Annotated in this window: 56 protein-coding genes and 1 riboswitch (2 of these 57 only partly in view); of the genes, 35 read left to right on the top strand and 21 right to left on the bottom strand. The window is 70.8% G+C overall.

The window, feature by feature from the left end; all coding sequences use genetic code 11:
* Positions 1 to 342, top strand: partial view of an L-aspartate oxidase gene (locus ACIBST_RS38600; protein ID WP_397178513.1) — the 3' end only. 2,184 nt of this gene lie to the left of the window's left edge; only the last 342 of its 2,526 coding nucleotides appear in the window; its start codon lies off the left edge, out of view; its stop codon occupies positions 340 to 342.
* A gap of 3 nt (positions 343 to 345) precedes the next feature.
* Entirely contained in the window at positions 346 to 1,128 is a 783-nt protein-coding gene (locus tag ACIBST_RS38605) for a type III pantothenate kinase (protein WP_397178514.1), read from the top strand.
* A gap of 65 nt (positions 1,129 to 1,193) precedes the next feature.
* Here the strand turns inward: ACIBST_RS38605 and ACIBST_RS38610 are convergent, their stop codons facing one another.
* A complete protein-coding gene (locus tag ACIBST_RS38610) occupies positions 1,194 to 1,670 on the bottom strand; it encodes a hypothetical protein (RefSeq protein WP_352318638.1) in 477 nt (158 codons plus the stop codon).
* Between the two features lie 148 nt (positions 1,671 to 1,818).
* Here ACIBST_RS38610 and lysX point away from each other — a divergent pair, with 148 nt between their 5' ends.
* Positions 1,819 to 3,300 (top strand): bifunctional lysylphosphatidylglycerol synthetase/lysine--tRNA ligase LysX, encoded by a 1,482-nt coding sequence (gene lysX, locus ACIBST_RS38615; RefSeq protein WP_397178515.1) that lies wholly within the window; start codon positions 1,819 to 1,821, stop codon positions 3,298 to 3,300.
* A 71-nt stretch (positions 3,301 to 3,371) separates the two neighbouring features.
* On the opposite strand, the gene ACIBST_RS38620 is transcribed toward lysX, so the two are convergent.
* Complete coding sequence (locus ACIBST_RS38620; protein WP_397178516.1) at positions 3,372 to 4,301, bottom strand: NADP-dependent oxidoreductase; 930 nt, start codon at positions 4,299 to 4,301, stop codon at positions 3,372 to 3,374.
* Positions 4,302 to 4,380: 79 nt separating this feature from the next.
* On the opposite strand from ACIBST_RS38620, the gene ACIBST_RS38625 reads away from it, so the two are divergent.
* A complete protein-coding gene (locus tag ACIBST_RS38625) occupies positions 4,381 to 4,779 on the top strand; it encodes a winged helix-turn-helix transcriptional regulator (protein ID WP_397178517.1) in 399 nt (132 codons plus the stop codon).
* Here the strand turns inward: ACIBST_RS38625 and ACIBST_RS38630 are convergent.
* Positions 4,769 to 5,872, bottom strand: coding sequence for a cytochrome P450 (locus ACIBST_RS38630; RefSeq protein ID WP_397178518.1), 1,104 nt, complete (start codon positions 5,870 to 5,872; stop codon positions 4,769 to 4,771). The two genes, ACIBST_RS38625 and ACIBST_RS38630, sit on opposite strands and share 11 nt — an antisense overlap.
* A 276-nt stretch (positions 5,873 to 6,148) precedes the next feature.
* Here ACIBST_RS38630 and ACIBST_RS38635 point away from each other — a divergent pair, with 276 nt between their 5' ends.
* Positions 6,149 to 6,361 (top strand): LuxR C-terminal-related transcriptional regulator, encoded by a 213-nt coding sequence (locus ACIBST_RS38635; protein ID WP_132597751.1) that lies wholly within the window; start codon positions 6,149 to 6,151, stop codon positions 6,359 to 6,361.
* Positions 6,362 to 6,477: 116 nt separating this feature from the next.
* On the opposite strand, the gene ACIBST_RS38640 is transcribed toward ACIBST_RS38635, so the two are convergent.
* Positions 6,478 to 7,521, bottom strand: a complete 1,044-nt coding sequence (locus tag ACIBST_RS38640; protein ID WP_397178519.1) for an NlpC/P60 family protein — start codon at positions 7,519 to 7,521, stop codon at positions 6,478 to 6,480.
* Positions 7,522 to 7,527: 6 nt separating this feature from the next.
* A riboswitch (cyclic di-AMP (ydaO/yuaA leader) is annotated at positions 7,528 to 7,679 on the bottom strand.
* A 287-nt stretch (positions 7,680 to 7,966) separates the two neighbouring features.
* Between ACIBST_RS38640 and ACIBST_RS38645 the strand changes: the two genes are divergently transcribed.
* The 6 genes from ACIBST_RS38645 (at position 7,967) to ACIBST_RS38670 (ending at position 17,508) form a co-directional block, all read left to right on the top strand.
* Positions 7,967 to 8,536 carry an amino-acid N-acetyltransferase gene (locus ACIBST_RS38645; protein ID WP_397178520.1) on the top strand — a complete coding sequence of 190 codons (570 nt, stop codon included), beginning with the start codon at positions 7,967 to 7,969 and terminating at the stop codon, positions 8,534 to 8,536.
* Positions 8,537 to 8,621: 85 nt separating this feature from the next.
* Entirely contained in the window at positions 8,622 to 10,193 is a 1,572-nt protein-coding gene (locus ACIBST_RS38650) for an RDD family protein (RefSeq protein ID WP_397178521.1), read from the top strand.
* 107 nt (positions 10,194 to 10,300) lie between these two features.
* Positions 10,301 to 10,789: an RDD family protein gene (locus ACIBST_RS38655; protein ID WP_397178522.1), complete on the top strand. Its 489-nt coding sequence runs from the start codon at positions 10,301 to 10,303 to the stop codon at positions 10,787 to 10,789.
* Positions 10,790 to 11,314: 525 nt separating this feature from the next.
* Positions 11,315 to 11,647 carry an Lsr2 family protein gene (locus tag ACIBST_RS38660; RefSeq protein WP_125641669.1) on the top strand — a complete coding sequence of 111 codons (333 nt, stop codon included), beginning with the start codon at positions 11,315 to 11,317 and terminating at the stop codon, positions 11,645 to 11,647.
* Between the two features lie 1,178 nt (positions 11,648 to 12,825).
* Entirely contained in the window at positions 12,826 to 15,327 is a 2,502-nt protein-coding gene (locus ACIBST_RS38665) for an ATP-dependent Clp protease ATP-binding subunit (RefSeq protein ID WP_387671502.1), read from the top strand.
* Between the two features lie 1,242 nt (positions 15,328 to 16,569).
* Positions 16,570 to 17,508 (top strand): TIM barrel protein, encoded by a 939-nt coding sequence (locus tag ACIBST_RS38670; RefSeq protein ID WP_357702269.1) that lies wholly within the window; start codon positions 16,570 to 16,572, stop codon positions 17,506 to 17,508.
* A gap of 126 nt (positions 17,509 to 17,634) precedes the next feature.
* On the opposite strand, the gene ACIBST_RS38675 is transcribed toward ACIBST_RS38670, so the two are convergent.
* Positions 17,635 to 18,105: a MarR family winged helix-turn-helix transcriptional regulator gene (locus ACIBST_RS38675; RefSeq protein WP_352325873.1), complete on the bottom strand. Its 471-nt coding sequence runs from the start codon at positions 18,103 to 18,105 to the stop codon at positions 17,635 to 17,637.
* A 113-nt stretch (positions 18,106 to 18,218) separates the two neighbouring features.
* Between ACIBST_RS38675 and ACIBST_RS38680 the strand changes: the two genes are divergently transcribed.
* Positions 18,219 to 18,542, top strand: a complete 324-nt coding sequence (locus ACIBST_RS38680) for a cupin domain-containing protein (protein WP_397178523.1) — start codon at positions 18,219 to 18,221, stop codon at positions 18,540 to 18,542.
* A 58-nt stretch (positions 18,543 to 18,600) separates the two neighbouring features.
* The gene (locus ACIBST_RS38685) at positions 18,601 to 19,017 is read left to right on the top strand and encodes a cupin domain-containing protein (protein ID WP_397178524.1); all 417 of its coding nucleotides are present in this window, start codon (positions 18,601 to 18,603) and stop codon (positions 19,015 to 19,017) included.
* A gap of 7 nt (positions 19,018 to 19,024) precedes the next feature.
* On the opposite strand, the gene ACIBST_RS38690 is transcribed toward ACIBST_RS38685, so the two are convergent.
* Positions 19,025 to 19,900 carry an A/G-specific adenine glycosylase gene (locus ACIBST_RS38690; protein ID WP_397178525.1) on the bottom strand — a complete coding sequence of 292 codons (876 nt, stop codon included), beginning with the start codon at positions 19,898 to 19,900 and terminating at the stop codon, positions 19,025 to 19,027.
* 78 nt (positions 19,901 to 19,978) lie between these two features.
* Between ACIBST_RS38690 and ACIBST_RS38695 the strand changes: the two genes are divergently transcribed.
* Positions 19,979 to 20,650 carry a hypothetical protein gene (locus ACIBST_RS38695; protein ID WP_397178526.1) on the top strand — a complete coding sequence of 224 codons (672 nt, stop codon included), beginning with the start codon at positions 19,979 to 19,981 and terminating at the stop codon, positions 20,648 to 20,650.
* Positions 20,651 to 20,661: 11 nt separating this feature from the next.
* Here the strand turns inward: ACIBST_RS38695 and disA are convergent, their stop codons facing one another.
* From disA to ACIBST_RS38720, 5 genes are all read right to left on the bottom strand, one after another.
* Positions 20,662 to 21,762, bottom strand: a complete 1,101-nt coding sequence (disA, locus tag ACIBST_RS38700; protein ID WP_397178527.1) for a DNA integrity scanning diadenylate cyclase DisA — start codon at positions 21,760 to 21,762, stop codon at positions 20,662 to 20,664.
* 16 nt (positions 21,763 to 21,778) lie between these two features.
* A complete protein-coding gene (gene radA, locus ACIBST_RS38705; RefSeq protein ID WP_397178528.1) occupies positions 21,779 to 23,185 on the bottom strand; it encodes a DNA repair protein RadA in 1,407 nt (468 codons plus the stop codon).
* Between the two features lie 37 nt (positions 23,186 to 23,222).
* Positions 23,223 to 23,531, bottom strand: coding sequence for a thioredoxin (gene trxA / locus ACIBST_RS38710; protein WP_352325882.1), 309 nt, complete (start codon positions 23,529 to 23,531; stop codon positions 23,223 to 23,225).
* Positions 23,528 to 23,902 (bottom strand): MerR family transcriptional regulator, encoded by a 375-nt coding sequence (locus ACIBST_RS38715; RefSeq protein ID WP_397178529.1) that lies wholly within the window; start codon positions 23,900 to 23,902, stop codon positions 23,528 to 23,530. The genes trxA and ACIBST_RS38715 overlap by 4 nt, the downstream gene beginning before the upstream one ends.
* Positions 23,903 to 24,051: 149 nt before the next feature.
* Positions 24,052 to 24,750 (bottom strand): class I SAM-dependent methyltransferase, encoded by a 699-nt coding sequence (locus tag ACIBST_RS38720; protein ID WP_397178530.1) that lies wholly within the window; start codon positions 24,748 to 24,750, stop codon positions 24,052 to 24,054.
* Positions 24,751 to 24,865: 115 nt separating this feature from the next.
* Here ACIBST_RS38720 and ACIBST_RS38725 point away from each other — a divergent pair, with 115 nt between their 5' ends.
* The 7 genes from ACIBST_RS38725 to ACIBST_RS38755 all read left to right on the top strand — a co-directional run bounded on the left by ACIBST_RS38725 (position 24,866) and on the right by ACIBST_RS38755 (position 31,604).
* Complete coding sequence (locus ACIBST_RS38725) at positions 24,866 to 25,675, top strand: sugar phosphate isomerase/epimerase family protein (protein ID WP_397178531.1); 810 nt, start codon at positions 24,866 to 24,868, stop codon at positions 25,673 to 25,675.
* Positions 25,672 to 26,460 carry a class I SAM-dependent methyltransferase gene (locus tag ACIBST_RS38730; RefSeq protein ID WP_397178532.1) on the top strand — a complete coding sequence of 263 codons (789 nt, stop codon included), beginning with the start codon at positions 25,672 to 25,674 and terminating at the stop codon, positions 26,458 to 26,460. The genes ACIBST_RS38725 and ACIBST_RS38730 overlap by 4 nt, the downstream gene beginning before the upstream one ends.
* A 16-nt stretch (positions 26,461 to 26,476) precedes the next feature.
* On the top strand, positions 26,477 to 27,061 hold the full coding sequence (locus ACIBST_RS38735) for a TetR family transcriptional regulator (RefSeq protein ID WP_358291609.1): 585 nt from the start codon (positions 26,477 to 26,479) through the stop codon (positions 27,059 to 27,061).
* A gap of 126 nt (positions 27,062 to 27,187) precedes the next feature.
* Complete coding sequence (locus ACIBST_RS38740; protein WP_397178533.1) at positions 27,188 to 29,287, top strand: (Fe-S)-binding protein; 2,100 nt, start codon at positions 27,188 to 27,190, stop codon at positions 29,285 to 29,287.
* Between the two features lie 147 nt (positions 29,288 to 29,434).
* The gene (locus ACIBST_RS38745) at positions 29,435 to 30,229 is read left to right on the top strand and encodes a hypothetical protein (protein ID WP_352327379.1); all 795 of its coding nucleotides are present in this window, start codon (positions 29,435 to 29,437) and stop codon (positions 30,227 to 30,229) included.
* A complete protein-coding gene (locus tag ACIBST_RS38750) occupies positions 30,226 to 31,293 on the top strand; it encodes a glycosyltransferase (RefSeq protein ID WP_397178534.1) in 1,068 nt (355 codons plus the stop codon). The genes ACIBST_RS38745 and ACIBST_RS38750 overlap by 4 nt, the downstream gene beginning before the upstream one ends.
* Positions 31,294 to 31,322: 29 nt before the next feature.
* A complete protein-coding gene (locus tag ACIBST_RS38755; protein WP_352327377.1) occupies positions 31,323 to 31,604 on the top strand; it encodes a metal-sensitive transcriptional regulator in 282 nt (93 codons plus the stop codon).
* 119 nt (positions 31,605 to 31,723) lie between these two features.
* Here ACIBST_RS38755 and ACIBST_RS38760 read toward each other — a convergent pair whose 3' ends face one another.
* Both ACIBST_RS38760 and ACIBST_RS38765 read right to left on the bottom strand, forming a co-directional pair.
* On the bottom strand, positions 31,724 to 31,885 hold the full coding sequence (locus tag ACIBST_RS38760; protein WP_020540796.1) for a hypothetical protein: 162 nt from the start codon (positions 31,883 to 31,885) through the stop codon (positions 31,724 to 31,726).
* 214 nt (positions 31,886 to 32,099) lie between these two features.
* Positions 32,100 to 33,428 carry a hypothetical protein gene (locus ACIBST_RS38765; protein WP_397178648.1) on the bottom strand — a complete coding sequence of 443 codons (1,329 nt, stop codon included), beginning with the start codon at positions 33,426 to 33,428 and terminating at the stop codon, positions 32,100 to 32,102.
* 74 nt (positions 33,429 to 33,502) lie between these two features.
* Between ACIBST_RS38765 and ACIBST_RS38770 the strand changes: the two genes are divergently transcribed.
* Complete coding sequence (locus ACIBST_RS38770) at positions 33,503 to 34,381, top strand: hypothetical protein (protein WP_397178535.1); 879 nt, start codon at positions 33,503 to 33,505, stop codon at positions 34,379 to 34,381.
* Here the strand turns inward: ACIBST_RS38770 and ACIBST_RS38775 are convergent.
* Complete coding sequence (locus tag ACIBST_RS38775; protein WP_357975257.1) at positions 34,353 to 34,874, bottom strand: gamma carbonic anhydrase family protein; 522 nt, start codon at positions 34,872 to 34,874, stop codon at positions 34,353 to 34,355. The two genes, ACIBST_RS38770 and ACIBST_RS38775, sit on opposite strands and share 29 nt — an antisense overlap.
* A gap of 147 nt (positions 34,875 to 35,021) precedes the next feature.
* Here ACIBST_RS38775 and ACIBST_RS38780 point away from each other — a divergent pair, with 147 nt between their 5' ends.
* Entirely contained in the window at positions 35,022 to 36,071 is a 1,050-nt protein-coding gene (locus ACIBST_RS38780; RefSeq protein WP_397178536.1) for a hypothetical protein, read from the top strand.
* Positions 36,072 to 36,228: 157 nt separating this feature from the next.
* Here the strand turns inward: ACIBST_RS38780 and ACIBST_RS38785 are convergent, their stop codons facing one another.
* The 3 genes from ACIBST_RS38785 to ACIBST_RS38795 all read right to left on the bottom strand — a co-directional run bounded on the left by ACIBST_RS38785 (position 36,229) and on the right by ACIBST_RS38795 (position 37,998).
* Positions 36,229 to 36,471 (bottom strand): hypothetical protein, encoded by a 243-nt coding sequence (locus ACIBST_RS38785; protein WP_357975253.1) that lies wholly within the window; start codon positions 36,469 to 36,471, stop codon positions 36,229 to 36,231.
* 138 nt (positions 36,472 to 36,609) lie between these two features.
* Positions 36,610 to 37,362, bottom strand: a complete 753-nt coding sequence (locus ACIBST_RS38790; RefSeq protein WP_397178537.1) for a GntR family transcriptional regulator — start codon at positions 37,360 to 37,362, stop codon at positions 36,610 to 36,612.
* Positions 37,363 to 37,515: 153 nt separating this feature from the next.
* Positions 37,516 to 37,998: a VanZ family protein gene (locus ACIBST_RS38795; protein WP_397178538.1), complete on the bottom strand. Its 483-nt coding sequence runs from the start codon at positions 37,996 to 37,998 to the stop codon at positions 37,516 to 37,518.
* A gap of 259 nt (positions 37,999 to 38,257) precedes the next feature.
* Here ACIBST_RS38795 and ACIBST_RS38800 point away from each other — a divergent pair, with 259 nt between their 5' ends.
* From ACIBST_RS38800 to ACIBST_RS38835, 8 genes are all read left to right on the top strand, one after another.
* Positions 38,258 to 39,667, top strand: a complete 1,410-nt coding sequence (locus tag ACIBST_RS38800) for an aldehyde dehydrogenase family protein (protein ID WP_397178539.1) — start codon at positions 38,258 to 38,260, stop codon at positions 39,665 to 39,667.
* Complete coding sequence (locus ACIBST_RS38805) at positions 39,660 to 40,457, top strand: 2-keto-4-pentenoate hydratase (RefSeq protein WP_397178540.1); 798 nt, start codon at positions 39,660 to 39,662, stop codon at positions 40,455 to 40,457. Before ACIBST_RS38800 ends, ACIBST_RS38805 begins: the two co-directional genes overlap by 8 nt.
* A complete protein-coding gene (locus tag ACIBST_RS38810) occupies positions 40,454 to 40,879 on the top strand; it encodes a RidA family protein (RefSeq protein WP_397155475.1) in 426 nt (141 codons plus the stop codon). The genes ACIBST_RS38805 and ACIBST_RS38810 overlap by 4 nt, the downstream gene beginning before the upstream one ends.
* On the top strand, positions 40,876 to 41,391 hold the full coding sequence (locus ACIBST_RS38815; protein ID WP_397178541.1) for a 3-hydroxyanthranilate 3,4-dioxygenase: 516 nt from the start codon (positions 40,876 to 40,878) through the stop codon (positions 41,389 to 41,391). Before ACIBST_RS38810 ends, ACIBST_RS38815 begins: the two co-directional genes overlap by 4 nt.
* A 65-nt stretch (positions 41,392 to 41,456) precedes the next feature.
* A complete protein-coding gene (locus ACIBST_RS38820; RefSeq protein ID WP_397178542.1) occupies positions 41,457 to 42,551 on the top strand; it encodes an ABC transporter substrate-binding protein in 1,095 nt (364 codons plus the stop codon).
* A gap of 12 nt (positions 42,552 to 42,563) precedes the next feature.
* Positions 42,564 to 43,760, top strand: coding sequence for a kynureninase (gene kynU / locus ACIBST_RS38825; RefSeq protein ID WP_397178543.1), 1,197 nt, complete (start codon positions 42,564 to 42,566; stop codon positions 43,758 to 43,760).
* Between the two features lie 122 nt (positions 43,761 to 43,882).
* A complete protein-coding gene (locus ACIBST_RS38830) occupies positions 43,883 to 45,079 on the top strand; it encodes a serine hydrolase domain-containing protein (protein WP_397178544.1) in 1,197 nt (398 codons plus the stop codon).
* 212 nt (positions 45,080 to 45,291) lie between these two features.
* Positions 45,292 to 45,900, top strand: a complete 609-nt coding sequence (locus ACIBST_RS38835) for a LysE family translocator (RefSeq protein WP_397178545.1) — start codon at positions 45,292 to 45,294, stop codon at positions 45,898 to 45,900.
* Here ACIBST_RS38835 and ACIBST_RS38840 read toward each other — a convergent pair.
* The gene (locus ACIBST_RS38840; protein ID WP_397178546.1) at positions 45,880 to 46,254 is read right to left on the bottom strand and encodes an MmcQ/YjbR family DNA-binding protein; all 375 of its coding nucleotides are present in this window, start codon (positions 46,252 to 46,254) and stop codon (positions 45,880 to 45,882) included. The two genes, ACIBST_RS38835 and ACIBST_RS38840, sit on opposite strands and share 21 nt — an antisense overlap.
* A 33-nt stretch (positions 46,255 to 46,287) precedes the next feature.
* Positions 46,288 to 47,334, bottom strand: coding sequence for a DUF2293 domain-containing protein (locus ACIBST_RS38845; RefSeq protein WP_397178547.1), 1,047 nt, complete (start codon positions 47,332 to 47,334; stop codon positions 46,288 to 46,290).
* 107 nt (positions 47,335 to 47,441) lie between these two features.
* Here ACIBST_RS38845 and ACIBST_RS38850 point away from each other — a divergent pair, with 107 nt between their 5' ends.
* Positions 47,442 to 48,245: an FKBP-type peptidyl-prolyl cis-trans isomerase gene (locus tag ACIBST_RS38850; protein ID WP_397178548.1), complete on the top strand. Its 804-nt coding sequence runs from the start codon at positions 47,442 to 47,444 to the stop codon at positions 48,243 to 48,245.
* A 7-nt stretch (positions 48,246 to 48,252) separates the two neighbouring features.
* Here ACIBST_RS38850 and ACIBST_RS38855 read toward each other — a convergent pair whose 3' ends face one another.
* Entirely contained in the window at positions 48,253 to 49,161 is a 909-nt protein-coding gene (locus tag ACIBST_RS38855; RefSeq protein ID WP_397178549.1) for a M23 family metallopeptidase, read from the bottom strand.
* Positions 49,162 to 49,276: 115 nt separating this feature from the next.
* Here ACIBST_RS38855 and ACIBST_RS38860 point away from each other — a divergent pair, with 115 nt between their 5' ends.
* Positions 49,277 to 51,958, top strand: coding sequence for a BTAD domain-containing putative transcriptional regulator (locus tag ACIBST_RS38860; RefSeq protein ID WP_397178550.1), 2,682 nt, complete (start codon positions 49,277 to 49,279; stop codon positions 51,956 to 51,958).
* Between the two features lie 8 nt (positions 51,959 to 51,966).
* Here ACIBST_RS38860 and ACIBST_RS38865 read toward each other — a convergent pair whose 3' ends face one another.
* Positions 51,967 to 53,313, bottom strand: a complete 1,347-nt coding sequence (locus tag ACIBST_RS38865) for an NERD domain-containing protein (RefSeq protein WP_397178551.1) — start codon at positions 53,311 to 53,313, stop codon at positions 51,967 to 51,969.
* Positions 53,314 to 53,374: 61 nt separating this feature from the next.
* Between ACIBST_RS38865 and ACIBST_RS38870 the strand changes: the two genes are divergently transcribed.
* Positions 53,375 to 53,992, top strand: a complete 618-nt coding sequence (locus ACIBST_RS38870; protein ID WP_397178552.1) for a DJ-1/PfpI family protein — start codon at positions 53,375 to 53,377, stop codon at positions 53,990 to 53,992.
* A protein-coding gene (locus ACIBST_RS38875; protein ID WP_397178553.1) for a MarR family winged helix-turn-helix transcriptional regulator crosses the window boundary here: on the top strand, positions 53,989 to 54,483 show its 5' portion. The gene runs 30 nt beyond the window's last position; 495 of the gene's 525 nt are visible here — the first part of the coding sequence; it begins with the start codon at positions 53,989 to 53,991; its stop codon lies off the right edge, out of view. The genes ACIBST_RS38870 and ACIBST_RS38875 overlap by 4 nt, the downstream gene beginning before the upstream one ends.

Below are 54,483 nucleotides of genomic sequence, written 5' to 3' on the forward strand. Positions count from 1 at the left end.
GTGGTGGCGGCCGGCGGCGTGGCCGAGGCGTACCGCGCGGTGCGGGAGCGTTTTCCCGAGGTGCCGATCGAGGTCGAGATCGACCGGCTCGACCAGCTGGAGCCCCTGCTGGACGAGGGCGCCGAGGAGATCCTGCTGGACAACTTCACGGTCGAGGACACCGTACATGCCGTACAAATCGTGAAAAGTCGGGCGAAAAACAGGGTTGCGCTTGAAGCGAGTGGGGGATTGACCTTGGAATCGGCTCGTGATGTGGCTGAAACTGGCGTTGACTACCTTGCGGTGGGAGCGCTCACCCACTCGGCGCCGGCCCTGGACATCGCACTGGATTTGCGGGGGTAATTGATGCTGCTCACGATCGACGTCGGCAACACGCACACGGTGCTGGGGCTGTTCGAGGGCGAGGACGTCATCGAGCACTGGAGGCTGGCCACCGACGCCCGCCGCACCGCCGACGAGATCGCCGTCGTGCTCCAGGGGCTGCTGGCCCAGTCACCCCTGCTCAAGGGCGCCGACATCAGCGGCATCGCCATCTGCTCGACCGTGCCGAGCGTGCTCAACGAGATGCGGGAGATGTGCCGTCGCTACTACGGCGACGTCACCGCCGTGATCGTGGAGCCCGGCGTGCGCACGGGCGTGCCGGTGCGCATGGACAACCCCAAAGAGGTGGGCAGCGACCGCATCGTGAACGCCCTGGCCGCCATCGACCAGTACGGCGGCCCGTGCATCATCGTCGACTTCGGCACCGCCACCTCCTTCGACGCGGTGTCGGCCAAGGGCGAGTACGTCGGGGCGGTCACCGCCCCCGGCATCGAGATCTCGGTCGACGCCCTGGCCGCCGCCGGCGCCCAGTTGCACAAGGTCGAGCTGGTCAGGCCGCGCTCGGTGATCGCCAAGAACACGGTCGAGGCGCTGCAGGCCGGCATCATCTACGGCTTCGCCGGCCAGGTCGACGGCATCGTCGAGCGCATGGCCGCCGAGCTGGCCGAGGACCCCGACGAGGTGACCGTCGTGGCGACCGGCGGCCACGCCGCGCTGGTGGTCGGCGAGTCCCGCTCGATCGACGTGCACGAGCCGTGGCTGACCCTCATCGGCCTGCGCCTGATTTATCACCGCAATACCGCTTAGAACGTGACAAGCGGCCCCCGCTCGGAAAGGGGGCCGCCTGTCGATCGTGGTGTCGCCGGCGAGGGTCACTCGTTCTCGGCGCTGTAGAGCTCGCTCCAGGGGCCGCACTTGGTGGCGAAGGTGCCCTGCTCGGGAACCTGGCAGACCTTGGCCCGCAGGGTGAAGACGTCGTTCTCCTCGAAGTGGAACTTCTTGTAGCCGGGGAAGCCGCAGTACTTCCTGGTGTAGACCGTGGACCAGTCGCCGTCGGAGTCCTCGGCCTGGAACTTCACGTACGCGCACTTGCCGCCCTCGTCGTAGTCGCGGTTGTCCAGGTCGTACAGCCGGCCGGTGACGTGGACCTCGTTGGAGTCCTCCTCGTCCCACTCGACGCTGACGTGACCCTGGGCCTTCGCCAGGTGGTACTTGGCGTACACCGGGCCCCAGTAGTCGGAGTAGTCGTCGAAGTCGGCGGTGGTGGCGCTGGCGGCCGAAGGAAGCGACAGGGCCACGGCGCTGGTGGCGGCGATGGCGAGGATGCCCGTCGCGATCTTCTTCATCATGATCTCTCCCGGAGCTCCCCCCGGGCCGGCTCCTTGCCGGCTCCCTCCGGAGCTCGTGAGTCATTGGTACAAAAGGGTCCTTGCAGCGCCCCTGCAGGGAACCGTCACGAGCGCTTGCAGTTCGCCGTATCCCCTACGCTTTGTTGTTGTGAGCGAGGAACTTCCAGAGCAGATGCGCATCCGGAGGGAAAAGCTCGACCGCCTCCGCAGCGAGGGCGTCGACCCTTACCCGGTGAACTTCCCACGCACGGCGACCAACGCCGAGGTCAGGGAGAAACACCAGGGCCTGGAGCCCGACACCGCCACCGGTGAGACGGTCGGGGTAGCGGGCCGCGTCATGCTCAACCGCGTGGGCGGCAAGCTCTGCTTCGCCACGCTCCGCGACGGCGGCGCCGACCTGCAGGTCATGATCTCGCTCGACAAGGTCGGCGAGGAGTCGCTGGCGGCCTGGAAGCGCGACGTCGACCTGGGCGACCACGTCGGCGTGACCGGCGAGGTCATCACCTCCCGCCGCGGCGAGCTGTCGATCCTCGCCGACAGCTGGCAGATCACCGCCAAGTGCCTGCGCCCGCTGCCGGAGAAGCACGTCGGCCTCACCGACCCCGAGGCGCGGGTGCGCCAGCGCTACGTCGACCTCATCGTCAACGACGAGGCCAGGAAGATGGCGCGGGTGCGCAGCGCGACCGTGCGCGCGGTGCGCGACTTCTGGCACGAGGAGGGCTACCTCGAGGTCGAGACCCCGATGCTGCAGCCCATCCACGGCGGCGCGACGGCCCGGCCGTTCAAGACCCACATCAACGCCTACGACATGGAGCTCTACCTTCGCATCGCGATCGAGCTCTACCTCAAGCGGCTGGTGGTCGGCGGCGTCGAGAAGGTCTTCGAGATCAACCGCAACTTCCGCAACGAGGGCGCCGACTCCACGCACAACCCCGAGTTCACCATGCTCGAGGCCTACGGCACCTACCTCGACTACAACGACATCGCCGACCTGACCCAGCGCATGTACCAGAAGGCCGTCGTGGCCGCCCTGGACACCACCGTGGTCGTGCACGACGGCGTCGAGATCGACCTCGGCATGGAGAAGTGGCCGCGGATCCGGCTCTACGACCTGGTGTCCGACGCCGTGGGCGAGGAGATCACCACCGAGACCACCCTTGAGGAGCTGCGGAAGATCGCCGACCGCCGCGAGGTCCACTGGGACGCCAAGTGGGGGTCGGGCAAGCTCGTCCAGGAGCTCTTCGAGGCGCTGGTCGAGCACACGCTCGTGCAGCCGACGTTCGTCATGGACTACCCGCTGGAGACCTCGCCGCTGGCCCGCCTCCACCGCGACAACCCGCTGCTGACCGAGAAGTGGGACCTGATCGGGTTCGGCACCGAGCTCGGCACCGGCTACTCCGAGCTCAACGACCCGATCGACCAGCGTCACCGGCTGGTGGAGCAGTCGCTGCTGGCCGCGGGCGGCGACCTTGAGGCGATGCAGCTCGACGAGGACTTCCTGCAGGCCCTTGAGTACGCGATGCCGCCCACGGGTGGCATGGGCGCCGGCATCGACCGGATGATCATGGCCTTCACCGGCAAGAACATCCGCGAGACCATCCTGTTCCCGCTGGTCAAGCCCACCCACTGAGCCGCGGTCCGGCGTCCCGCGCAGGCACGGGACGCCGGTCCGAGCAATCGGGGCGGTCAGGGCGTTCGCGGTCAGGGCACCAGCACGAGCCGTCCGCGCAGGCCGCCCTCCGCCAGGCGGGCGTGGGCGTCGGCGGCCTTCTCCAGCGGGTACGTCCCGGCCACCCGTAGCGTCAGCCGTCCGGCCTCGACCAGGCGGACCAGCTCCGCGAGCTGCCGGGCGTCCGGGCGGAACAGCACGGTGGCCACGTCCGTCCCGCGCAGCGCCACCGGCGCGACCCCCGAGGCGAGCGCCACGAACGCGCCGCCGTCCCGTACGGCGTCGAGCGCGGGCAGGCCCAGCACGGCCGCGTCCACCACGGCGTCCACGCCGCCGGGCACCCGCGCCCGTACGGCCTCGGCCAGGTCCTCCTCGCGGGGGACGAACGACTCCGCCCCGAAGCCGCGCACCAGCTCCTCGTCCGCGGCGCCGGCGGCGGCCACCACCCTGACGCCGCGCACGGCGGCCAGCTCCACCAGGTAGCCTCCGACGGCCCCCGCCGCCCCCGTGACCAGCAGCGTGCCGCCCGGCCCGACGCCGGTGCGGTCGAGCGCCTGCCAGGCGGTGAGCCCGTTCAGCGGCAGCGTGGCCGCCTGGACGGGGCTCACGTCGCGCGGGGCGCGGGCCACCGCCGAGGCGTCCAGCACGACGTACTCGGCCTGCGCCTTGTACGGCAGCTCCAGCCGCGCGCTGAGCCCCACCACCTCCTCTCCCACGCCGAAGGAGGCGCCCGGGCCGACCTGGTCCACGGTCCCCGCGGCGTCGAAGCCGATCCCGTACGAGTCGAGCTTCCTGGCCAGCCCGTACGAGACCAGGGCCCCGGACGCCACGGCCAGGTCGAAGGGGTTGACCCCGGCCGCGGCCACCTTGACCCGCACCTGGCCGGGCCCCGCCGTCGGCAGCGGCGCGGACACCAGCCGGGGAGCGCCGGAGCCGCCGATGAGTGCACGCATGTTCGTCATGCCGGCGAGCCTAGGAAGAGCTACTCTCTTTCAGTAAGTAGGCACCTGGAAGTGCGTAACACACAGCGAGGAGTGAGACGTGGCGACCACGACGGCGGCGCAGCGGCGTGACCAGGCGAGAGTCGCCTTCGACGCCTACTTCGCCGAATGCCCATCCCGCAAGCTGCTCGACCGGCTCAGCGACAAATGGGTCACGCTGGTGCTCAGCGCGCTGGCCTCCGGCGAGCGCCGCTACAGCGACCTGGCCAGGCACATCGCGGGGGTCAGCCAGAAGATGCTCACCCAGACGCTGCGCGGCCTGGAGCGCGACGGCCTGGTGGCACGCCGGATCACGCCGCAGGTGCCGGTGCGCGTCGACTACGCGCTCACCCCGCTGGGCCAGAGCCTGATGCCGCTGGTCACCGCCATCAAGGCGTGGGCCGAGCAGCACATCGAGGACGTCGAGGCCGCCCGCGAACGCTACGACGCTACCGCCTGAGCCGCACCGGCAGCCGGGCCAGCCCGCGCAGCACCACGTTCTCCTTGTACGGCGGCTCCGGATCGGCGGCCTCCATCTTCGGCGCCGCCGCGGCCAGCGCCGACAGCGCGATCTCGCCCTCCATCCTGGCCAGCGTCGCCCCCAGGCAGAAGTGCAGGCCGAGCCCGAAGGCCAGGTGCCGGCCGGGCTCGCGACCGGGGTCGAACCGGTCGGGATCGGCGAACGCGGCCGGGTCGCGATTGGCCGCGCCGATCGGCACGAGCACGGCCGAGCCCGCGGGCACCGGCGTCCCGCCCAGCTCGCGGTCCTCCAGCGCGATCCTGGAGGTGAGCTGGACCGGCGGATCGAAGCGCAGCACCTCCTCCACCACCTCCCTCGGCCGCTCGGCGGCGCGGTGCAGCAGGCCGTGCCGCAGCAGGTTCAGCACGCCGTTCGCGATGAGGTTGACGGTGGTCTCATGGCCGGCCACGAGCAGCAGCACGCAGGTCGCCAGCAACTCGGCCTCGGTGAGCTCCCCGACGTGTGCGAGGGCGCTCAGGATGTCCTCGCCGGGACGCTCGCGCCGCAGCGCGATCAGGCGGCGGAAGTAGTCGCGGAACTCGTTCCTGGAACGCTCCGTTTCCGACATGAGGGCATCTGTCAGCATCGGGTCAAGTCCGCGGGCAAGGGCCTCGCTCCATCCGCGGAAGCGGTCGTGGTCCTCCGGCGGCACCCCGAGCATCTCGCTGATCACCATGACCGGCAGCGGGTACGCGAAGCCGGAAATCAGCTCCGCCTCCTCCGGCAGCCGCCCGATCAGGTCGGCGGTGATCGCCTCGATCCGCGGCCTGAGGCGGCCCACCATGCGCGGCGTGAACGCGCGGCTGACCAGAGCGCGCAACCGGGTGTGATCGGGCGGGTCCATGAGCAGGAACGACCTGCCGGGCTGACCTGCCTCTTCCTGCGCGGGCGGGGACGTTCCGTGACCGAACCCGGGGTCGCGCAGCACGGCCGCGCACAGCTCGTACGTGGTCACGACGAGCAGCCCGCCGCGCGTTCTGAAGATCGGCCCGGCGGCTCGCAGCTCGCGATATCGGACGTACGGATCGCGCACAAATTGCGGATCCGAGGGATCAAAACCCAGCACGTCGGTGGCGCTCATCGGAGGTGGAACCGGGCCGCCGAATTGATCGTTTGGACCGTTCATAGCGGACCACGGCGTGCCAACATATGCGGAGTACGTCACATATAAGCGATCATGTCAATAGCACTGGTCAAGGGCGCCGATTGTTGCGCTTGACGACCTTTCCGCGATGCGTTTACCTTCACCGAGACGAGCGGCTTGCTTCGCCTGAAAGGTCCGAGTTCTGCTGTTGGGGGAGGGCTCCCGGTGGATGTGCTCACAGAAGGCGTTGAGCTGAGCCACGCGGATTTGGCGTTACTGGCCGAGCTGGCCAGGGGGGTGACCGTCGATCGGGTCGGCAGGCGGCTGGATATCAGCGGACGGACCGTACGACGCAGGCTGAGGGGCATCTGCGACCGCATCGGCGTGGCCACGGCGATCGAGGCCGTGGCGTGGGCGGCCCGCCGCCAGCTCATCTGACGGCGCTCATCGGAACGGCGCTCGGCGAGGGGGCGCTGGACGAAGGGCCGCTGGGTGGAGGGCCGCTGGACGAAGCGGCCCTGGACGAAGTGGCGCTGGGTGAAGGGGCGCGCTGGTCAGTCCGCGATGCGCACGCCGCCGGCGAACGGCCGTCCGCCGATCGGGGCGACCCGCACGACGTCACCCGTACGCGGGGCGTGGACCATCATGCCGCCGCCGATGTAGATGCCGACGTGGTGCAGGTCGCTGTAGAAGAACACCAGGTCGCCGGGGCGAAGCTGGTCGCGGCTGACGTGCGTGCCGGCCGTCCACTGGTCGCCGGTGTAGTGGGGGAGCGAGATGCCCACGCGCTGGTAGGCGGCCATCACCAGGCCGGAGCAGTCGTAGGAGCGCGGCCCTTCGGCGCCCCACACGTACGGCTTGAGCTGCTGGGTGAGGGCCCACTTGACCGCCTGGGCCGCCTTGCCGTCGCCGATGACCGGCAGGTTGACGCGTACGGCCCGGGTGCCGGGACGGCCCGCCTCGCCGACGGCCCGCCGGTAGAGGTTGCTCTCGACCTTGGTGACCAGCTTGGTGATCTTCGAGCGCTTGCTCTCCAGATCGGTGACGATCTTCTGCACCTCGGCGATGCGGGTCTTGGCGCCGGCCCTGGCCCGCTCGGCGGCCTCCATGGCCCTGGCGAGCTGGTTGACCTCCTCGCCCTGCTGCTGTTCGAGCGCGTACGTGGTCGCGGCCCGGTCGAGGAAGGTCTCGGGGTCGCCGGACTGGGCGAAGGCCAGGGCCTTGTCCAGGCCGCCGGTGATGTAGGCGTTCTGGGCGAGCAGCGAGGCCCTGGCGCGCCTGGCGGCCAGGTCGGACTCGCTGGTGGCCAGGATCTTCTGGGCGGAGTCGTTGGCCTTCTGGGCGGCCTTCAGCCGTTCGCGCTGCTCGTTGTACTGCTCGGCCAGCGTCTCGATCTCTTCGTGCAGCTTCTCCACCTGGTCGGAGAGCTCGGAGAGCGACGGCTTCGGGTCGGCGGCGGCGGAACCGACGGGGACGGCGAACAGCATCGCGGCGACGGTGACGCCGATGACGCCGAGGCGGCGTGCGCGCCTGGCCTGCTCCAGGGGGCGGGCGTGCCTGCCCCCGGACGTCCCCGAGCGGTCGAACGTCCGCTTCACCAACCGAGCTCCTCTCATCGACGCCGGCCGGGTTAGCTGACGGGTTCGGGCCGGAGCAGCCCTACCGAGATGGTCGGATTCACCCCAAGTGGTGGCGCCAGGTGCTCGCCGCCGTTGGTTCCCCGGCTTCCCTTGCGGGAATTGGGCGTGTCTTTCCGCGCGCATTACGCGGAGAACATCGTCGCTGGACACTAATGCACTCCGGGTTCACGCTCAACCGGAACTGCCGAGTCTGTAGAGGTTTCACAACTGAAGGGTCACAAGGTGATCTCGTGGGTAGCCGTACGGAAGCGGGCTTCTGCACCTTTTGTCCAGCATTCGGGGTGCTGAGGTCTGGAGGAAAGCTCCAAGTCGGCTCGTGTTCACCTGACCACGGGATGTGATGAGATGCCCGAGACGTGGGATTTAGGGCCGAGCCGTAATGAGATCTGTACTCTGGAGAGCCATGGAGCAGGTGGCCGAAGTGGCAGTCCCCGAGACCGCGGTCGTGGTCAGGCGTGCGCGCACGCCCGACGTGCGTGCGATCAGGCGTCTCGTGGACACCTACGCGGGCGCGGGGCCGCGGCTCCTGGAGAAGGCCACGGTCACGCTGTACGAGGACGTCCAGGAGTTCTGGGTGGCCGAGCGGAGCGGGGAGGTCGTCGGCTGCGGCGCGCTCCATGTGCTCTGGGAGGACCTCGCCGAGGTCCGTACGGTGGCCGTCGATCCCGCGTGCCGGGGGCTGGGGGTCGGGCGGCGGATCGTCTCGGCACTCGTCCGGCAGGCGAAGGATCTGGGGCTGCGGCGTGTATTCTGTCTGACTTTTGAGGTCGACTTCTTCGCGAGGCACGGTTTCCGTCCCATCCAGGGCACACCGGTCTCACCCGAGGTCTACGCCGAGTTGCTGGCCTCGTACGACGAGGGTGTGGCGGAGTTCCTTGATCTGGAACACGTCAAACCGAACACCCTTGGCAACACCCGCATGCTGCTGCATCTGACATCGGGTGACGCGGACCTTGACCCCTTGGAAAGGTGATTGTTGATACCTATGTCGATACGTTGGGCAGCACAGGCATGTGTCCTGACACGTGCCACATGCGCACTCGAAGCGAGGTGACACGGTGAGCACCGGACAGCCGCCGTACCCACAGGACGATTCCGGCGAGAACCCCGAGTACGGGCAGCACCACGGCCGTCGGCCCGGTGAGCCCGACCCGGACGTGACTGTGGTCGGCTACCGGGCGGACGATGCCTTCGGCCAGCCCCCATACGGTCAGCAGCAGCAACAGGGCTATGGCCAGCAACAGCAGTACGGCCAGCAACAGCAGCAGTACGGCCAGCAGCAGGGCTACGGCCAGCAGCCCCAGTACGGCCAGCAGGCCGGCACGGGTCAGCAGGGCTACGGCCAGCAGCAGGGTTACGGTCAGCAGCCGCAGTCCTCGGGCCAGCAGTACACGCAGCCCGGCTACGGCCAGGAGGCCCAGTACGGCCAGCAGGCCGCCTCGGGCCAGCAGGGCTATGGCCAGCAGCAGGGTTACGGTCAGCAGCCGCAGTCCTCGGGCCAGCAGTACACGCAGCCCGGCTACGGCCAGGAGGCCCAGTACGGCCAGCAGGGTTACGGCCAGCAGCCCCCCTCCGGCCAGCAGTACGCCCAGCCCGGCTACGGCCAGCAGGCCGCCTCCGGTCAGCAGGGCTATGGCCAGGAGGCCCAGTACGGCCAGCAGGCCGGCTCGGGTCAGCAGGGCTACGGCCAGGACGCCCAGTACGGCCAGCAGGCCGCGTCGGGTCAGCAGGGCTACGGCCAGCAGCCCCAGTACGGCCAGCAGCCGCAGTCGCAGCCCGACTACGGTCAGCAGCAGGGCTACGGCCAGCAGCCGCAGTCCTCCGGCCAGCAGTACGCCCAGCCCGGCTACGGCCAGCAGGCCGCCTCCGGTCAGCAGGGCTACGGCCAGGAGGCCCAGTACGGCCAGCAGGGCTACGGCCAGCAGCCGCAGTCCGACTACGGCCAGCAGCAGGGCTACGGCCAGGACGCCCAGTACGGCCAGCAGGGCGGCTACGCCCAGCAGCAGTACGGCGACCAGCAGCAGGGTTACGGCCAGGCATACGGCCAGCAGCAGCAGTCGCAGCCCTACGGCCAGCCCGGCTACGGCCAGCCCTACGGTCAGCCCGTCGGCGTGCAGCCTCCTGGCGCTCCGGCCCCCCTGGCGGAGTGGTGGCAGCGTCTGGTCGCGAGGATCATCGACGGCGTCATCCTCGGCGTCGTGAACTTCGTGGTCAGCCTCATCCTGGGCCTGTTCGCGATCGGTTACGACTCGGCGACCGGCTCGACCTCCGGCATCCTGTCGGGCTTCGTCATCGGCATCCTGTCGGCGATCGTGACGACCGCCGTCTGGGTCTGCTACGAGTTCTTCCTGACGAAGATGAACGGCCAGACGGTCGGCAAGATGGTCATGGGGATCAAGGTCGTGCCGGTGGGCCAGGCCCTGCCTCCTGGCGGGCTCGCGTCCGACCTGGCGATCAAGCGCGCCGGCGTCACCTGGGGCGGCTACATCCTGAGCGTCATCCCGTTCCTCGGCCCGCTGCTCGCCTGGGCGTGCGTCGCGGTCAACGGCGCCTCGCAGCTGTGGGACAAGCCGCTGCAGCAGACGTTCGCGGACAAGTTCGCGGGCACGGTGGTCGTGAAGATCAAGTAATCCCGCGTCAGCGTAAAACAGGGGCCGGCTTCCCGCCGGCCTCTGTTTTGTGTGTGCGGGGCGTACCAAAATGGGGGGGGACGACCGCCGACCACGTGAGGTGGGATATGGCCGGGACACCGTCGTGGCCGGGCGCCGTGCCCGCGGAATGGTGGGAACGCCTCGCCGCCCGCTTCATTGAGGCGCTGGTCTTCGGGGTCTTCTATTACATTCTGTTCATCGCGCTGTGGGGCGTCTTCCGAACTGTCGGGATGGCGGAGGCGTTCGAGGGGCGGCTGCCCGGCCTCTTGGCCTGGTTCCTGGCCGGTCTGGGTTATACCGCCTATGACTGGCGGGCCCATTGCCTGCGCCGGCGGACCTTCGGCCAGGCGATCATGAGGATTCGCCTGGCGCCGGACGACCTTCCGCGTGGCGCCCTGCTGAAACGGGCCCTGGTCTATCCCGGGCCTGTCATGCTGATGGGCATTCCGGTGGTCAATCTGCTGGCCGGAATGCTGCTGTTCGGCGTCGGGCTGCTCATCCTGATCGACAAGCCGTTGGAGCGCGGGCCGCATGACAGGCTGGCCGGAACGCGGGTGGTAAAAGATCTTCGTTGAGGCATCCGCACCTGGGAAGATGCCTTTTCGCAAAATTTTCCCTTGATCCGGTAAGGAGCCTGGAGAGACTGGCATTAGGCTATGGGACGTCCGGGTTGCCGGATGTCGGTGCCCCTGCTCCCTGAGGGCGACTGTGTGTGGCTATGGTCGGTTCCGGGTGAGTTGTCACCTAGGCGTCATGAGCGTCCGGCGTGCTCCCGCAGGTCCCGCAGGTCGCGCCGGGATGCGTATTTAGCGCCCCCGAAACCCTGCTAGCCCTGGAGGCGAGGACGAATGGAAGCCGTAACAGACGTATTGTCAGCGCTCATCCCCCCGGTCGTGGTCGGCGGCGCCTTCATCTTTGGCGCGGTGAAGTTGCTGCGATCGGAGGCCGCCGGCCGACGGGCAAACCACCAGGATCAGGCCGAGAACCAGAACTGATCTGCCAGTCAGCCGAATCCCCGTAGCGCTGAATTGTCTCCGCGCCTTTCCGGGTATATGTTTGGGCGAGCGAATGAAACAATGCTCCGGGAAAGGATTGCGTAGATGGCCAAGCAGATCCAGGAGATTCTCATCGATGACCTCGATGGGGGCGAGGCCAATGAGACGGTCAGCTTCGCTATTGACGGCTCCTCCTATGAGATTGACCTCAGCGACGTTAACGCCAAGAAGCTGAGGGACGCACTCACGCCTTTCGTGCAGCACGCCCGCAGGGCAGGAGCCGTGTCCGCCCGTCGCCGTGGTCGCGGCGGCAACCGTGCGATGAGCCGCGAGAAGAGCTCGGAGATCCGGCAGTGGGCCAAGGCCCACGGTCTGCCGGTCAGCGAGCGCGGCAGGATCGCCTCCACCGTCGTGGAGAAGTACGAAGCGGCTCACTGAGCCTCGTCGAGAGAGCCATCTCCTGACCATGCGCTTATGCCGTTCGCCTAGGACCCCGGCGAGCGCCATAAGCGCATGATCGTTTTTGTGGGGAGTTCGCGAATCCCCTGACCGCTTGTTGATCTTCTAATTCGCCCAAATGTGGGCGTATTGACCACTCGTATCGTGTCGCCGGACAAGACGCCGCGCGGGAGTGGAACGTGCCGGGCTTTGCGGTCGGCGTCCGTGTCAATTTCCCGGGCGCCGCCGGGCTCGCCGCCGTCTTCGTCACCCGCGTTCGCCGCCCGTGTTCGTCACCCGCGTTCGTCACCCGTGTTCGTCACCCGTGTTCGTCAGCCGCGGCCGGAACGGGCCAATGCCGTCACCCGCCGCAATCTTCCGTTCCCGGCTCCTGCGGCGTACGCGCAAAGCGGTGACGCTCCGCCACGCAAACGGGCGGCCGGTCCTTCCCGAAGCGCCGTCGTAAGCCCTCTTCCGGTACCGGGTACTTCCGCCTTCTTACGGTCTTGTGCGGGGTTCTCGGCGCTTGTCGGTGCTTGTTCGAGGCTCTCTTGGGGCCTCTGTTCGGGCCTCTCTTCGAGCTTCTCGGTGGGCCGGGCCGGGGACGGCCGGCAAAACGCGGGCGTGCGGCTGGTGGGACACCGTGGAAAACCGGTGGCCTCTCCCGTGTGCCGCGCATTGTCCCGTCGCAGGACCCCCGTGCGCACCGGCGATCGGTAACCCGGCTGACCCGATGGGGAATAGGCACGGGGTGCGTTGCGTGCCGAGTTGTGCTCAGGGCGTAGCGCCCGCGCTTGGACGCGGTTTGGAGCAGCACATACGATGATTACGTAACAGATACGGGCGCGGGCATCGGGAGATGCGTGGCCGGCGGGCACCCCAAGGCCGGCTTCGCCCCGGCGTCCGACGGCCGATCCGTGTTGGTCCGCCCTGGGCCGCGGGCGTCGAATTCCAGGCGCTTCCGGGAAGCGCCTAAACATCGTTCGCTTGCGGCGTATCGGGAACACGTCACCCCCGAACAGTAGTTGGATAGAGGGTGAACGCCCTGCTCTCGGGGAACGTCTCTGCTATAGAGCGTGTCAGCGGCAGTGGGCACGGTTCGCCGAGCCAGGGCTAGCATGCGGGATGACGGGACCGGATTTACCGGCCTGACTGACCGCTCTGTGAGGAGCGACGAGATGTTCGAGAGGTTCACCGACCGAGCGAGGCGTGTTGTCGTCTTGGCCCAAGAAGAGGCCAGGATGCTCAACCACAACTACATCGGCACTGAGCACATTCTTCTTGGTTTGATCCATGAAGGTGAGGGCGTAGCCGCCAAGGCTCTGGAGAGCCTCGGCATCAGCCTTGAGGGTGTGCGCCAGCAGGTCGAGGAGATCATCGGCCAGGGCCAGTCGGCTCCGTCGGGGCACATTCCGTTCACCCCGCGGGCCAAGAAGGTCCTCGAGCTGTCGCTCCGTGAGGCTTTGCAGCTGGGTCACAACTACATCGGCACCGAGCACATCCTGCTCGGGCTCATCCGCGAGGGTGAGGGTGTGGCCGCCCAGGTGCTGGTCAAGCTTGGAGCTGATCTCAACCGTGTCCGGCAGCAGGTCATCCAGTTGCTCCACGGTTACCAGGGCAAGGAGCCGGCCGCCGCGGGTGGTCCCCAGGAGTCGGCGCCGTCCACGTCCCTGGTGCTCGACCAGTTCGGCCGCAACCTGACCCAGGCGGCCCGCGAGGGCAAGCTCGACCCGGTCATCGGCCGTGAGAAGGAGATCGAGCGGGTCATGCAGGTCCTCTCCCGGAGGACCAAGAACAACCCGGTACTGATCGGCGAGCCCGGCGTCGGCAAGACCGCCGTCGTCGAGGGCCTGTCGCAGAAGATCGTCAGGGGCGAGGTGCCCGAGACGCTGAAGGACAAGCAGCTCTACACGCTTGACCTCGGCGCCCTGGTCGCCGGCTCCCGCTACCGCGGTGACTTCGAAGAGCGCCTGAAGAAGGTGCTCAAGGAGATCCGCACGCGCGGCGACATCATCCTGTTCATCGACGAGCTTCACACGCTCGTCGGCGCGGGCGCCGCCGAGGGCGCGATCGACGCCGCCAGCATCCTCAAGCCGATGCTGGCCCGTGGCGAGCTGCAGACGATCGGCGCCACCACCCTCGACGAGTACCGCAAGTACCTCGAGAAGGACGCCGCGCTGGAGCGCCGCTTCCAGCCGATCCAGGTGGCCGAGCCCTCTCTCAGCCACACGATCGAGATCCTCAAGGGTCTGCGCGACCGCTACGAGGCCCACCACCGCGTCTCCATCACCGACGACGCCCTGGTGGCCGCCGCGCAGCTGGCCGACCGCTACATCAGCGACCGCTACCTGCCCGACAAGGCGATCGACCTCATCGACGAGGCCGGTTCCCGGATGCGCATCCGCCGGATGACCGCTCCGCCGGACCTGCGCGAGTACGACGAGAAGATCGCCAACGTCCGCCGCGACAAGGAGTCCGCGATCGACGCGCAGGACTTCGAGAAGGCCGCTGCGCTCCGCGACCAGGAGAAGCAGCTCCAGCTCAAGCGCGAGCGGCGGGAGAAGGAGTGGAAGGCCGGCGACATGGACGTCGTGGCTGAGGTCACCCAGGAGCTCATCGCAGAGGTCCTGGCGACCGCCACCGGCATCCCGGTCTTCAAGCTGACCGAGGAGGAGTCCCAGCGCCTGCTCCGCATGGAGGACGAGCTCCACAAGCGGATCATCGGCCAGGACGACGCCATCAAGGGCCTGTCGCGGTCCATCCGGCGTACCCGCGCCGGTCTGAAGGACCCGCGCCGTCCCGGTGGCTCGTTCATCTTCGCGGGCCCGTCCGGTGTCGGTAAGACCGAGCTGTCCAAGGCTCTGGCGGAGTTCCTCTTCGGCGACGAAGACGCTCTGATCAGCCTGGACATGTCGGAGTTCATGGAGAAGCACACCGTCTCCAGGCTGTTCGGCTCGCCTCCCGGCTACGTCGGCTACGAGGAGGGCGGCCAGCTCACCGAGAAGGTGCGGCGCAAGCCGTTCTCCGTGGTCCTGTTCGACGAGATCGAGAAGGCCCACCCCGACATCTTCAACTCGCTGCTGCAGATCCTGGAGGACGGTCGCCTGACCGACGCCCAGGGCCGCGTGGTCGACTTCAAGAACACGGTCATCATCATGACCACCAACCTCGGCACCCGTGACATCTCCAAGGGCATCGGGGTCGGGTTCGCGAAGTCCAACGACACCGAGTCCAACTACGAGCGGATGAAGGCGAAGGTCCAGGAGGAGCTCAAGCAGCACTTCCGTCCCGAGTTCCTCAACCGTGTCGACGACATCGTGGTCTTCCACCAGCTGACGCCGAACGAGATCATCAAGATCGTCGATCTGATGCTCGCTCAGGTCGACGCCAGGCTGAAGGACCGCGACATGGGTCTCGAGGTCTCGCCGGAGGCCAAGCAGCTGCTCGCCGACCGCGGTTACGACCCGGTCATGGGCGCCCGGCCGCTGCGCCGTACGATCCAGCGCGAGCTGGAGGACTCCCTGTCCGAGAAGATCCTCTACGGCGAGCTCCGTCCGGGGCAGGTCGTGAAGGTGACGATCGAGGGCGAAGGCGACAACGCCAAGTTCGTCTTCAAGGGCGAGTCCGCCTCGACGGTCCCGGACTCGGCGGCGGCGATCGCCGCGCCGATCCAGCACTGATCACCCACCCACCGAAAACCCCCGCCCCGGCGGGGGTTTTCGCATTTCCCACCCCCTGCCCCCGCTCCCCACCTCCCCACCCCGACTCCGGCCCAGCTCTCGACCCCGGCCCAGCTCCCGACCTGCGGCTTTGGCCCTGGCTTCGGCTCCCGGCTTCGGCCCTGGCTTGCGGCCCTGGCTTCGGCTCCGCCTCGGCTCTCGACCGCGGCTGCGGCTCCTGATCCCGGCCCGGCTCCCGACCTGCGGCTTCGGCTCCGGCTTCGGCTCCTGGCTCCGGCCGCTGGCCGCGCCACTCCGGTTCACGACCGCGGCTCCGGCTCCTGACCCCGGCCCTGGCCTCGGTCTTGGGGGCTGGGCCTTGGCTTCGGCCCTGGCTTCCGATCCGCCCCCGCCCCCACCCCGGCCCCCGCCCCCGCCCCCGACCTGGACCGTCGACCGGGTGCTGGGGCTGCAGTGCCGCATGTCTTCAGGGGCCAGCGTTCTGCGGAGCCCTTCTTCAGGTGCTGGTTCTCTGTGGCGCCGTTGTTGGTTCAGGTGTGTGTTCTTTGCGGCGGGGCCGGGCGGGACGAGACGCCGTACGCGGCTGAGGGCCTCTTGGGAACGGGATCGACGCCTGCATGTGGCTGGCGGCTGGCTTCTGTGGCGCTGTCTTCGGCTTTGGGTGTTGGTTTCTTACTGCGGGGTCGGGGGGCCTTGGCGCCGTGCGTCGCTATGGGCTGCAAGGTGGTCCGCTGGGGCTGTTTGGGGGTTCTGTGTGGGTGCTGCGTGTTGGGTTGCGGGTGCGGCTTTCTTGCGGCGCGTGGGTGGGGCGGCCAGGTGTGCGTGGCTGAGGGCCTCAGAGGGGCGAGGGTGGAGCCCGTGCGGGGAGGCTGGTCGTGACGCGCGTGTATCCCGGGTGCGGGGGCCGTTCTGGCCGTCGATGAGAGGGCCGGGCCCCTTGTTCGCCCTTCATGGGCGGCTGCGGCGGCGTTGGGTTCGGGGGGCTGGGGTGGGTTGTTGCTTAATTGTTGGATGGGTGGGTACGCCGCCACCGGTAGTAGTACTACACTGCGTAGAGCATCGCCAAGTCTCATCCAAGTGATCCGCAAGAGCGTGTTCCTAGAGTCGGACCTGCTCCCTGGGGAGTAGTAAGGAATCAACTCAGGGCGGACGCGTGCGCCACCCGGAAGCAGGCATGCTCACACAGGGTTCGCGCGTCTGAGGCGGGCGACGGGAACACTCAAGCAAGCCGTGGAGGAACCGATGCGCCTGCGTCACAACGACGGAACGCTCGTTCACCTCGCCTACAACGCAGGCATCCACCCTGCCGAGGACCTGGAGAACCTGATCGCGCACCTGACCCGCTACGCGGTGCCGGTGCGCAAGAGGCTGGGCGTGGAGCGGATGGGCATCGGGCTGTGGTTGTCGCCCGGCGTCGCCGACCACCTCACGGCCGACCGCATCGAGCTCGTACGGCTGCGCCGCTCCCTGGAGGAGCGCGGCCTGGAGGTCGTCAGCCTCAACGGCACCGGCGGGCGCAACCAGGAAGTGCCCGGCCCCGACTGGGCCAAGCCCGAGCGCTACCGCTACACCATGGCGCTGGCCAAGATCCTGGCCTTCCTGCTGCCCGACGACGTACGGTTCGGCAGCATCTCGACGATCCCGATCGGCTGGCGCCGCGACTGGCCCGCCGACCTGCACGCCATCGCCACCCGCCGCCTGGAGCGGCTGGCCCGCGAACTGCGCGGCATCTACAGCGTGACCGGGAAGACCATCAGGGTCGGCTTCGAGCCGTGGCCGGGGTGCGTCCTGGAGACGACCGAGCAGGCGCTGGAGCGGGTGGGCGGCATCGACTCCGAGCACCTGGGCGTGTGCCTGGACGCCTGTCACCTCGCCTGCGGGGCCGAGGAGCCCGGCGCGGCGCTGAAGGGGCTGGCGGAGGCCGGTGCGCCCGTCGTCAAGCTGGGGCACGTGCACAACCACACGGGCGAGACGCCGAGCACCGGCGCGGTGCTGCACGACACGCTGACCGCGATGCTGTCGGGCGCGGTCAGCGGGAGCGCGCACATCGAGGTCGAGACGCACAACCTGTTCGTGCCGGGGCGCGCGAAGGGGCCGGGCGCGCTGGTGTCGCTGCTGGCCGAGGAGCTGGCCTGGGCCCGTACGAACCTGACCAGCCTCGGCCTGCAACTGGCCGCCTGACCAGCCTGGGCCCGTGCGAACCCGCCCAGCCTCGGCCTGTCCAAACCTGACTGGTCTGGGCGTGCGGCTGGCCGCCCAGGCTGGGGTCGTGCGGACCTGATCGGCCTCGGTCGGTGGCTGGGATGTTCAGAGGCCGGCGAACCAGCCTGGTGTGTCCAGGCGCCACATGTTCGCCGGTGTCATCCTGCGCAGATCCGACTCAAGGGCCCGCAGGCGGTCCTCGCCCAGCTCCGCGGCCCATCGGGCGCGCAGGTCGTCGAAGATGCGGGCTGAGCGGTCGAGTGCGTCGACGCCGCGGGGTGTGAGGCGCACGATCTTGCGCCGGGTGTCGAAGTCGTCCCTGGTGCGCTCGACGTAGCCGGCGCGTTCCAGGGTCTCGATCGTCTTGCCCGCGGCCTGCTTGGACACGCCGAGGGTGCGGCCCAGGTCGACGGCGGTCGTGCCGCGGGTGCCGATCGCCTGCATGACGAACCCGTGGTTCGGACGGAGGTCCGGATGGCCCTGGCGGGCCAGCTCGGCGTGCAGCTCGTCGATGAGCGTGCGGAAGGCCAGCAGAAGTCGTAGAGGCAGTTCGAAGCCTGGGGTGTCGCTTGACAAGATAGACAACCTGGTTAACTATATAGACAATGTAGTTGCCTATCTTAAGGGGTTCGAGCGTGTCTGTCATTCGTGACGCGGATTCCCGGCGTTCCGAGACCCCCTCCGGGGTCATGACCACCTTTGCCTCGCCGACGCAGGGCGGGGCCTCCCGCTCGCTCTGGCGGGTCGACGCGAAGCCGGGCGCGCAGGGCCCCCGGCACGACTTCGACAGCGAGCAGGTGTGGAGCTGGCTGTCCGGCGGGGCCACCGTCGAGCTGGGCGACGAGCGCTTCGAGGTCGGGCCGGGCGACACCGTCGTCATGCCCGCCCACGTGATGCGCTGGGTGCTGGCCGACGCGGAGGCCGGTTACGCGGCCGTCGTCACCGCCGCCGCGGACGCCAGGGCCCTCAGCGCCGAGGGCGGCGACCTCGGCACCCCGCCGTGGATCGCCTGATCACCACCGGAGCCGGCCGGCGCGCAGCCGTGCCCGCCACAGAGAAGGAGCTTGTGTGATGCCTGTCGTCATGTCCGCCGACGCCCGTGCGGTCCGTACGCCCAACGCCCTGATGACCACGCTCGCCTCGCCCACCCAGGGCCGGGCCGGGCAGGTCATGTGGCGGGTGGACGCCGACCCCGGCATGGAGGGCCCGGTGCACGCCGCCGACCGCGAGCTGGTGTGGACCTGGCTGGCCGGCGGCGCGGTCGTCGAGCTGGGCGGCGAGCGGTTCGAGGTCGGGGCGGGCGACACCATGGTCCTGCCGGCCGACGTGAGCCGGCAGATGTTCGCCGACCCCGAGCACGGGTTCGTCTCGATCGTGGTCGCGCCGCCGGGGGTGGAGGTCTACAACCCCGATGGCGAGTCCGCGCCCGACGCCTGCGACCTCGCGCCGAAGGGCACGGACCGCACCGTGCCCCCGTGGATGGCCTAACGACCGCTCAGGAGTGGGGCAGCCGGTACGTGCCGTCGTCGAGCACCTCGGCCAGGCCGTCGGCGACGAGGCCGTCGAGGGCGCGTTCGCGCTGGATCGCGTCGTCCCACACCACGTCGAGGGCCGCCTTCGGCACCGGGCCGTGGGCCGCGCGAAGCACCGCGAGCAGGCGGCCGCGGCACTGGCGGTCGGTGCCGGCGTACGTCTGGCCCTTGCGGGCAGGGCCGGTGTGGGGTGGTTTGCCGGCCAGCCGCCACGCGCACAGGTCGGCGATCGGGCAGTCGGCGCAGCGCGGCGAACGGGCCGTGCAGACCAGCGCGCCCAGCTCCATCACCGCCACGCCCCAGCGCGCCGCGCCCAGCTCGGGCAGCAGCGCCTCGGCCAGCCGCCGCTCTGCGGCCGAGGTGGCCGTGGGCGGGTACTCCTCGGCCCGTACGGCCCGCGCGAACACCCGCCGCACGTTGGTGTCCAGGACGGCGTGCCGGCCGCCGTACGCGAAGCTGGCGACCGCGGCGGCGGTGTACTCGCCGATGCCCGGCAGGGCCAGCAGCGTCGCGTGGTCGGCGGGCACCTCGCCGCCGTGCTCGTCGGCGATGGCGCGGGCGCAGGCGTGCAGGCGCAGCGCCCGGCGCGGATAACCGAGCCGGCCCCAATGCCGTACGGCCTCGCCCGGCGGCTCGGCGGCCAGCGACTTGGGAGTGGGCCAGCGGGCCATCCACTCCAGCCACACCGGCAGGACGCGGACGACCGGGGTCTGCTGCAGCATGATCTCGCTGACCAGCACTCCCCACGGGGTCGCGTCGTCGGCGCGCCAGGGGAGGTCTCGGGCGTTGTCCTCGTACCAGTCCAGAACGGGGGCGTGCAGGAGGTTCGGCTCAACCACGCGGTCAAGCGTATTCGTAGACGGGCTCGTTCGGCGTGTCGTCACTGTTGGTAGCCGATCAATTACCATGCTGTGCCTATGGATCCGGATTCGATGGGTGGCGACGGCGGTGACGTCTACTGGCGGCGTCGCATGAGCGTGCTGGTGGCCGTGCTCGTCGTGGTGGCCGTGGTGGCGTGGGCGTGCTCCAGCGGGGGCTCCGGGCCGGAACGCTCGTCCAGCGCGCAGAGCTCACCGAGCGCGACGCCCGCCACCGATCCGCTGCTCGCGGGCCTGCGCACGCTCGCCATGGGGACGGCCAGCCCGTCGCCCACCCCCGCGCCCAAGGAGAGCCCGGCCGCCAAGCCGAGGCGGCCGGGGGAGCCGTGCCCGCAGGACAGCCTGGTGCTGAGCCTCCAGGGCGGCAAGGAGCCGATCTACACCGGCGCGGCGCGGCCGAGCTTCATCGTCACGCTGGTCAACACCGGGCCGGTGATGTGCACGGCCGACGTCGGGCCGCGGGCCATGGAGATCCGCATCACCTCGGGCGCCGACCGCATCTGGTCCACCGCCGACTGCGTCAGCGGGGTGGGCACCGAGGTCAGGGAGCTGCAGCGCGGGATCCCGTACGTGCGCACCCTGGAGTGGGACCGGCGCCGGTCGAGCGCCGACTGCCGCTCGACCCCGGCCTCCGCCCTGCCCGGCACGTACGTGGCCACCGCCCGCATGGGCGCGCTGCGCAGCGGCAAGGGCGTCTTCCACCTGCGATGAGCGGCCCGGCCTCAGACGTAACGTTCGAGGATCGACGACTCCGCCAGGCGGGACAGGCCCTCGCGGACGCTGCGGGCGCGCGACTCGCCGACGCCGCCCACCTCCTGGAGGTCGTCGATGCTGGCCGCCAGCAGCTTCTGCAGGCCGCCGAAGTGGTTGACCAGGCGGTCGACCACCGTGGCGGGCAGCCGGGGCACCTTGGCCAGCAGCCGGAAGCCGCGCGGGCTCACCGGGCTGTCGAGCCGCTCGGCGCCGCCGTGGCCCAGCACGTGCGCCACGGCCGACAGGTCGAGCAGCTCGGAGCCCGACAGGTGGTCGAGGTCGTGCAGGGCCTCGACCAGGCGCTTCTGGCGGCGGCTCGCGGGGGCCGGCAGGTAGTCGCGCACGACCAGCTCGCGCTCGGAGTCGACGCCCGCCACCAGCTCGTCGAGCTGCAACGACAGCAGCCGGCCGTCGGTGCCGAGCTCGACCACGTAGCCCTTGATCTCGTCGGAGATGCGCCGGACCATCTCCAGGCGCTGGGCCACCGCCGACACGTCGCGAACGGTGACGAGGTCTTCGATCTCCAGCGCCGACAGGGTGCCGGAGACCTCGTCGAGCCGGTGCTTGTAGCGCTCAAGGGTGGCCAGGGCCTGGTTGGCCTTGGACAGGATGGCCGCCGACTCCTCCAGCACGTAGCGGATGCCGTCGAGGTAGAGGGCGATGATCCGCATGGACTTGCTGATCGCGATGATGGGCAGGCCCGTCTGCCTGGCCACGCGCTGGGCGGTGCGGTGGCGGGTGCCCGACTCGTCGGTGGGGATCGCGGGGTCGGGGACGAGGTGCACGGCCGCGCGCACGATCTTCTGGTCGTTGCTCACCACGATCGCGCCGTCCATCTTGGCCAGCTCGCGCAGGCGGGTGGCCGAGAACTCGACGTCGAGCTCGAAGCCGCCGCTGCAGACCTCTTCGACGGTCCTGTTGTGGCCGAGCACGATCAGGCCGCCGGTCTGCCCGCGCAGGATGCGCTCCAGGCCGTCGCGCAGCGGAGTGCCCGGCGCCACAGCGGCCAAAGCGTCGCGACGGCGGTCGTCAAGACTCCTGTCCACCTGACCCCCGTGTCGATTGGTCACGCCCAGCTTAGCCGTGCTATGTGACGTGCGTGAGTGCGTCCCAGACGTTCTCGGCCTGGACGACCTCGAACCCGGGGGCGAACGCCACCGGCCCGACGGGCACCAGAGCCCGCTGCCCGTTGCGCTTCCCGGCGCCCGTCTCCAGGGATCCGGCGGGCACGAGCGCCCGCTTGAACCCCAGCCTGGACGCCTCCGTCAGCCGCCTGCGCACGTCTTTGACCGGACGCAGCTCGCCCGCCAGGCCCACCTCGCCGAGCGCCACCAGACCGGGCGGCAGCGGCTTGTCGCCCGCGGCGCTCGCGACGGCGAGCATGACCGCCAGGTCGACGGCCGGATCGGCCAGCTTGATGCCGCCCACGGTGGCGGTGAACACGTCGCAGCCGCCGAGCCGGGCGTTGAGCCGGCGCTCCAGCACGGCGAGGATCATCTGGACGCGGTAGGTGTCGAGCCCCGAGGACGTGCGCCGCGGCTGCTGGGCCTCGGTGCGGGCCACGAGCGCCTGCACCTCGGCGGGCAGCGGGCGGGTGCCCTCGACGGTGACGGTGACGCAGGTGCCGGCGACCGGCTCGCTGCGCCGCGAGACGAACAGCCCGCTCGGGTCGGTGATGCCCTCGATGCCGCGCTCGTGCAGGTCGAAGCAGCCGACCTCGTCGGTGGGGCCGAACCTGTTCTTGATCGCGCGGACCATGCGCAGCCTGGAGTGGCGGTCGCCCTCGAAGTTGAGCACGACGTCGACCAGGTGTTCGAGGGTGCGCGGGCCGGCGATCGAGCCCTCTTTGGTGACGTGGCCCACGAGGACCGTGGCGAGGTTGCGCTCCTTGGCCATGCGCACCAGGTTGGCGGCCACCTCGCGCACCTGGGTCACGCCGCCGGGCACGCCCGTGGCCTGGGCCGAGCCGACCGTCTGGACCGAGTCGACCACCAGCAGGCTGGGCTCGACCTTGTCGACGTGGGTGATCAGCGCCGAGAGCTCGGTCTCGGCGGCGAGGTAGAGGTTGTCCTGGATGGCACCGATGCGGTCGGCCCGCAGGCGCACCTGGGCCGCCGACTCCTCGCCCGTCACGTAGAGGACGGTGGTGCGCTCGGCGATGCGGGCCGCGGCCTCCAGCAGCAGCGTGGACTTGCCGATGCCGGGCTCGCCGGCCAGCAGCACCACCGCGCCGGGCACCAGGCCGCCGCCGAGCACCCGGTCGAGCTCGCTCACCCCGGTGGTGCGGGCCGCGGCCACCTCGGCCTTGACCTGGCCGATGGGCAGCGCGGGCCCGGTGGTCGCGCCGCCCTGGACGACGTTGACGCCGGCGCGCGCGCCCTCCTCGTCGACAGTGCCCCACGCCTGGCACTCGCCGCACCTGCCGACCCACTTGCTGGTGCGCCAGCCGCACTCGGCACAGCGGTAACCGGGCTTCTGCGCTGTCTTGGCCATGTCGAGCAGGCTAGCGGCCCGTGCCGACAATCCTCGACTACCGCGTGAGGCCCAGTTCCTGCACCAGCAGGCGCTTGGGACGCGCGCCCACGATCTGCCTGACGGGCTCGCCGTTCTCGAACAGCAGCAGCGTGGGCAGGCCCATCACGCCGTAGCGGGACATGATCTCGGGGTTCTCGTCGGTGTTGAGCTTGCCGATGGCCAGGCCGTGCTCGGCCTCGATCTCGTCCAGGACGGGGGCCACCATGCGGCACGGCGGGCACCACTCGGCCCAGAAGTCGACCAGCACCGGCTTGTCGCTCTTGAGCACCTGCTCCTCGAAGTTGTCGGTGGTCAACGTGATCATTTGTCTCCCCTTACGAAGCAGCCGGGACACGACTGGGCGAGCTGGGCGGCGACCTCGGCGCGGCGGGCGAGCAGCACCCGGATCTCCTCGTCGATCTGCATGATCTTGCGCTGGTAGACCTCGACGGACTCCCGGCAGGAACCGCCCGTGCTGTGGCCCGAGCGCAGGCAGTCGACGAAGGGACGGGTGTCCTCCAGCGTGAAGCCGACCGAGAGCAGCGACCGGATCTCGGCCACCAGCTTGACGTCCTCCTCGGCGTACTCGCGGTAGCCGTTGGGGCCGCGTCTGGCCGAGAGCAGGCCGTGCTGCTCGTAGTAGCGGAGTGAACGGGTGCTCACCCCGGTGCGTTCCGCCAGCTCCCCGATGCGCATGCCACCACGGTAAACGTTGACGCCGACGTCAATGTCAAGCCCGCGAGGGAGCGCCGTCGCCTGGAGGAGCGGCGGGAGCGCAGCGACCAGAGCGGGGGAAGGCGGCGGCATGTGGCGACCGAGCCGCCTCACGGAGTGAGGCCATGAGTTCAGAAGTAGCGCCAGCGCAGCACGTTCGGGTAGAAGATCTCCAGGCCGGGGGTCTCCGCGACGGCCTGCTCGGCCACCTCCGGGGCGAACTCGATGCGCAGCACGGCCTCCAGGTCGGCCCGGCGCTCGAAGGTCATCGTGAGGTCGAGCGGCCGACGCTGCCAGCCCTGGCGGACCCAGAACGCCTCCACCTCGCGCGCCGAGTACGTCGGCACCGTGCGGGAGAACCAGCGGCCGAACGAGCCGCGGGTGGCGTCGAGGTCGATGACGAACGCGGCGCCGCCGCGGCGCACGACGCGGGACAGCTCGCGCAGGCCGGGCTCGCAGCCGGGGCCGAAGAAGTAGGCCCAGCGGGCCATGGCCACGTCGACGCTCGCGTCGGGCAGCGGGAGGTCCTGGGCGGCGGCGGCGTGCACCGAGACGTTGGGCAGGTTCGCGCAGCGGCGGCGGGCCAGTCCGGCCAGGTCGCCGTGGGGCTCGACGCCGATCACGGCGGCCGCGTCGGCGGCCAGGACGGGCAGGTGGAAGCCGGTGCCGCAGCCGATGTCGAGCACGGTCGCGCCGGCCCACGGACGCAGCTCGCGCATCGCGGCGTCGGCCGCGCCCTGGGGGTCGACGGCGCGGTTCTCCAGCTCGTAGACCTGGGGAGCGTTCCAGATGTTCGGGCTGGGGATCGCGCCTCTGGCTATCCGTGGCATGGCCCCCACCGTAGCGGGGTCAGGGGGTGTGTCTTTGGGGTGGGATGAGGGGTTGGGTAGGGCTATCTGGTGGGGCTCACGCGCCAGAGGCGCTTCTCCGGCTTAGGCTGGCAACGTGGCTGATGTCATCCGCGTGCCCAATGCGAAGATCGCATTGTCCACCGCCTCGGTATATCCAGAACGCACTCCCGACGCGTTCGAACTGGCCGCGCGCCTGGGCTACGACGGTGTCGAGATCATGGTCGGCGCCGATCCGGTGAGCCAGGACATCGACGTGATCGAGCGGCTGTCGGAGCATTATCAGGTGCCCGTCCTGGCGATCCACGCGCCCTGTCTGCTCGTGACGCAGCGGGTGTGGGGCAGAGACCCCTGGGCCAAGCTGGTCAGGGCGCAGAAGGCCGCTGAGCGCCTCGGCGCCTCGACGGTCGTGGTGCACCCGCCGTTCCGCTGGCAGCGCGACTACGCCCGCGACTTCGAGAACGGCCTGGCCCGCATGCGTGAGGAGACCGATGTCACGTTCGCGGTCGAGAACATGTTCCCGCTGCGCGCCAGGGGCAACGACGTGGTGCCGTACTCGCCCGACTGGAACCCGATCGACTACGACTTCCCGCAGGTCACCCTCGACCTGTCGCACACCGCGGTGTCCGGCTCCGACGCCATGGAGATGGCCACCAAGCTCGGCGACCGGCTCGCCCACCTCCACCTGGCCGACGGCATGGGCGTGACCAACAAGGACGAGCACCTGGTCCCCGGCAGGGGCAACCAGCCGTGCGCGCAGATGCTGGAACGCCTGGCGAACTCGGGCTACGGCGGCCTGGTGGTGCTGGAGATCAACACCCGCAAGGCGGCCAGCCGCACCGAGCGCGTCGACGACCTGGCCGAGGCGCTGGCCTTCGCCCGCCTGCACCTGGCGGCGTCCCGATGAACGTGGGGCCGACCAGGAACGTCGGGCCGACCAGAGACCTCGCGCGGGTCTTCGACAGCGTGGCCGACGCCTACGACGCGGGCCGCCCGACCTATCCCGACGAGATGTACCGCGCGCTCACCGAGGTGACCGGGATCGAGCTCGACGGCGCCACCGCGATCGACGTGGGCGCGGGCACGGGCATCCTGACGCACGCGCTGCGGGCCCGCGGCTCCCAGGTGATCGCGGTCGATCCGGGGGCGGAGATGCTGGCCCGGCTGGTCACGCGGATCGACGGCGAGCCGCCGCCGGTCGCCGCGGTGATCGCCGACGGCAACGCGCTGCCGCTGGCCGACGGGGTGGCCGACCTGGTGACGTACGCCCAGTCGTGGCACTGGCTCGACCCCGTCGTCTCGATCGCCGAGGCCAGGCGGGTGCTGCGGCCCGGCGGCGCGATCGTGGGCTGCTGGAACCTGCACCACGCGGCCCAGGCCGAGTGGCTGGCCGCCTACGAGGCGCGGCTGGCCGAGGCGGTGCCCACGTACTGGGGGCCGGCGGTCGAGGAGTGGTCGGTGCCGCCGATCGCCGCGGCCTTCGAGGTGGTCCAGGAGCGCTGGATCCCGTGGACGAGGCTGGTCGGCATCGAGGACTTCCTGCTCGACCTGCGCTCCCACTCGTACATGGCGGCGCTGTCGCCGGACGCGGCCGACGAGCTGGTCGGGCGGCAGCGCGGGGAGCTGCGGAAGGCCTTCCCCGAGGGCGTGCTGTCGGTGCCGATGCGGGTGTACCTGGCGGTGGGCCGGTGACCGGCGGGGCGCGGCCATGAGCAACGTACGACGCCGGCCCGGACGCAGGCCCGGGTCGGCCGACACGCGCGGCGAGATCCTGACGGCGGCGCGGCGGGTGTTCGCCGAGAAGGGCTTCGACAAGGCCACGGTCCGCGGGATCGCGCGGGAGGCCAAGGTCGACCCGGCTCTGGTCCACCACTACTTCGAGACCAAGGAGGGCATGTTCGCGGCGGCCATGCAGCTGCCGATCACCCCCGACGAGGTCATCCCGCTGCTGCTGGACGGCCCGCGCGAGGAGATCGGCGAGCGGCTCGTGCGGATGATCCTGCGGGTGACCGCCGAGCCGGAGACCCGCGAGCCGATGATCGCCCTGATGCGCTCGGCGCTCACGAACGAGCAGGCGGCGGCGATGTTCCGGGAGTTCATCACCAACGCGCTGCTCTTCCAGGTGGCCGACCGCCTTGGTGTTCCGCACCTACGCATCGAGGCTGCTTTTGGCCAGATGTACGGAGTGATCATGGGCCGTCACGTGATCAAATTGGAGCCGCTGGCCAGCGCCGATCCGGAGGAGCTCGTCGAGCTGATAGCCCCGACCATCCAGAGGTACTTCACGGCGTAGAGCATTGTTCTGTATAGGGCACTGACCATAGGGTATGGATGTCATCCCGGGAAGTTACTGGCCGGTAAGCTTCCTGGAAACACGTGTCCGTATGCTGGCAGCCATCGTCGTCTGTGGGAGGACCCCGTGCTCTGGGTAGCGATCATCGGGCTGGTCATGACCGTCCTGGCGGTGGCCGTCGCCGGCCGCAGGGTGTTGTTCCTGTTCAAGCTGGCGACCTCCGGGCCACCCGCGCCCGAACGCGTCGAGTACGCCAAGGAGCACGCCGCCGACGAGCTCAAGGCCCAGCTCGTCGAGGTCTTCGGCCAGAAGAAGCTGCTGAAGTGGACGCCGTCCGGCACGGCCCACTTCTTCGTCATGTGGGCGTTCTTCATCCTGCTGACCGTCTACATCGAGGCGTACGGCGCGATCATCCAGGGCGCGATCACCGGCGAGCCCGACTTCCACATCCCGCTCATCGGCACCTGGGGCGTGCTCGGCTTCCTCCAGGACTTCATCGCGGTCGCGTGTCTGCTCGGCCTGGTCGCCTTCGCGATCATCCGGGTCAAGAACTCGCCCAAGACGCTGGGCCGCAAGTCGCGTTTCTCCGGCTCGCACCTCGGCGGCGCGTGGCTCGTCCTGTTCATGATCTTCAACATCATCTGGACGCTGTTCCTGGCCCGCGGCGCCTCGGCGGCCAACGGCAACTTCCCCTACTCCTCCGGCGCGTTCGTCTCCCTGGCGCTCGGCGACGCGCTGCCGGCCAGCCCGCTGCTGGAGGAGATCGCGCTGCTCCTGCACATCGGCTTCATGCTGGTGTTCCTGGTCATCGTGGTGAACTCCAAGCACCTGCACATCTTCACCGCGCCGCTCAACGTGCTGTTCTCCCGGCGTCCCAACGGGCTCGGCGCCGCGTCCGAGCTGCGCGTCGACGGCAAGCTCGTCGACTTCGAGGACGAGGAGCTCGACGCCGAGCGCCTGGGCCGCGGCAAGATCGGCGACACCACGTGGAAGGGCTTCCTCGACTTCTACTCCTGCACCGAGTGCGGCCGCTGCCAGTCGCAGTGTCCGGCCTGGAACACCGACAAGCCGCTCTCGCCGAAGATGCTCATCCTCGACCAGCGCGACCACGCCTTCAAGGTGGCCCCGTACCTGATGGCCGCGAGCACCGAGCACGCCGACACCGACGTGCTCGCGCTGCTGGAGAAGCCGCTCGTCGGCGAGGACGGCGTCATCCACCCCGACGTGCTGTGGTCGTGCACCAACTGCGGCGCCTGCGTCGAGCAGTGCCCGGTGGACATCGAGCACATCGACCACATCCTTGACATGCGCCGCTACCAGGTCATGGTGGAGTCGTCGTTCCCGTCCGAGGCGGGGGTGATGGTGAAGAACCTGGAGAACAAGGGCAACCCGTGGGGCATGTCCGAGATGAAGCGGGCCGACTGGATCGAGGAGCTCGACTTCGAGGTCGAGCTGGTCGAGGAGAAGATGCCCGAGGACGCCGAGTACCTGTTCTGGGTGGGCTGCGCGGGCGCCCTGGAGGACCGCGCCAAGAAGACCACCAAGGCGGTCGCCGAGCTGCTGCACATCGCGGGCGTGAAGTTCGCGGTGCTCGGCCCGATGGAGGCGTGCACCGGTGACCCGGCCCGCCGCCTGGGCATGGAGTACCTGTTCAACATGCTCGCCCAGCAGAACATCGAGACGCTGAACGAGGCCGGCGTCAAGAAGATCGTCGCGACCTGCCCCCACTGCTTCAACACCCTGGCCAACGAGTACCCGCAGCTCGGCGGCACCTACGAGGTCGTGCACCACACCCAGCTGCTGTCGAAGCTGGTGGACGAGGGCCTGCTCACCCCCGTCACGCCGATCGAGGAGAAGATCACCTACCACGACCCGTGCTTCCTCGGCCGCCACAACAAGGTCTACTCCCAGCCCCGCGACATCATGTCGAAGGTGCCCGGCGTGCAGACCCAGGAGATGCACCGCCACAAGGACCGCGGCTTCTGCTGCGGCGCGGGCGGCGCGCGCATGTGGATGGAGGAGCGCATCGGCAAGCGCATCAACACCGAGCGGGTCGACGAGGCGCTCACCACGAATCCCGACACCGTCTCGACCGCGTGCCCGTTCTGCATGGTGATGCTCGGCGACGCGATCAACGAGAAGAAGAACAGCGGCGAGGCCAAGGAATCGCTGGAAGTCGTGGACGTCGCGCAGCTGTTGATCAAATCGGTCAAGGGCGCTTCCTGACCACGAAAAGTCGGACTCCTCTACAGGCTCTGTAGAGGAGTTCCGCACGTCACGGGCCCCCTCGCTGGAAATCTCCCATCCACATAACGGGAAAATCACGGTAACCTCAACGTCGCATGGCCTTATTCGACGGGGAGGGGGCTGGTGATGCGCGTCGTGGTCACGGACGCCGAAGTCACCCTGGCCGACGTGCTCTCCCTGCGACTCGCCATCGATGAGCCCCTGCGTGACGGCACCGAGCTCGTGCTGCGCCATCGCGCCACGGGGGTCGAGCGCGACGTGCGCCTGGGCCGCACGGGAAGCCGGACGCGGGAGGCCACGCTGGCCGTCTCGCTGGCGCCGCTGGAGCTGACCGCCGGCCGCTGGGACGCCTACCTGCGGCACGAGGGCAGCCGCAGCCGGCTGCGCAGCGTCGACCCGGGGTTCTCGCTCGACCACCTCGACGCGTACGCGCTGTGCCGGCGGACGCTGGCCTACCGGTCGTACCGGACGCGGAACGGGTTTCTGGCCCTGAAGATAGCCGACGCCGCGCCGGTGGCCGAGGTGCGGGCGATCTGGTTCAGGGAGGGCCGGTTCGAGGTGACGGGGCTGCTGGCGTACACCGGGCTGGAGGACGACGACGCGCGCCGCGAGGCCACGCTCACCCTCGACCGCAGGCCGACCAGGGAACGGGTGTCGGCCAACGCCACCGTCCAGGGGGTGCGCTTCCACGCGGCGGTGTCGCTGGTGAACGTGGTCGAGGCCGACCCCGACACGGCCGGCACCTGGGAGCCCGCGCTGGAGGTCGAGGGCGTGCCCACGCCGCTGCGGCTGGGCGCCTGGCTCGACGACGTCGACGGCAAGCGAAGACGGCTGCACTATCCCTCGGCCGAGATCGACGGCGTGCCCGTCCGGCCCTGTTACACCGCCGACGACGAGCTGCGCATCGAGGTGGGCGGATGAAGGTCAGCCTGGTGCTCGCCTCGGCCTACGGCATGCGCGGCGACGTGCGGGCGACGCTCAACCTCGCCACCGCCCTGTCCGAGCGGCACGAGGTCGAGGTCATCAGCGTCCGGCGGCAGAAGGAGAAGCCGTTCTTCCCCGTCGGCTCCAAGGTGGCCATGCGCAGCCTGGTCGACGCCCGTCCAGGGGTGCGCCACCTGCTGCCGCGCGGCCAGATGCGCACCGAGATGGCGCTCTGGCGGCTGCTGCGCGGGCTCAGGTCCGACGTGCTGATCACCACCAGGCCGGGCATCGGCGTCCAGGTGGCGCGGCATGCTCCACGTGAAACCATCAAGATCGCCAGGGAGTGGGGGCGGCCCGCCGTCCCCGGGCCGGTGCAGCGGCTCTACCCGCGCCTCGACGCGGTCGTGACGGCCACGGAGTCGGCCCAGGAGGAGTGGGGCAGGCTGCTCGGCGACGGGTCCGCCGTCCACTCCGTGCCGGACGCGCTGCCGGGCGGCCCGTGGCCGCGGTCGCGGATGGACAACCGGATCGTGGCGGCCGGGGGGCGGTGGGTGTCGGTCAAGGCGTACGACCGGCTGATCAGGGCGTTCGCGATCGTGGCGGACAAGCGTCCCGACTGGCGGCTGCGGCTCTACGGCGGCGGCCCCGAGGAGCGGCGGCTGCGGTCGCTGGTGAGCGAGCTCGACCTGCACAACCACGTCTACTTCATGGGCGTCACGCCCGACCTGGCGGGGGAGTTCGCCAAGGCGTCGATCGTGGCCAACCCCTCCCGCAGCGAGGACCTGGGCATGACCGTGCTGGAGGCCATGGGGTGCGGGGTGCCGGTGGTGGCCTTCGAGGGCGCCAGGGGCCCCAGGGAGTTCGTGGCGACCGGCTACAACGGCGTGCTGGTTCCGGAGAGCGAGAGCGAGGCGCAGCACTTCGCGGGCGCGCTGCTGGCGCTCATCGACGACGAACGCCGCCGCCGCTCGCTGGCGGCCGGCGCCCTCGACACCGCAGTGCGCCATTCGGCCGAGGAAGTCGCCGGACAGTGGGAGAAGCTGCTGTCAGATCTCCGCTAGCTCATACGGGTTACGGGTACCGTAGAAGCATGCATGGGTACAGCGGAGACAAGCAGGCATATCTGACGCGGCTCCGGCGAATCGAGGGCCAGATCAGGGGCCTGCAGCGCATGGTCGACGACGATGCCTACTGCATCGACGTGCTCACCCAGGTCTCCGCGGCCACGCGGGCCCTTCAGGCCGTGGCGCTCGGGCTGCTGGAGGAGCACATCTCCCACTGCGTCGCCGACGCGATCAACACGGGCGGCCCGGAGGCCGAGGCGAAGGTGAAGGAGGCGTCGGCCGCCATCGCCCGCCTGGTCAAGTCGTAGGGGGTCGCCTCCTCCATACGTAGGAGAGGCGCACCCTCGATTGACTAGTTACCTGTAATAGCCGGGAACCACTGTCCCGGACCCCACAGGAGCCCGGGACAGGTAATTTTCGATGGTCTTCAGCGACTCGCCGAAGTCCGCAATCCGAGCGCGTCGTCGAGTTCGTCCAAGGTCAGCCGCCGCTCGCTGACAGCCACGGCCGTGAGCACCTCGGCGTAGAGCGCAATCTCGTCCAACGCGACACGGTCGTGGACCCGAGAGTCCAGGTCGTCGTGCCCCACCGCGTCGTCCTTCCTTCCGCAGCCCACACCCTCTACGAGGTTACGGCGAGGGCCCTTCCGGCGACATGGCCCATCGGAGTCATTCCTTTCGGCGTCACGGGGGCCCCACAGGGATCATTTCCCGAAGTCGAGATCACAATTCAGCGAATTGCCCGGTGACTGAAGTGATAGAGGGATATAGGCGGAGTAAGGGTGAAATAACGGTAATAGTGCGTTACGGGTGACCGATGTGGTGGTCGTCGCGTTCGTGGATCAGCTCCCGGACCAGCGCGCTCTGCCCGGCCAGGCCGTGCTGCGGCACCTTGGCACCGGTCAGCCGTCCCCACGCCAGGCAGGTGGCGTACGCGGCGCCCAGCACGGCCGCCTTGCTCTCCCGGTCGGGCGGCGTCACCACCGCCGCCTGCGGCGCCGGCACCCCGCCCGGACGGGCGGGGAAGCCCTCCGGCTCGGTGCGCTCGGCCGCCGACGTGCCCGTCAGCCCGGCACGCTCCAACTCCACGTACGCCCGCCGCAACCGGTGGTTCAGCCGCTCGGGCAGCATCCTCCTGGAGTCCGACAGGTCGGCCAGGTACGCCGCCGCCGCTCCGGACGCGTCCTCCACGAAGCCCAGCGCCTCGACCAGGTCGTACACCGAGTGGGCGAAGTAGGCGTCGGGATCGGTCTCGGGCAGCAGGGCCAGGGCCAGCCGCGGCGGGCAGCGGTCGAGCCAGGCCCGGCGCACGGCGTCGTCCCCCCGCGCGGCCGTGGCGTCGTCGCGGCCGGGCCGGCGCAGCACCGGCTCCACCATCGTCAGCAGCGCCAGCGCCCGCGGCCTGAACCGGATGTCGGACAGCAGCACCTGGGCGGTGTCGGCGATCAGCGCGGCCAGCCGCAGCGCGGCCCGCGGCCGGCCCGCGCGGGTGCGCTCGGACACCAGCGTGACCAGGTCGAGCAGCGGCGGCGCGGGCAGCCAGCGCACCCATTCGTCGCCGGGCAGCGAGCGGCGCAGGTACTCGCCGAACAGGGTGATCAGGCGCTCGTTGCCGTCGAAGGCCGGCGCGTACGCGCACCACATGACCGTCCCCCAGACGGCGGCGACCGTGCTCGGCACGTCGGCGGCGAAGATCTCCCCGAAGGCGGTCAGCGGGTAGTCCAGCTCCGACTTGCGCCCGGCCCCGCGGACGATCTCCGCGATCTGCCCGGTCACCACCGGCAGCACGTCGGGCCCGATGAACGCCTGGGTCGAGCCCGGCTCGGCGGCGAAGTCGGGCCCGGTGGGCACCACCTCGTCCGGCAGCGCGGCCGTGGCGTGCCCCACCTTGCGCGCCCGTTCGCCCCTGGGCGGCGGCGCTGGGTGCCAGCGGCCGTCGCCGGGGTCGTGCAGGTGCCAGCGGGCGTACGCGCCGTAGAGCCAGCGGTCGCCGTCCTGGGTCACCAGGACCCTGGCCGCCAGGACGTGCGCGCGGTCGGGCACGGACAGGCCCTGCCAGCGCGGGTCCGCGACCATCGCGCGGACCTCCGCCTCTGCCGAGGTGAACGCATCCCAGGGGCGCACGGCCGTCATCGTACTGGGCCGCCCGACGTCACCCGTCGGCATTTCACGGCAGAATGTCCGCTATGAGGGCAAAGGTGGCAGGGGTGTTGGCAGTGGCGGGTGTGGTGAGCGGCTGCGGGACCGCCGCGGCGCCGCCCACTCCCACCGGTCCCGGCGTGCTCACCGTCCAGAACGCCCAGGCGCCCACGCCCGGCGGCGAGGTCGGATCGGCCTCCAGCGAGTTCGCCGACGCCGCGGAGCTGGCCGTGTGGAGCAAGCTGAGCGACACCGAGAAGGACGTCGACAGGATCGCCAAGCTCGACGTGAACAAGACCGCCAAGGGCGCCCTCTACCTGGAGCCGAAGACCTCCACCTGGTACGACGCCTTCCGCGGCCCCTTCGTCTACCAGGAGCTGGCCGGGGACATCGTCATGCACGCCCGGGTCAAGGTCACCGGCAAGAAGGGCGGCAGGCCCGCGCGCAAGTTCTCGCTCGGAGGGCTCATGGCCCGCCAGCCGGGCACGTACGACAAGCCCGTGTGGATGTCCGTCACCACCGGCACCGCCGACGCGGCCGGGCAGGTCGAGGCCAAGTTCACCCAGGACGGCAGCTCCAAGCCGCTGGAGGTGGCGGTCAAGGGCGGCTGGGTTGACCTCGTCCTGGCCAGGCTGGGCCGGGTCGCCGTCGCGCTCTACAAGGAGGACGGCGGCGCCTGGAAGGTCGCCAGACGCTGGCCCTCGAACCTCCCCGAGGTGCTGCAATGGGGTGTCACCGCCTACACCGACTGGGACAGCTACGGCGCGCTGAAGAAGGACGCCGCCAAGGCCAACGCCAAGCAGGTCAAGGGCGTGCCCGACCTCAAGCTGACCGTCGACTTCGTCCGCTTCCTCCGCCCCGAGCTGCCGGAGTACGCCGACCCGCTCAACACCGCCTCGGTGTCGGACCAGGTCCTGATCAAACTGCTGACGCCTGCCGGTGCCTGACCGCCTTGGCCATGTAGTTGTCCGGCGTGCGGGCGAAGGAGGCCCGGTCGTCGTCGGTGAGCTCGCGCACGATCCGGCCGGGCACGCCGGCGACCAGCACCCCGGACGGGATCTTCTTGCCCGGCCCGACCAGCGCTCCGGCGGCGACCAGCGTGCCCGCGCCCACCCGGGCGCCGCCCAGCACGATCGCGCCGATGCCGACCAGCGCGCCGGTCTCGACGTGCGCGCCGTGGACCATGGCCTTGTGGCCCAGGCTGACCCGGTCCTCCAGGATCGCCGGCTGGCCCGCGTCGGCGTGCAGGCAGCACAGATCCTGTACGTTGCACTCCTCGCCGATCTCGATCCGCTCGTCGTCCCCGCGGAGAACGGAGCCGTACCAGATGCTGGACGCCCGGCCCACCCGCACACTCCCGACCACGACGGCGCCGGGCGCGATGTACGCCTCCGGGTGGATGTCCGGCACTGCCCCGTCGTCCAACGCTGCTATGTACATTCGTCCAATCGTAATTCCCGCCCCAGGTGTGGCGTTCCGGTTGCGGACGTGGGCAGATGGCAGGAAAGTCGTTTCCTGACGTCTCGTCGTCAGACCCTCACAACCCGCAGTTTTCCCCCGCCTCACGCAAACCCTTAGGTAACCCCCATGACAAACCAGCACGAGAGCATTCCCGACCTGATGCAAGAGGACACCTTCGAAGTCGTGATGCGCGGCTACAACCGCCGTCAGGTGCACGACTACATGATCCGTACCCGGAACCAGATCCGGGATCTGGAAGAGCGGCTGGCACGGGCGATCGACCAGGCGGAGCAGGGCCGGGTCGAGCTGGCGGAGGCCAGGCGGCGGATGGTCGAGGCGCCCCAGAGCTACGAGGACCTCAGCCCGCGGCTCGCGCAGATCCTCAAGCTGGGCGAGGAGGAGGCCGCGGCCAAGCGCGCCGACGCGGAGGCCGAGGCGACCGCCGTGCGGGAGAGCGCCAGGGCCGAGGCCGAGCGGCTGGTGACGACGTCGCGCGAGACGTCCGACAAGATGCTGACCTCGGCGCAGGCGGAGGCCGAGCGGCGGGTGGCCGAGGCCACGCAGGCGGCCGAGCGCATGCTGGCCCAGGCGGGCGCGGACGCCGAGGAGCAGCTCGGGTCGGCCCGCAGCGAGGCCGAGAGCCTGCTGCGCGACGCGCACGCCGAGGCCGAGCGGGTGGTCGGCGGGGCGCAGGCCGAGGCGGAGCGCATGATGGCGGCCGCCAACGCGCAGGCCGAGCAGCTCGTGGCGGGGGCGCACGCGGAGGCCGAGTCGATGCTGGCGGCGGCGCGTCAGCGCACGGCCTCGCTCGACGAGCACGCCGGGCGCCGGGTGGAGTACCTGACCAACACCCACACCGAGGTCGTGCGGCGGCTGACCGAGATCGGCTCGGTGCTCGGCGACCTCATGCGCACCGAGGCGGCGGCCGGGCAGCTCGTGCCGGAGTCGGCGCTGCCGCCCGCGCCGGTCGCCCCTCAGCAGCCGGTGGCCGCTCAGCAGCCGGTCGCCGTTCCGGCGCCCGCGCCGGAGCCCGCCATCGAGGCCGCGCCGGCCCCGCAGCACTCCGCGCAGGACGACGTGCGGGTCATCGTCGAGCAGGACGAGGAGAAGCCGAAGGAGAGCGTCTCCGACGACACCGACGTGCACATCCTGCGGCTGGGCGAGTACCACACCTAGAGCGTGAAGGGGCGGGGAGCGGAAGCCCCCGCCCCCGATAGGGTCGGAGACTTCCGCGTTCGTGGCCCCGTTGGGGGCCCGGTGCCGGGGCCGCCGAGACGCTGGACCCGGCACCGGGCTGCTCGCGTGCGAGCCGCGGAACGCTCCACGGCCCGCGTCAGGGAGGAGCGGGGCCGGCCCACCAGCGGGGCTGCCGGCCAGTCCGTTCCTCCTGGTCCCGGAGCTGGTCGCGCAGGCCGTCCGGGTCGTCCGCGTCGATGGTCATCGCACATCCGGCCTCGCGCTGCGCCGCGTCGAGCGGATGGTGCCGCGTGGCCCACCAGCGGCCCGCGTCGCTCCGCCAGATGGTCCACCTGGGGTACTCCCGGGCGATCTCGGCAAGATGCCGGTCAACGGACATCCGCGCACCTCTCCCGGGCCCCAGGCGAAGGTTCCATCTCCTGTACGGTTCCATCTCCTTAGAAGATGAGGGACCTCTCTAGAGAAATCAATGATCGTGATGGACAGGTCAACCTATCGCTTGACAGATCGGGTTGAACTAGGCGTCGAAGTCGTACTGGAGTACGTATGCCGCCGAGTCCAAAACCATCTCGTTGAGCTCGACGGGTCTGCCGCCCGCCGTGTACGCGGTGCGGGCGATGACGATGACGGGGGTTCCGCCGGGCAGGTCGAGCAGCCCGGTCTCGCGGGGGCCGGGCATGCGGGCCCGCACCTCCTCGGTGAAGTGGGCCGGGGGCAGGCCCAGGTCGCCGAGCCTGGCGTAGACGCCGCCCGGCCCGGTGTCGGGCATGGTGATGGCGCTGCCCTGGACCAGGCGGGCGGGGAAGGAGGAGGTCGCCAGTTGCACGGGCCGGCCGTCCACGGAGTAGCGGCGCCGGCGCACCCATACCTCGCCGCTCTCCAGGACGCCCGCCACCTCCTCCGATGCGCGCTCCAGCACCACCTCCACCTGGTCCACGGTGAAGGGACGGCCCCGGGTGTCGGCGTCCCAGATGGCACGCCCCTGACCCCACTGCTCTCGTGACAGGCGGCGCGAGCCGTGTCTGCGGATCGGTTTGAACAGGCGCACGTAGACCCCCGAACCTCGTTTGGGCACCGCCAGCCCTTCGTTGATCAGTACGGCAAGCGCCTGCCTGGCGGTGGCGCGTGCGATTGCGTAGTCGGCCATGAGCGCGTTCTCGCCCGGTAGGCGGTCCCCGTCGCGCAGTTCGCCGGACAGGATCCGGGCGCGGAGGCCGTCGGCGATGCGGCGATAAATAGGGGGCTCGTGGGGTACCGGGGATTCAGACACGTTTCGATCACCCTCTGTCACCAACCAGGTTGTGGCGTCTCCAGAGAACTTGCCCCGTCTTGTCCACGATCGCACAGATACAGAGGTTGGTCCCGAGCTTCTTTTGAGCTGATCGTGCCTGTGTGATGAATGCGAGGACGTTTATGCAGACCGTTACCGTGGAACGGTCTGGGCCGCTATTCGCGGGGCCCACCAGCGGCGAGTAACCGACGCGGCCAGCACCGCGCCCGCGGTGTTCATGATCACGTCGTCCACGGAGGAGAACCGGCCCAGTCGCAGGGCGTACTGGAGGAACTCGACCGTGACCGAAAAGGCCGCCGCGACGGCCGCAACCCGGCCGTGGGAGGCCATCGCGGCGGTCCGTACGGGCAGCAGGGCGCCCAGCGCGGCGAACACCAGCAGATTGCCCCCGACCTGCACCGTCACCGTCTCCCACGAGGCTCCGGCGAGGTCGGCGAGGTCCATGAACGGGACGAGCCCGACCCCGGCCCGGCCGGTGGACGGCGTGAGGATCATCCACACCCACGGCGCGGTCCCGACGACGACGCCGACGTCGGCGAGCGAGGTGCGCAGCGGCGCCGGATGCCCGGCCCTGGCCCGGCGGCGGGCGAGCAGGACGATCACCAGGGCGGCCACGGGAAGCGCAATAACCCCAGCAATGATGATATTTCCCCACAATTCCCATGTGCGCGCCATTTGGCCATCATCCCGGGCGGCCGAGGGGTACCGGAAGATGTCTGTATGGACAGGTCCGCCAGGGGCCCGGCCGAGGGGTGGCTCAGTGTCACCGGCGCCACCGAGGCCTGACGGGCCCGCGCGGTTCCCGCCCCCGCCGGACTGTTGTCTGACCGTCGCCCGACGATCTATACCGGGAGTGAGGCTAGAGGAGGCTGCTGTGCTGACCCATTTCATCGGCGGGCTGCCGGTGGCGGCGGGCAACGCGTTCCCGGTCCACGACCCGGTGACGGGCGCGGTGATCAGGCAGGTGCACGAGGCCGATCCTGAGGTGGTCGACCGGGCGGTGCGCGCGGCCAGGGAGGCGGCGCGCGACTGGGCGGGGCTGCCGGTGGCCGAGCGGGCCGGATGGCTGCGCCGCCTGGCCGAGGGCATCGAGGTCCGCTTCGACGACCTGGTCACGGCCGAGATCGCCGACACCGGCAAGCCGCTCGGCCAGACCCGCACGCTCGACGTGCCGCGCGGCATCGCGAACTTCCGCGCGTTCGCCGAGATCGCCTCCCAGCGCCCCGACGACGCCTTCCACCTCGCCGGCGTGCTGAGCTACACCGTGCGCAGGCCGCTCGGCGTGGTCGCCGTGATCGTGCCGTGGAACCTGCCGTTCCTGCTCATGACGTGGAAGCTGGCCCCCGCCCTCGTCGCCGGCAACACCGTGGTGGTCAAGCCGTCGGAGCACACGCCCGGCTCGGCCGCGGTCTTCGCCGAGATCTGCGCCGAGGCCGGCCTGCCGCCGGGCGTGGTCAACATCATCTTCGGGCACGGCCCGGCGGGCCAGCTCCTCGTCGAGCACCCGGGCGTGGACGGCGTGACGTTCACCGGCTCGACCGCGACCGGGACGCAGATCATGAAGACGGCCGCCGACCGGGTCAAGCCGATCTCGTTCGAGCTGGGCGGCAAGAACGCGGGCCTGGTCTTCGAGGACTGCGACCTGGGCAGGGCCGTCGAGGGCACGGTGAAGTCGGTGTTCACCAACGGCGGCCAGGTGTGCCTGTGCACCGAGCGGCTCTACGTCGAGCGGCCGATCTTCGAGGACTTCTGCGGCCTCCTGGCCGCGCGCGCCCAGGAGGTCGAGCCGCAGCCGATGATCTCGGCCGGGCATCGGGAGAAGGTGCTGTCCTACTACGCCCTGGCCCGCTCGGAGGGGGCCAAGGTGCTCACGGGGGGCGGCGTCCCGACGTTCGGCGACCACCGCGATTCCGGATATTTCGTGGAACCGACGGTAATGACAGGGTTGTCGGAGTGGTCCCGCTTCAATCGAGAGGAGATCTTCGGTCCCGTGTGCCACGTGGCTCCTTTCGACAGCGAGGCCGAGGCGATCGACCTGGCCAACGGCAGCGAGTACGGCCTGGCCGCCACCCTCTGGACCACCAACCTCGACCGCGCCCATCGCGTGGCCCAGCGTCTGGAGGCGGGGCTGGTCTGGGTCAACACCTGGTACCTGCGCGACCTGCGCACCCCGTTCGGCGGCGTGAAGCTGTCGGGCATCGGCAGGGAGGGCGGCACGCAGTCGCTCGACTTCTACTCCGAGCCCACCACGATCACCATCAAACTGGAGCAACCCGATGCATGACGAATGGTCCCTGGCCGTCGACACCCGGGGTCAGGCCGCCGAGCGGCTCGTCGAGGCCGCACGTACCGGAAAGCCCTGCGCGCCGCTCACGGACCTCATCACCACAGTGGCCGACGCCTACGCGGTGCAGGACATCAACACCCGGCGGGCGCTGGCCGAGGGCCGGCGGCCGGTGGGCCGGAAGATCGGCGCCACCAACCCGCTGCTGCAGCGGAAGTTCGGCATCGACCAGCCCGACCACGGCATGCTCTTCGCCGACATGGCCGAGCTCGACGGCCGGCCCATCAAGGTGGAGCGGTTCCTGCAGCCGCGCGCCGAGGCCGAGGTCGCGCTCGTGTTCGGCAGCGACCTGACCGAGGGGCCGTTCACGCTGGTGGACGTGATCAGGGCGGTGGAGTTCGCGCTGCCCGCCATCGAGATCGCCGACTCGCGCATCGCCGACTGGGACATCACGATCGCCGACACCGTCGCCGACAACGCCTCCTCCGGCGCGTACGTGCTGGGCGCCACGCCGAAGCGGCTGACCGACCTCGACCTCGGCGCGGCGGCGATGACGATGACCCGCGACGGCGAGGAGGTCTCGGCCGGATCCGGAGCCGCGTGCATGGGCAACCCGCTGAACGCCGCCCTCTGGCTGGCCGGCGCGCTGGCCGCCACCGACCGCCCGCTGCGCGCCGGGGACGTCGTCCTGACCGGCGCGCTCGGCCCGGTCGTGCCGGTAGAGGCCGGGAACGTGTTCGAGGCCAGGATCGAGGGGCTCGGCTCGGTGCGGGCGGTGTTCGGCGCGTGAGCCGCGAGGCCATCCGCGTCCCCGGCAAGGCCGTGCCCCGGGGACGGTTCCCGCACGTCAAGCGCGCGGGCGACTTCCTGTACGTCTCCGGCACCAGCTCCCGCCGGCCCGACGGCACCTTCGCGGGCGCCCGCGCCGACCGGTTCGGCGTCACCGACCTGGACATCCGCGCCCAGACGCGGGCGGTCATCGAGAACGTCGGCGACCTGCTCACGGCCGCCGGAGGCTCGCTCGCGGATCTCGTACAGATCACCACGTACCTGGTAAACATGAACGACTTCAAGGGCTACAACGAGGTGTACGCCGAATTCTTCGACGAGGAGGGTCCGACCAGGACCACGGTGGCGGTGCATCAGCTCCCGCACCCGCACCTGCTCATCGAGATGCAGGCCGTCGCCTACCATCCACAGGAGCGACCATGATTCCCCCCATTGACTTCACCAAGTGGATCGACGAGCACGCCCACCTGCTCAAGCCGCCGGTCGGCAACAAGGTGGTCTTCGAGGGGGCCGAAGACTTCATCGTGATGGTGGTCGGCGGGCCCAACTCCAGGACCGACTTCCACGTCGATCCGTACGAGGAGCTGTTCTACCAGGTGCGCGGCAACATGCACGTCAACGTGGTGACCGAGAACGGCCCCGAGACCGTGCACGTCAGGGAGGGCCAGATGTGGCTGCTGCCGGCGCGCATGCCGCACTCGCCGCAGCGCCCGGAGGCGGGGTCCGTCGGGCTGGTGGTGGAGCGCATCAGGCCCGAGGGCGAGCTGGAGAGGTTCCAGTGGTACTGCGCCGAGTGCGGCGCCAAGGTCCACGAGGTCGAGCTCCAGGTGCGCGACATCGTCAAGGACCTGCCGCCGGTCTTCGAGGCGTTCTACGGCGACGAGAAGGCCCGCACGTGTGACCGGTGCGGCGCGCTGCACCCCGGCAAGGGATAGCTGGCCACCGGCGCCCGCACGCCGCGCGTGCCCGGGGCGTCGGGCGAGGGCTGAAGGGGGCTCCCATGCGCGTTGCCGTGCTGGGGCTGGTCGCGCTGATGGTCGCCGGCTGCGGCGGCGCGGTGCCCCTCGCCGCGGAGGACGAGCCCGTACGGGTCGGCGCGATCATCTCGCAGACCGGCGTGTACGCCACCCTCGGCGACGACATGGAGACCGCCATGCGGCTCTACCTGGACGACCACCACGGCCTGCTCGGCGGCCGGCCGGCCCGGCTGGTCGTGGCCGACGACGCCAGCAGCCCGGAGATCGGCGCGGAGCAGGCCAGGAAGCTGATCGACGGCGGGGCCGACGTGCTCACCGGCCTGATCGCCTCGCCGGTCGCCGTCTCGGTGGTCAAGGAGGCGGCCGGCACCCCGGTGGTGATCGCGAACGCGGGCGCCGACCAGCTCGGCGGGCCCGGCGTCTTCCGGGTGTCCTACACCAACCGCGCCCACGGCTACGCGGCCGGCCGGTACGCCGCCGAGCACTACGCCGGCCAGGACGTGGTGCTCATGGCCTCCGACTACTCCGCGGGCACCGAGACCCTGACCGGCTTCGCCGAGGGATACGGCGCCGGGCCGCTCAGGCGCATCCTGACGCCGTTCGGCGGGCAGGCCGACCTGGAGCCGTACCTGGCGCGCATACCGCGCGAGGCGCGGCTTCTGTACGCCTTCTACGCGGGCGGGGAGGCGGTCGCGTTCGTCAAGGCGTTCAAGCGGTTCGGCTACGATGCCAGGATCAAGCTGCTGGCCTGCCAGAACCTGGCCGACGAGGACGTCCTGCGCGCGGTCGGCCGGGACGCCGAGGGCATGGTCAGCGTCGGGCTCTGGTCGCCCGCGCTGGAGAACCCGGCCAACGCCGCGTTCGTGGCGGGGTGGCGGGCGCGCACCGGGCGGAACCCGTCCGCGGTCGCGCTCCAGAGCTGGGACGCGATGCGGCTGATCGACCGGGCGGCGGCCGCCGGCGGCGACCTGACGAAGGCGCTGGCCGGGGTGGGGGAGCTCGACGGCCCGCGGGGGCCGCTCCGGCTGGACTCGGCCCACAATCCGGTGCAGAACTGGTACGTCCGCGAGTACCAGAATGGTGTAAACCGGATAATCGCCACCATCTCACCCCCGTAAGGAGCACAACCCGTGCTGGACCGCGACGCCTGCCTCGCCCTCGACGCCGACGATCCGCTGCGGCCGTTCAAGGACGAGTTCGTCCTGCCCGAAGGGGTCGTCTACCTCGTGGGCAACTCGCTCGGCGCGATGCCCCGCCGCGCCGCCGAACGGGTGCGCCGCACGGTCGAGGACGAGTGGGGCGGCCAACTGGTCGGCGGCTGGAACGCGGCCGGCTGGTACGACCAGCCGCTGACCGCCGGCGACCGGCTCGCGCCGCTGATCGGGGCCGGCCCCGGCCAGGTCGTCGTGGGCAACACCACCACGATCGCCGCCTACCAGGCGCTGGCCGCCGCCGTACGGCTGCGCCCCGGCCGCAAGGTGATCGTCTCCGACCCGCGGAACTTCCCCACCGACCACTACATCGCCCAGGGCCTGGCCCGGCTGCTCGGCGACTACGAGGTGCGCGACTACGCCGAGGGCCGCTTCGACGACGCGGCCGTGGTGCTGCTGTCGGAGGTGGACTACCGCACCGGCGCCAGGCGGCACGTGCCCTCGGTGACCGCCCAGGTCCAGGCGGCCGGGGCGCTCATGGTCTGGGACGTGTGCCACAGCGTCGGCGCCATGGAGGTGGACGTGTCGCAGGCCGACTTCGCGGTCGGGTGCACGTACAAGTACCTCAACGCCGGACCCGGCGCGCCCGCCTTCCTCTACGTCAACCCGCGCCACCACGCCACCGCCGAGAACGTGCTGTCCGGCTGGCACGGCCACGCCGAGCCGTTCGCCTTCGAGACCGGCTACCGCCCGGCCGAGGGCATCCGGCGCTTCGCGGTCAGCACGCCGCACGTGGTGTCCTTCGCCGCGCTGGAGGCGGCGCTGGACATCTGGGAGCGGGTGCCCATGGCCCAGGTGCGGGCCAAGAGCGTCGCGCTGACCTCGCTCTTCGTCGACCTGGTCGGCGACGCGCTCAAGCCGGTCTCGCCCGCCGAGCCGGACGCGCGCGGCAGCCAGGTCTGCTTCCACCACCCGGACGGCTACCCGGTCATGCGGGCCCTCATCGACCGGGGGGTGCACGGCGACTTCCGCGCGCCCGACGTCCTGAGGTTCGGCTTCGCGCCGCTCTACATCGGCTACGCCGACGTCCACGACGCGGCCACCACGCTGCTGGAGGTGCTGGACAAGGAGCTGTGGCGGGACGAGCGGTACGCCCGGCGGCTCGCGGTCACCTGATCGGGCGAGTCCCCTCCCTCCTGAGAGCGAGCCGGAAGATCGCCGTCGTCGGCGATCCGCCGCCAGGGGGTCCCTGGCCAGGATTGTCCCATCGAAAGCCGATGTGACCTGGAGAGATCCCCATGAAGCGCACCCGTCTCGCCGCCGCCGTCCTGGCCCTGTCCGCCCTGTCCGCCCTGTCCGTGAGCGCCCCCGCCCTCGCCCACGCGGAGGCAGGCGCCCACAGCGCCGCCGCCGTCCAGGTGCCGCCGATCAACGAGGCGGCGCTGCGCAAGAGCATCGCCGGGCTGCCCGCGGCCGACGCCACCGCGGCCGAGGTCAGGGTCAGCGGCTCGGCCGGCTCCTGGCACGGCGTCTCCGGCGTGACCGATCTGCGCGGCAAGCACCCGGCCAGGGAGGGGGCCAGGTTCCGGGCGGGCAGCGTGACCAAGGTGCTGACCACGGCGGTCGTGCTCCAGCTCGTGGCCGAGGGCAGGGTCTCCCTCGACCGCACGGTCCAGGACTACCTGCCGGGGCTGCTGCCCGCCGACTACCCGCCGGTCAAGCTGGCCCAGGTGCTCAACCACACCAGCGGCCTGCCCGCGCCGAAGTCGGAGGGCGGCTTCGAGCGGGTCTACGCCGACCGCCTCAAGACGATCACCCCGCGGGAGTACGTCCGCCAGGCCGTGCTCAATCCGATCGAGTTCACCCCCGGGAGCAAGCAGCACTACCTCAACATCAACACCTTCGTCGAGGGCCTGGTGATCGAGAAGGTCACCGGCAGGTCGTACGAGCGGGAGGTCGGCGCCCGGATCCTGCGCCCGCTCGGCATGAACCAGAGCTACTTCCCCGGCACGTCCGTCAAGATCCACGGTCGGCACAACCAGGGCTACCAGGTCGTCCCCAAGGGCTTCCCCGACTCCTTCCCCTACGGCGGCGGGTACGTCGTGGACGTCACCGAGATGGAGGTCACCTCCACCTGGGCCTCCGGCGACCTCATCTCCACCGCCGCCGACCTGGAGAAGTTCACCACGGCACTGTTCGGCGGCCGGGTCGTGCCCGCGGAGCAGCTGAAGCCCATGTTCACCGTGCCGAAGGTGACCATGTACGGCACCGACGACGAGCCGGCCCACTACACCTCGGGCCTGACCGAGCTGACGTTGCCCGGCGGCATCGTCGCGTACGGCAAGACCGGCGCCCGCTACGGCAGCTCCACCGGCATCGGCGCCACCCAGGACCTGAGCCGCGTCGTGGTCTACTCGGTCAACTCCACCGACGCCAAGGCCCAGGGCCAGAACGAACGCGGCCTCGGCATCGCCCTGGCGGCCTTCGCCGAATAGAGGCGGCCCTCGCCGGACGGATCAGGGACCTCACGGTGGCTTTCGTCACAGAGGTCCCTTATCGCCTTCCTTGGCGTATTTCGGCAAACTGATCCAGATATCATGGCCGGTGCCCACAAGGCACTGACGATGTTCGCCCGCGTGACCGTGCGACCGCCGCACACCCGGCGGGTCGGGCGGGAGCGCGCCCCCAGCTCCGGGAGACCCCCGCCATGCTGCTGACCTTCGCGGTCACGACGCTCATCATGATCATGATCCCCGGCCCCGACGCGGCCCTGATCATGCGCAACTCCCTCGCCCACGGCCGCGTGGCCGGCCTGCTGACCATGCTCGGCGGCCTGCTGGGCCTGTCCGTGCACGCCGCGGCCGCCGCGGTCGGCCTGTCGGCGCTGCTGGCCGCCTCGCCCACCGCCTTCACCGTGGTGCGCGCCCTCGGCATCTGCTACCTGCTCTGGCTCGGGGTGCACGCCCTGCTGTCGAGCCGGAACCGGGCCAAGGCCGTGGAGGGCGCCGCGCCCCCGACCGGCTCGCCGCTCGTGCACGTGCGCAGGGGGCTGCTGTCGAACCTGCTCAACCCCAAGGTGCTGCTGCTCTTCGTGACCTGGCTGCCGCAGTTCCTGCCCGGCCACGGCGACACCCTGGGCCGGGCCCTGCTGCTGTCGGCCATCATCGCCGTGCTGTACGTGCTCTGGTTCAGCCTCTACAACGTGATCATCGACCGGGTGAGCGCGCTGCTGCGCAGGCCCCGGGTGCGGGCCAGGGTCGAGCGGGTGACCGGGGTGCTGCTGGTCGCCTTCGCGCTACGGCTCGCCGTCCAGTAGCTTGACCGCCCGCTTCGGGGCGATGGTCCGGTAGCTCTCCTCGACCCAGTCGAGCAGCACGTCGGTCTCGGGCAGCGCCGACAGGAACGGCACGGTCACCCAGCCGGCCCTGCCCAGGCCGTACCCGCTGGGGGCCGCGCCCTCGACGGTCAGCGCGTGGCCGTGCGCCTCCGACAGCAGCTTCACGCCGAACGTCGGGGCCCACTTCTCCGTCTGCTCGTCCAGGCCGAGGAACAGGAAGACCTTCTTGTTGACCTTGATGACCGTCTCGCCCCACGGATGGTCCTCGTGGGTCTCGGGCAGCCCCAGCGCGAAGGCCCGCAGTTCCGCACGTACGGTGTGCCAGTCGTCCATGGGATGGACGGTACCGAAGGCGGGCCCGCGCGGTCACCGGGGCGGTCGCCGGAACTCCGCGAGCCTGGCCTCGATGGCGTCCCTGATCCGGTCCCTGGCCTCCATCCGCGGGACGCCGGACATGAGCAGGCGGTCGTAGTCGGTGTCGAGGTGCCGGACCGACGCGATCACCGCCAGCGTGATGGCGTTCTCGTCCAGCGCCCTGGCCGCCGCCGTCCTGCCCACCCGGCCGCTGCCGCGCCGGCCGGCGTGCTCGGCGATCTCGCGGGCCCGCCCGTCCGGGCAGCCCGGGAACAGCCGGGCGATCTCGGCCGCCATCGCCGCCTGGAAGGCGACGTCCTGCTCGGCCCTGCGCACCTGGTCGCGCTCGCGGCGGCGCAGCCGCGCCTCCTCGTCGGCCAGGCAGCGCTCCTCGGCCGCGGCCAGCGCGCCCTCCTCGACCAGGACGCCCTGGCGCTGGTAGACCTTGCGCCGCCGGTTGTACCGGACGACCACCGCCGACAGCGCGCTCTCCTGCTTGGCCCGCCGGCTGAGCGCCGCGTTCCCCGACGGCAGGAACACCAGGTGGTCCAGGTCGGCGCAGCTCAGGCAGTGGGGCCGGTCGTCCTCCATGATCAGGTACGGCCCGGTGTCGCCGCAGGACGCGCACGTCCACGGGTCCTCCGAGACCACGGCCACCAGGTCGGGGGCCTTGCTCTGCCGCTCGGTGAGCCGCCGCACCCGGGCCTCGCTCAGATCGGGCGAGAGCCAGTGGACGCGGAAGGCGTCCTGCCCGTCGCCGGAGGTGAAGCGCAGGTCGCGCCGGTCGCGGGTGCCGGCCACGTACGGCGTGTCCACCGGCCTGAGCCCCTTGGCCAGGGCCCATTCCCGCAGCAGCCCGGCCGTGACGAGCAGCCGCTCCTCGTCGACCGCGGCCAGCTCGGCCAGCGTGCCGGCGCGGCCCTGCCGCCAGAGGTCCACGTGCCGGGACCGCAGCCAGCGCAACCCCGTCACCACGTCGATGAACGTCACGTAGTGGCGGGTGGTCAACGCGATCTCGGCTGCTTCTGCGACCCTGCGGGCCAGGTTGGGCTTGCTCACGCGGTCCAGTCTCCCGCGCCCTTTGTCGTGAGATGGCGAGACCCGCAGCTTTCCTTTTGGCGATCGCGGCAAGTAACCCCTTCGGATCTGGCATCTTGGGGGAAATCGTGCGCCTGCTCTGGCCTGCCGTACTCATGCTGGCCACCTCGTGTGGCGTCGCCGAGGATGGCTCGCAGCCCGTCGTGACGGGCGCGTTCGGCAGCAAGCCCGTCGTCGCCATACCTCGGGGGAAGCCGGGACGCACGCCGCGGATCACGGTGCTCTCCATGGGCAACGGCCGGCGTACGGTCCCGGGGGACGTCGTGCTCGCCGACGTGGACATCCGGCGATGGTCGGGAAACAAGCCGTATCTCAGCACCTACGACGGCAACCAGCCCACCACGGTCGTCTTCGACGGCAGGCAGGTCTCCGAGACCTGGCGGGCCTCGCTCATCGGCAGGCCGGCCGGCAGCCGGGTGATGCTGGTCAGCCCGGCGTCGGAGGCCCTGGGCCCGAACGTGCCGCTGACCGGCGTCTCGCCGGCCGACACGCTGGTGGTGGTCTTCGACATCCTCGGCGGCTACCCGCCCGACGCGCGGCTCGTCGGGCGGGCCCTGCCGGCGATCCCGTCCGACCTGCGGCCGGACTCCCCGCCCCGGACCCTCATCGACGGTTCGGGACGGGACGTCACGGCGGGTTCCAAGGTGGTCATCCAGTACGTGGCCGCGTCCTGGCCGTCCCGCACGGTGGTGGACTCGTCCTACCGGAAGGGCGGTCCCAGCGCCTTCACGCTCAGGCCCGGCTCGGTGCCGCCCGCCTGGCTGGAGGCGCTGGTCGGCAGCCAGGTCGGCAGCCGGCTGGCCGTGGGGTCCCCGGGGGACAGGCCCATGCTGTACGTGATCGACGTCCTCGACACGATCACGCCTGCCTGAGCCGGCCTCAGCCGCAGTGCTCGAACGGGCTGTCGTAGGCCGAGGCGCCCGCCTTGCCGCCCCACTTGACGCACGTGTTCGCGGCCGCGGCGTAGACCGGGCCGGCGTAGTAGCCGTAGCTGCCGGAGTCCGTCTTCCTGGTGCTGCCCTGCACCTCCAGGTAGGCGGTCGTCGCGGTCGGCGTGCCGAGCGACTTCGCCTTCATGGTGACCACGCAGTTGTTGCCGTTGGAGTTGTTGTAGAGCAGGTAGACGGTCCCGTCGCTGCCGAGCCCGGCCGAGTCGATCACGTCGTACCCGGCGCCGCAGGCCTCCTGCGGCGTGTACGGGTTGCTGGACCCGCCGCAGTTCTTCGAGCTCAGCGTCTGCACCGGGTAGCCGAAGGTGACGCCGTTGAAGACGGCCTTCTGGATGTTCGACGGGTAGCTGGTGCCCAGCCGCACCTCGTAGTGCAGGTGGGGGCTGATGTTGTTGCCCGGCTTGCTGGTGTTGCCGACCGTGCCGATCTGCTGGCCCTGCGAGACGGACTGGCCGGCGCTGACCAGCCGGGTGTTCAGGTGGGCGTAGTAGGTGGACCAGCCGCCGCCGTGGTCGATCTTGACGAGGTTGCCGTAGCCGTTGGTCGAGCCCTGGTGCGCCGAGATCGCCACCGTTCCCGAGGCGGCGGCCACGACCGGGTCGCCGAGGTCGGCGTCGGCGGTGCTGCCCCGGTTGAAGTCGATCTCCCACGACTGGTGGGCGCTGCTCGCGCTGGAGTTGCCGGTCCAGGTCTGGCCGCAGGGGAACGGCATCTGGAAGTTCGTGGCGAGGAGCTGCGCCTGCGCGGACTCCGGCTCCGGGTCGGCGAAGGCGGGGGCCGTCGTGCCGAGGCCGAGTAACAATGCCAGGCCGGCGACCATTGATCGGCTGAGCTTCATGGGGTGATCCTTTCCAGTGGGATCTGTGACACCAGAGTCCGCATTGGCCGCACAAGAATCATCCAGAACCGATACAAAGAGCTGTCAGATCTCCCGTAAAGGGGCTGATGCTGTCATGACGGTCACCTTCCACGTCCTCGGCCCGCTGGAGATCCGCTCCGCCGGCCGTCCCCTACGGATCTCCGGCGGCAAACCCCGCATGCTGCTGGCCACGTTGCTGCTGGAGGCGGGGCAGGTGGTCGGCGCCGACCGGCTCGCCGAGGTGCTCTGGCCGGGGCGTCCGCCGCGGTCGGCGCTGGCCAACGTGCGCACCTACGTCAGCTCGCTGCGGTCCCAGCTCGGCCCGGTCGGCCTGCGCGCCGCCGGGGCCGGCTACACGATCGACGTCGCCGACGGCGCGCTCGACCTGCGCCTGTTCGAGGAGCTGGCCCGGCGGGGCGACTACGACGCGGCCCTCGCCCTCTGGCGCGGCGCGCCGCTGAGCGACCTGCCGGGCAGCCCGGTCTGGGACCGCCGGATCGAGCACCTCCACCGGCTGCGGCTGCGCGCCGCCGAGTCGCTGATCGAGCGGCGCCTCAAGGCCGGCGACCACGACGGCGCCGCCGACGAGCTGCGCGGCCTGCTGGTCGAGCACCCCTACCGGGAGGACCTGTGGGGCCGGCTGCTGCTCGCCCTGCACCGCGGGGGCCGCAAGGCCGAGGCGCTGCGCACGTACGCGGCGGTCCGCGACCAGCTCGTGGACGAGCTCGGCGTCGAGCCGGGGGCCGAGCTGCGCGGCGCGTACGAGCTGATCCTGGCCGACGAGGGCCGCGCGGCGCCGGCCGTGCCCCGGCAGCTCCCGCCCGACCTGCCGGACTTCATCGGCCGGGCCGCCCCCCTGGCCGCGCTGGCCGGGACGTTCTCGGTCGCGGTGATCTCCGGCCCGCCCGGCGCGGGCAAGTCGGCGCTGGCCGTGCACGCCGCCCACCGCCTGCGCCCTGCCTTCCCCGCCGGGCAGCTCTACCTGGAGCTGGGCGGCCGGGCGCCGGGCGAGCTGCTGGCCGAGGCGCTGCGGGCGCTCGGCGTGACCGGCGCGCCGCCGACGCCCGGCGAGCGGTCGGCGCTGCTGCGGTCGCTGCTGGCCGAACGCCCGATGCTGGTCCTGCTGGACGACGCCCGCGACGCCGCCCAGGTACGCCCGCTGCTCCCCGGCAACGACAGCGCCGTGATCGTGACCAGCAGACGGCGGATCACCGAGCTGCCCGGCGCGCTGCGCGTCGAGCTCGGCGAGCTGTCGCCGGAGGAGTCGCTGGCGCTGCTCGGCGGCGTCGCCGGGGCCGAGAGGGTGGCCCGCGAACCGGCCGACGCCCTGGCCGTCGTCGCGCTGTGCGGCGGCTCGCCCCTGGCGGTCCGGGCCGCCGGAGCCCGGCTGGCGGCCCGGCCCGGCTGGTCGCTGTCGGTGCTGCGCGAGCGGCTTGAGGAGGACTGGCTGGCCGAGCTCAAGGAGGTGCGGGCCTGCCTCGACGCCGGGTACCGCGGGCTGCCGGCGGAGGCCGCCCGTACCCTGAGCGCGCTCGGCGTCCTCGGGCCGGCCGCCGGGGCGCAGCCGGGCTGGGTGGTGGACGCGGCACTCGGCCGGCACGGCGCGCACGACGTCACCGACCTGCTCGTGGACGTCCACCTGCTGGACCCGGTCGGCACCGACGACGTCGGCCAGCCGCGCTACCGGGTGCCCGACCTCGTCGGCAGGCACGCCCGCGACCGCGCCCCCGACCGCGCCGCGCTGGCCCGGGTGCTGGCGGCCTGGACGGCCACCACGGAGCACGCCATGGCCCGCCTGCCCACCACCGTCTTCAGCCTCACCGCGGCCAGGGCGGCCAGGTGGCGGCTGCCCGCGCGCACGCTCGACCGGCTCACCGCCGACCCGATCACCTGGTTCGAGTCGGAGCACGAGGCGCTGGCCGGAGCCGTGGACCTGGCGGCCGAGCTGGGCCTGGCCGAGTCGGCATGGGGGCTGGCCGCCGCCATGGTGCCCTACCTGGACCTGCACTGTCACCTCGGCACCTGGCGCCGTACGCACACCGCCGCCCTGGCCGCCGCCCGCGCCGCCGGCGACCGGTACGGCGAGGCCGCCATGCTCAGGGGCCTGGCCCAGGTCAGCCTCTACCAGGACCGGTACGAGGAGTCCGCCGAGGGCTTCGCCCTCTCCCGCCAGATATTTCACGAAATAGGGGACGTCAGGGCCGAGGCGACCTCGATCTGCGGGCTCGGCGCCGTGAACCAGTTCCGCGGCCGGCACCTCCAGTCGCTCGGGCACCTGCGCCGGGCGCTGGCCATGTTCGTCGCCTCAGAGGACCGGCACGGCGAGGCGTTCGCCCGGCAGGCCATCGGCCGGGCCTGCCTGACCTCGGGCGACCTCGTCCAGGCGGCGGAGTCGCTCGGCGCGGCCATGCGGCTGGCGCAGGAGCTCGGGGACGCCCACCGGGAAGGCTGCGTGTGCCTCCAGATGGGCCGGCTGCACCAGGCGATGTCGTTCCACCGGCACGCCCTGGAGATCTTCGAGTCGCTCGGCGACCGGCACTGCGGGGCGTACGCGCTGCAGAGCCTCGCGGGCCTCCAGGCGGCGCGCGGCGACCTGACCCGCGCCTCGACCGGCCTCGAACGCTCGCTGGAGGTCTTCCAGGAGCTCGGCGACCGCAGCGGTGAGGCGTCGGCCACCCAGCTGCTCGGCGAGCTGCACCGCTCGGCCGGACGCACCGGCCTGGCCCTCGACTACCTCAGGCACGCCAGCGCCCTGCGCCGCAGCCTGCCGGCCTGAGGAGGACGTCAGGGGCCGGAGACCAGACGGCGGACCAGCCGCCGCAGCCGCGACTGCTGCAACGGCACGCCCTGGAGCGCGTCGAGCGCCTCGGCGGCGGTCGGCCGCTTGGCCGGGGAGTGGTCGAGCATCCGGCGCACCACGTCGGGGACGTCGGGACCGTGGGCGTCGGAGCTGGTCGGGAGCTGCCCGGTGAGCAGCTGGTAGGCGATGGCCCCCGCCGCGTAGACGTCGGACGCGGTGGTCATCCGGTCGGGACGCTCCTGGCACTCGGGCGCCACGTAATGGGCGTCGAGCACGTTGCCCAGCTCGTGGGCGACCGTGTAGTTGCGCGGGCCCGGCTTGGCGTAGTCGAAGCCGGTCAGCACCGCGTGCCCGTCGTCGGTGACCAGCACGCAGCCAGGGGTGAGCGCCCGGTGGACGACGCCGTTGGCGTGCGCGTGCGCGAGCCCGCGCAGCAGGTCCTGGATCACGCCCAGCCGGGCCCCCTTGCCCAGCGACAGGTGCAGCGCCTCGCCGTGGACGTCGTCGAGCACCAGCACGAACCGGCTCTCGTCGTCGATGGCGAAGAAGTCGCGCGAGCGCACGACGCACGGATGGGGCGGGATGCGGGCCAGCGACTGGTAGGCGTTGGCGATGCGCTGGCGCTCGGCGGCCCGCGCCTCCTGGTCGGCCAGCGGGTCGGCCTGGTAGACGCGCAGCAGCACGGTCTCGCTGCCCGGCAGCGTGGCGTTGAACGCGCGGTATTCGGTGACCTTGGCGTCGCCGCCGAGCTGCTCCTCGACCTCCCAGTTGCCGAACCTGGGCGGCGCGGTGCTGCGGCGCACGGTCTGGTTGAGCGCGTCGAGCACCGCCGTCAGGTAGGGCCGCACGTCGGGGCTGCATCCCCGCCTGACCCGCGAGACGTCGCCCAGCGTGGCCACCAGGCCGGGCAGGTCGGTGACGTTGGGGGCGTCGCGGCCGGCCTGGTCGACCAGCTCGGCGTCGGGCGAGGTGAGCACGACCAGGCTGTCGACGTAGACGCGTTCGAGCTGGGTGGCCCTGGACACCAGCAGGCCCTTGAGCGCCTTGGCCGTGCCCCGCAGCTTGGTCACCGGAGAGCCGAACGCCTCCCGGCGCGGCGGGTACCAGCGGGTGCCGGACACCTCGATGCGGCCGCGGGTGCCCTTGACGTCGACGACCACGAGCGAGTGGGCGGTCAGCACGAGCAGGTCGACCTCGAACACGTCGTCGCCGCGCGGGACCTCGACGTTGTGCAGCAGCAGCCAGTCGGCGGGGGCGTGGTCGCGCAAGTAGGAGATCACGCGCCGTTCGGCGTCGTTGACCGGCCGTCCTCCGCCGACGATCTGTGCCATGGCGCCTATCCTCGCACGGTTCTCCATTGACAACATGCTGTCGAAATGACAGCATATTGTCATGAAGGGAATCATTCACCACGCCGTCTACGACACCTTCGCCGACTGGGAGACCGGGCACGCGACCGCCCATCTGCGCAGCGGGCGCTTCCAGCGCGAGCCGGGGGCGTACGAGATCGTCAACGTCGGCCTGACCGGCGAGCCCGTCGTCAGCATGGGCGGCCTGCGGGTCACCCCGGGCCTCGCGCTCGACCGGCTCACGCCCGAGGGCAGCTCGCTGCTCATCCTGCCGGGGGCCGACCTGTGGGACGCGGGTGACGAGCTGGCGCCCTTCGCCCGCAAGGCGCGCGAGTTCCTGGAGGCGGAGGTGCCGGTGGCGGCCATCTGCGGCGCCACGGCCGGCCTCGCCCGCGAGGGCCTGCTCGACGAGCGCGACCACACCAGCGCGGCGCTGCCGTACCTGGGGGCCCAGCGGGGCTACGCCGGAGCCGGGCGCTACCAGGAGACGGACGCCGTGCTCGACGGCGACCTGGTCACCGCCGGCCCCACCGAGCCCGTCGCCTTCGCCCGGGAGATCTTCCGCCGGCTCGACGTCTACCGGCCCGACGTCCTCGACGCCTGGTACCGCCTGTTCGGCGAGAGCGACGCCTCGGCGTTCGAGGTGCTGATGGCCGCATGACCCCCGCCGGCGGCCCCGCCCCCGAAGATCACCCCGCCCGCCGCGACGGGGGCGGTGGCGGAAGCGGTGACGGCGGGGAGAGCGTGGCGGCCGAGCTGCTGTCCGGTCTGGCTCTGGCCTCGTTCCGGCTCAACGGCCAGTTCCTGCACGTGGCCGAGGAGCTGGCCAGGCCGGCGGGCATGACGGCGGCCTGGTGGCAGGTGCTGGGCGCGGTCCTGGGGGAGCCGCTGCCCGTGGCGGGGATCGCCCGGGTGATGGGCATGACCCGCCAGGGGGTGCAGCGGATCGCCGACCTGCTGGTGGAGAGGGGCCTGGCCGAATACCGGCCCAACCCCGCCCACCGCCGCGCCAAGCTCCTCCAGCCGACGGAGGCGGGCCGCGAGGCGGTCGCCGGGATCGTCCCGGGCCACCGTGACTTCGCCGAGCGCCTGGTGGACGTGCTCGGCCACGACGCCGCCCGCGAATCCCTGGCCGCCCTCCACCGCCTGACC

The organism is Nonomuraea sp. NPDC049684 (genome assembly GCF_044465345.1).
GTDB lineage: Bacteria > Actinomycetota > Actinomycetes > Streptosporangiales > Streptosporangiaceae > Nonomuraea.

Excerpts from the sequence above, each read along its gene's own strand:
- ACIBST_RS38695 (WP_397178526.1), top strand. The coding sequence starts at position 19,979 with ATGGATCCGGATTCGATGGGTGGCGACGGCGGTGACGTCTACTGGCGG.
- ACIBST_RS38840 (WP_397178546.1), bottom strand. The coding sequence starts at position 46,254 with ATGGACGACTGGCACACCGTACGTGCGGAACTGCGGGCCTTCGCGCTG.
- ACIBST_RS38685 (WP_397178524.1), top strand. The coding sequence starts at position 18,601 with ATGCCTGTCGTCATGTCCGCCGACGCCCGTGCGGTCCGTACGCCCAAC.
- ACIBST_RS38745 (WP_352327379.1), top strand. The coding sequence starts at position 29,435 with ATGCGCGTCGTGGTCACGGACGCCGAAGTCACCCTGGCCGACGTGCTC.
- ACIBST_RS38835 (WP_397178545.1), top strand. The coding sequence starts at position 45,292 with ATGCTGCTGACCTTCGCGGTCACGACGCTCATCATGATCATGATCCCC.
- ACIBST_RS38870 (WP_397178552.1), top strand. The coding sequence starts at position 53,375 with ATGAAGGGAATCATTCACCACGCCGTCTACGACACCTTCGCCGACTGG.
- ACIBST_RS38720 (WP_397178530.1), bottom strand. The coding sequence starts at position 24,750 with ATGCCACGGATAGCCAGAGGCGCGATCCCCAGCCCGAACATCTGGAAC.
- ACIBST_RS38780 (WP_397178536.1), top strand. The coding sequence starts at position 35,022 with ATGACAAACCAGCACGAGAGCATTCCCGACCTGATGCAAGAGGACACC.
- ACIBST_RS38620 (WP_397178516.1), bottom strand. The coding sequence starts at position 4,301 with ATGACGAACATGCGTGCACTCATCGGCGGCTCCGGCGCTCCCCGGCTG.
- trxA (WP_352325882.1), bottom strand. The coding sequence starts at position 23,531 with ATGATCACGTTGACCACCGACAACTTCGAGGAGCAGGTGCTCAAGAGC.
- ACIBST_RS38665 (WP_387671502.1), top strand. The coding sequence starts at position 12,826 with ATGTTCGAGAGGTTCACCGACCGAGCGAGGCGTGTTGTCGTCTTGGCC.
- ACIBST_RS38755 (WP_352327377.1), top strand. The coding sequence starts at position 31,323 with ATGCATGGGTACAGCGGAGACAAGCAGGCATATCTGACGCGGCTCCGG.
- ACIBST_RS38815 (WP_397178541.1), top strand. The coding sequence starts at position 40,876 with ATGATTCCCCCCATTGACTTCACCAAGTGGATCGACGAGCACGCCCAC.
- ACIBST_RS38610 (WP_352318638.1), bottom strand. The coding sequence starts at position 1,670 with ATGATGAAGAAGATCGCGACGGGCATCCTCGCCATCGCCGCCACCAGC.
- ACIBST_RS38765 (WP_397178648.1), bottom strand. The coding sequence starts at position 33,428 with ATGACGGCCGTGCGCCCCTGGGATGCGTTCACCTCGGCAGAGGCGGAG.
- ACIBST_RS38680 (WP_397178523.1), top strand. The coding sequence starts at position 18,219 with ATGACCACCTTTGCCTCGCCGACGCAGGGCGGGGCCTCCCGCTCGCTC.
- ACIBST_RS38750 (WP_397178534.1), top strand. The coding sequence starts at position 30,226 with ATGAAGGTCAGCCTGGTGCTCGCCTCGGCCTACGGCATGCGCGGCGAC.
- ACIBST_RS38730 (WP_397178532.1), top strand. The coding sequence starts at position 25,672 with ATGAACGTGGGGCCGACCAGGAACGTCGGGCCGACCAGAGACCTCGCG.
- radA (WP_397178528.1), bottom strand. The coding sequence starts at position 23,185 with ATGGCCAAGACAGCGCAGAAGCCCGGTTACCGCTGTGCCGAGTGCGGC.
- ACIBST_RS38855 (WP_397178549.1), bottom strand. The coding sequence starts at position 49,161 with ATGAAGCTCAGCCGATCAATGGTCGCCGGCCTGGCATTGTTACTCGGC.
- ACIBST_RS38715 (WP_397178529.1), bottom strand. The coding sequence starts at position 23,902 with ATGCGCATCGGGGAGCTGGCGGAACGCACCGGGGTGAGCACCCGTTCA.
- ACIBST_RS38660 (WP_125641669.1), top strand. The coding sequence starts at position 11,315 with ATGGCCAAGCAGATCCAGGAGATTCTCATCGATGACCTCGATGGGGGC.
- ACIBST_RS38820 (WP_397178542.1), top strand. The coding sequence starts at position 41,457 with ATGCGCGTTGCCGTGCTGGGGCTGGTCGCGCTGATGGTCGCCGGCTGC.
- ACIBST_RS38775 (WP_357975257.1), bottom strand. The coding sequence starts at position 34,874 with ATGTACATAGCAGCGTTGGACGACGGGGCAGTGCCGGACATCCACCCG.
- ACIBST_RS38645 (WP_397178520.1), top strand. The coding sequence starts at position 7,967 with ATGGAGCAGGTGGCCGAAGTGGCAGTCCCCGAGACCGCGGTCGTGGTC.
- ACIBST_RS38655 (WP_397178522.1), top strand. The coding sequence starts at position 10,301 with ATGGCCGGGACACCGTCGTGGCCGGGCGCCGTGCCCGCGGAATGGTGG.
- ACIBST_RS38735 (WP_358291609.1), top strand. The coding sequence starts at position 26,477 with ATGAGCAACGTACGACGCCGGCCCGGACGCAGGCCCGGGTCGGCCGAC.
- ACIBST_RS38785 (WP_357975253.1), bottom strand. The coding sequence starts at position 36,471 with ATGTCCGTTGACCGGCATCTTGCCGAGATCGCCCGGGAGTACCCCAGG.
- ACIBST_RS38865 (WP_397178551.1), bottom strand. The coding sequence starts at position 53,313 with ATGGCACAGATCGTCGGCGGAGGACGGCCGGTCAACGACGCCGAACGG.
- ACIBST_RS38805 (WP_397178540.1), top strand. The coding sequence starts at position 39,660 with ATGCATGACGAATGGTCCCTGGCCGTCGACACCCGGGGTCAGGCCGCC.
- ACIBST_RS38605 (WP_397178514.1), top strand. The coding sequence starts at position 346 with ATGCTGCTCACGATCGACGTCGGCAACACGCACACGGTGCTGGGGCTG.
- ACIBST_RS38830 (WP_397178544.1), top strand. The coding sequence starts at position 43,883 with ATGAAGCGCACCCGTCTCGCCGCCGCCGTCCTGGCCCTGTCCGCCCTG.
- ACIBST_RS38860 (WP_397178550.1), top strand. The coding sequence starts at position 49,277 with ATGACGGTCACCTTCCACGTCCTCGGCCCGCTGGAGATCCGCTCCGCC.
- ACIBST_RS38670 (WP_357702269.1), top strand. The coding sequence starts at position 16,570 with ATGCGCCTGCGTCACAACGACGGAACGCTCGTTCACCTCGCCTACAAC.